Below are 55,973 nucleotides of genomic sequence, written 5' to 3'. Positions count from 1 at the left end.
TTCTCCGAGGTCCGCGCGGGCACCTTCCCGGACGAGGAGCACTCCTTCAAGTCCAAGCCCATCCGCCTCGTGGCCTCCACGCCGGAGCCCACGGACGCGTCCGCCGAGCCGGAGAAGATGGGCCCCGTCTACGGAGCACCGGTCTAGCCCATGGCTCCGCTCGTCCTTCGCACCGTTGCCGAGACCGCCGCGTGGGCGGATTCCCTTCGCCGCTCGGGCCGCCGCCTGGCGTTGGTGCCCACCATGGGCTTCCTGCATGAGGGGCACGTCTCGTTGATGCGCGAGGGACGCCAGCGCGCCGACGTCGTCGCGGCCTCCATCTTCGTCAACCCCACCCAGTTCGGTCCCAAGGAAGACCTGTCGCGCTACCCGCGGGACCTGGAGGGGGACCTGGCCAGGTGCGCCAGCGCCGGAGTGGAGGCCGTCTTCGCCCCCGTTCCGGCGGAGGTGTACCCGCCGGGTTACCAGACGTATGTGGATGTGGAGCAGGTGAGCCAGGGCCTGTGTGGTGCGCGCAGGCCCGGTCACTTCCGGGGCGTGGCCACGGTGGTGACGAAGCTGCTGTGCCTCTTCAAGCCCCAGCTCGCCCTCTTCGGCGAGAAGGACTACCAGCAGCTCCAGGTCATCCGCGCCCTCGAGCGCGACCTGAACCTTGGAGTTGAAATCATCGGCATGCCCACCGTGCGCGAGCCGGACGGGCTGGCGATGAGCTCCCGCAATGCCTACCTGTCCCCCGAGGAGCGTCAGCGGGCGCTCTCCCTGTCGCGGGGGCTGGCGGCGGCCCAGGCGTTGTGCCGGGGCGGGACGCGCGACACCCCGGCCTTGGTCGCCGCGGTGCGTCGCGAATTGGAGGCGGCGGGCCTTCGAGAGGATTATGTCGAGTTGGTGGACGCTACCTCGCTGACCCCGCTGCCGGCCGTGAGTCCGGGCCAGACGGCGCGGCTGTTGGTGGCGGCCTTCGTTGGTTCCACACGGCTGATCGACAACCAGCCCATCGGAGGCTAGAGGACGCGAGCGTATGGCGGCTAAGGGCAAGGGCGGGACGGGCGAGTCCGGCATCAGGATCATCGCCGAGAATCGCAAGGCGCGCGCCGCCTACACCGTGGACGAGAAGGTCGAGGCCGGCCTGTCGCTCTCGGGCAGCGAGGTGAAGGCGCTGAGGGCGGGGACGGCCAACCTCTCGGACGCCTACGCCCTGCCCAAGGGCAGCGAGCTCTTCCTGCTCAACGCTCACATCGGCGTTTACAACCCCTCCAGTTTTTTCAGCCACGAGCCCCTTCGCGGCCGCAAGCTGTTGATGCACCGCGAGGAAATCGACCGGTGGATTACGAAGGTGCGGGAGCGAGGCTATTCCATCATCCCGCTCCTGCTGTATTTCAAGGACGGCCGGGCGAAGGTGGAGCTGGGGCTGTGCCGGGGCAAGACGCACGAGGATCGACGGCAGGACATCAAGGAACGGGAGACCAAGCGGGAGATGGACCGGGCGATGCGCCGTCGCTGAAACGCCCCCCTCGTCCGCTAGCGCACGTCGATGGACAAGAAAGGTCCTGAGAAGAAGGCGCGGCTGTTGGCCGCACTCGAGAAGGGCATGGTGATGATCCACCTGGACGCGCGCCGTCCGGGGGTGCTCGTGCCTACATCGCTGCGCAATGAGTCCCACCTGCGCCTCAACCTGTCCTACCGGTTCGATCCACCGGACCTGACGGTGGGCGAGTGGGGCGTGCGCTGCACGCTGAGCTTCTCGGGGAGCCGCTTCAAGGTGGCGGTGCCGTGGTCGGCGCTGTTCGCGATCACCAGTCACCTGACGAAGGAGTTCTGGATGTACCCGGACGACATGCCGGCCGAGCTCCTCCAGCAGACGATGGTGACGACGAAGGTGCCGGAGAGCGTGACGGAGCAGCCGGCCCCGGCGGCGGAGCTGCGTCCCCGGGCGGTGCTGCGCGAGGTGGGGCGGCCCGAGGACGAGTCGCCCGAGCCCGTGGCGGCGGTTCCGGCTCCGGCGGCCACGCCGGCTCCGGTCCCCGTGTCGGCCCCGGCCCCGGTTCCGAGCCCCATCGAGGCCGAGGGGCCCCGGGACGAGCCGCCGCCCGGACCGCGCCGGGGTCACCTGCGTCTGGTGAAGTGAGCGCGGGCCTTCCCGCGCTTCAGCGCTCGAGCTTGAGGTCGACCGTCACGGGCTCGCCGCCCTTGAAGGTGCCCTTGCGGGGCTTGTAGCCCTTGAGGGTTACCTGGAAGGGGACCTTCTGGCCGGTGGCGTAGGTGTTGTCGACGACGAGGGGCGTGGTGCCGATGACCTCGCCGTTCACGGCGACGGTGGCGCCCTCGGGGAAGCTCTGGAAGACGAGCAGCGGCAGGGTCTGCTTGGGAGCCACCGAGAAGAAGAACCGGGTGAGCAGGGGCCGGAGGTAGGGGTAGCCCACCACGGCGGCGCCGCCCAGCAGCAGGAGCGTGGCCAGGATGGCCAGGGGGCGTCCCCACTGCATGCGGGCCTTGGGCTCCTCGTACGCCGTCTCCTGTTTCGGGGCGCGCTCCTCCAGCTCCAGCTCGTCTTCCCTCATGTCCAGCACCGAGCGCCGTGAGGTGGGCTGGGTGGTGGGGACCGAGGAGATCTCCTCGGCGAGGGAGGAGAGTCCCGGGGCGAGCGCGCGGGCGCAGCGGTCGCACGGGGCATGGGCCGAGGCGAGGGGCGCGTTGCAGCGGGCGCAGCGGAACTCCTGGCCCTGGGGCGCGCCGTTGGACGCGCGAGCGGAGACGGGTGCGGCGGGAGCTTCGGCGGTGGGCAGGACGAGCCGGCCGCTCATGCTGAGCGCGGGCCCGCCGGGGACCTCCGCGTTCTCCTGCTGCAGCTCGAAGGAGGGGGGATTCGCGGCCCGGGTGGACAGCGAGGGCCGGCGGACGGTGGGCTCGACGACGTCCGGCTGGGAGCCGCTGGCTTCCGGGGACTCCGAGGCCTGTGCGCGCTCGACGAGGGTGAGGGGCGGGGTGAGGCTGGCGATGAACGTGGCGAGGGACTGGGAGGTGGCGGGCTCCCCGGCCTGGGCCAGGTAGCGGGCGAGGGCCTCGGCCATGTCCTCGGGCCGGGGGAAGCGGGCCTCGGGCGTCTTGGCCATGGCGCGAGCCAGCACCGCGGCGAACGGCGCGGGCACGTCCGTGAGGGGCGCGGGCTCCTGCTGGGTGATGGCGAGCGCGAAGGCCATGGGATCCCCAGCGCCATCTCCGAAGGGGTGGCGTCCGGCGAGCAGCTCGTAGAGGACGATGCCGAGCCCGAACAGATCGCTCGAGGCGTTGGCCGGCTCGCCGCGCAGCGTCTCGGGGGCGGCGTAGGGGAGCTTGCCCTTGAAGGTGCCGGGCTGGGTGCCCATGGACACGCCCTCGAGGCGGGCGATGCCGAAGTCCGTCACCTTCACCTCGCCCTCGCGCGAGACGAGGATGTTGGAGGGCGAGACGTCGCGGTGGGCGGTGAGCACGGGGCGGCCGTTGTGCTGACGGCGGTAGGCGTGGATGAGCCCCGCGAGTGCCTGGGAGCCGATGAAGGCCACCAGGTGGGGAGGGAAGCGCTGGCCGCGGCGGTGGGCATGGCGCAGCAGCACGCCCAGATCCCACCCGTCCACCAGCTCCATCACCATGAAGAGCCCCTCGGGGCTGGTGCCCACGTCGTAGACGCTGGCGATGTTCTGGTGCTGGAGGTGGGTGGCGAGCCGGGCCTCGGCGAGGAACATCTGCGCGATGGTGGGCTCGCTGGCCAGGTGCGGCAGCACGCGCTTGATGGCCACGGACTTCTCGAAGCCCTGCGCGCCGCGCGCCACGCCGAGGAACAGCTCCGCCATGCCCCCCATGGCCAGTGGACGCAGCAGCCGGTAGCGGGACTCGTTCATGTGTTTCCTCCGCGCGCTCAGCCCTGGGGCTGGGTGATCTCGCGCAGCAGCTTCCAGGGGTAGATGCCGGTGCCGTGGCCGTCGCTGAAGACGAAGGTGAGGGCGTAGTTGCCCACCGGTTGCAGCTGGGTGATGCGCACGTCCGTGGGCACCCGGGCCGGGTCCAGCGTGCGCTTGTTGGTCCACTCGTCCACGCACCCGGCGCACGGGCATTGCTGGCGCAGCACCTGGGCGGTGGCACCCGTCTTCACGCCGTCCTCCCAGACGAGGCTCAACCGGGTGTTGTCCGGAGACAGCGTCACCTCCGTGGCGGACACGGGGCGCTCGGTGGGCTTGATTCGATCCCAGAAACTCAAGGGGTTCCCCTTTCAGGGCGAGAACATCGTCGCGCCCTGCTTACCATCCGGCGCACCGGATGGGGGAGGGGAACCCGGGGGAGGGCCTCACGAGGCGAGCTTCACGGGGAGCCGATGGCCCTCGACGCGCACGCCCTTCTTCTCCACCACCCGGCGCAGCGCGGAGACCACGGCCGGGTCCAGCTGCTTGCCGCTGAGGTTCTCCAGGATCTCCATGGCCTTCTCCAGGGGCATGGCCTTCTGGTAGGGGCGGGTGGAGGTGCAGGCGTCGAAGGTGTCCGCGCACGCGACGATGCGGGCCAGCAGGGGGATGTCCTCGCCGGCGAGCTTGTCCGGGTAGCCGGTGCCATCCCAGCGCTCGTGGTGGCTGCGCACGCAGGCGCGCATGGCCTGCAGGAAGCTGATGGGCTTGATGATGGTGTCGCCGATGGCCGGGTGCTCGCGCATGATGGCCATCTCCTCGTCCGTCAGCCGCGACTGCTTGCAGAGGATGGACTCGACGATGCCGATCTTCCCGATGTCGTGGAGGATGCCGCCGAACTGGAGCTGCTTGAGCTCGCGCTCGGAGAGGGCCATCTCGCGGCCGATCTCCACCGCCACGTCGCCCACGCGCTGGCTGTGGCCGCGGGTGTAGGAGTCCTTGGAGTCGATGGAGTTGGCCAGGGCGACGATGGTCTCCAGGTAGCCCTGCTCGAGGCTCTCGTAGAGGCCGCGGTTCTCGTGGTCGTACGCGAGCAGCTGCTTGCTCATGTAGTTGAACGTCCGGGCCAGCTCGCCGAGCTCGTTCTTCTGGGGGACGTTGACCTCGAGGCCGAACTTGCCCTGGGCGAGCTGGAGGGCGCCCTGGGTGAAGCCCTTGAGGGGGCGGGTGACGCTGCGCGAGAAGAAGGCGGCGAGCGCGAGGGCCACCACGGTGGCGGCGAGCACGGTGAGCAGCAGGCGCCGCTCCATGGTCTCCACCTGCTTGTAGGCGAGCGCCACGGGCTGCTCGGAGACGATGGCCCAGTGGGGGTCCGCCAGGGTGGCGTAGGCGGCGACGACGGCCTCGTCGCCCTCGGCGAAGTTGCCCACGTGGAGGATGTCGGTGTCCGGGGAGCGCGCCACGCCCTTGAGCAGGTGCGACACCACGGGCCGGTGGGAGACGTCCTGGCCGGCCACCAGTCCACCGCCGCCGGCGAGCACATGGCCCTTGGCGTCGGCGAGGTAGACGAAGCCGGTGCTGCCCACGCGCTCCTGGGCGAGCATGGACTGCAGCTCCACCAGCGTCACGTCCGCGGCGACGTAGCCCTTGACGGGCTCGCCCACGGGGAAGGCGAACGTCACCACCGCCTCGCCGGTGGGGCGCCACACCACGTCCGCGTAGTGCAGGCCGGCGAGCCCCTCCAGCAGGGCCACGGCGCGCGACTCGTGCTCGGCGAGCGCGGTGGGAGGCACGTCACTGACGGCGAAGGCCTGGAGCCCGGGGAGGCGCCTGCCATCGGGCCCGAAGAGGGTGATGGCCTGCACCTCCCGGCTCTGGTTGAGCACGGCGCGCAGGTACGTCTGCTGCTGCTCCAGGGGCAGGGCGAAGAAGTTGGGCACGCGCGCCATGCCCATGACGGCGCGCGTGGGCTCGGCGAGGAAGCCCTCCACCTTGAGCTTCAGTTGCTTGACGCGCTCCTGGGTGAGCTCCTGCGCGTCGCGCACCAGCAGCTCACGCGTGTCGGACACGGACAGCAGGCCCACCATCACGGTGGGCACCAGACTGGCCACCAGCATCAACAAGAGGATGGTCTTGAAGAGCCGCATGGGGACGCTCCTCCCGCGCTACTTCCACTTCGAGGGCTGCACCTGGAGATTGATGGGCTTGGCTGGCGCTTCCGCCACCTCGAAGCCCTGCTCGGCCGACGCCTCGGAGCGGGCCTCGTGGGCCACCGCGCGCACGCTCCAGCGGTAGAGGCCCGCGGTCAGCGACACCCGGAGCTGGTTGGCACTGGCCTGCAGCGTGCGCTTCTCGCCACGCGCGGGGACGAGCTCCACCTCGTAGCCTTCCGCGCCCTCCACCGCCTTCCAGGCGAGGGTGACGGGGCTCGGGCCGCCCTTGGCGGGCTGCACGGTCAGCTTCAGCCGGTTGGCGGGGGAGGTGGGCTGGGGCACGCCCAGCGGAGCCCGGGGCGGAGGCGGCGGCTGGCCCTTCTCCACGCTGACGCTCTCGCCGGGATGGACGGGACGGGTGACCCCCTCGGCCTCCACGCGCACCGGCTGGCCGGACCTGGACTTCACGGTGGTGATGCCCTTGTCGGTCACGTTCACGGTGAAGGCGGTGGGCTGCGGCGCGGGGCCCGCCACCAGTTTCCAGGCGCCATCGGCGGCCTGGGCGGCCTCGTCGTAGCGCGCGCCCTGGAAGTAGGCCTCGGCCTCCTTCAGCTTGGCCGAGGCTTCCTCGCGCCGGGCCGCCTTCGTGTCCGCCGCAGCCAACGCGTTGCGCGCCGTCGTCAGCACGCGCTGGGCGAGCTCGCGGTTGGGCCCGGGCAGCTTCAGCTTCGTGCCTGGCACGACGGCGTTGTCCTTCAAACCATTGAGCGCCTTGAGCTCGCTGGCACCACCGCGGTCTCCCATCGTGCGCTGGGCCACCTCGGCGAGCGACTCTCCATCGCGCACCACCGCCTCGGTGGGTGCCAGCATCAACAGGGCGAGCAGGAGGGAACTCTTCATTGGAACACGATCTCCCTTCCGGCCCGGACGGTGGCCGCTGGCGTGGTGACGGACAGGGACTGGCGTGCCGGATCTTCCATCTCGGCGTCCACCCGTCCGCGGAGAACGGTCAGGTCCGTGCGCTCCTGCCCGGGCCTCGGCCGCGTCTCCGCGATGCCGATCAGCGCGTCATCGCCCAGGTTCACGATGCTTCCATTGGCGAAGACGATCTGCGCTCCCGCGCCGGCCACCGTGCGTACCTTGTCGTTCTCGAAGAGGGGCATGCCATCCTGGGCGGAGATCCATTCGTCTCCCGCCGCGCGTTTGACCTTCACATCTCCTTGAAGGCCCTTGAGCTGGGCACGGCGCACCGGAGGCGGCGCGGCCGGTGCCTGCACCGGGGCCACGGGCTTCTCATCGGCGGGACAACCCACCGAGAAGGCCCCGAGGAGGACGAACACCATGGAGGACCAGCGACTTTTCACGAGAGAGGTTCCGGATCCTCAGTGTAACGGGGAATGGACCCGGGACCCAGGGGGCCGGTCACAAGTGCCCGGTCGCTTCAGTCCAGCCGTCGATGTTGCAGGCAGGGCAGATTCTTGCGGATACGTGCGAGCAGCTCCGGATCCACCGCTGCCACGGCGAGTCCCTCGCCCTCGGAGGCCCGGGCCGTCACCAGGCCCCATGGGTCCACCACCATGGCATGGCCCCAGGTGACGCGCTGGGGCGAGTGCCGCCCGCCCTGCGCCGGGGCGAAGAGGTAGCACTGGTTCTCGATGGCGCGCGCGCGCAGCAACACCTCCCAGTGATCCTTGCCCGTCATGAGGGTGAAGGCCGCCGGCACCGCCAGCAGGGTCGCGCCTTCCTTCGCCAGGCGCCGGTACAGCTCGGGGAAGCGCAGGTCGTAGCAGATGGACAGGCCCAGCCGGCCCAGCTCCGTGTCCGCCGTCACCACCTGGCCGCCGGGGGCCACGGCCTCCGACTCGCGGTAGGGCGTACCATCACCCACGTCCACGTCGAAGAGGTGGATCTTCCGGTACACGGCCAGCCGCGCGCCGTCCGGCCCGAAGAGCACGGTGGTGTTATAGAGGCGGCCGCCCGGGGCGCCCGACTCGAGGATGGAGCCTGCCAGCAGTGTCACCTTCCGCTCCCGCGCCAGCTCGGCCATGCGCGAGAGCGTGGGCCCCTCGAGCGTCTCGGCGGCACCCGGGCGCTCGGCTTCTGGCCCCATCCAGCTGAAGTTCTCGGGAAGACCCACCAGCCGGGCCCCCAGGTCGGCCGCACGCCGGACGAGCCGGGCGGCCGAATCGAGGTTGTGGGCCTTATCAGCGGTGGACACCATCTGGGCTGCGGCAATGAGGTGCATGGGGGCGTTATAACCGGTCCGCGTCCACGGAAACCCCGGGAATCCCTACCCCCGGGAGGACTGTTGGATGTCAGGACAAGGGGTGCGTCATCCTTTACACCCCGAGGTGGCGTGTGTTACGGACGCCGCCGACATTTTTCGACGCAGTTCCTCGAAAAGTGGGCCGTCGTGCCCGCTTTTTGTGTTTTTGGAGTCCGGAGTCTTCGAAGCGGCCTATGGCGGAGAACATCAAGCAAACGGTGGAGGCAAGGGCACAGGAGCTGCTCGAGCCCATCGTTGCGGGCGAGGGGCTGGAGCTCCTCGAGGTGGAGTTCCTCCGCGAGCGCGAGGGCTGGGTCCTGCGCCTGTTCATCGACAAGCCGGGTGGACGGGTGGGTCTGGACGAGTGCTCGCAGGTCTCGCGGGCGGTGGACACGGTGCTGGATGTGGAGGACATCGTCCCCCACGAGTACAACCTGGAGGTCTCCAGCCCGGGTGTGAACAGGCCCCTGAAGAAGCCCGTGCATTTCGAGCGGGTGAAGGGCCAGACGGTCAAGGTGAAGACCTTTGGTCCCATCGGGGAGCCGCCGCGCAAGAACTTCACCGGGACGCTCACCGAGGTGGCGGCCGACGCCATCGCCGTGGACGTGGAAGGGGCGGGCAGCTTCCGCATCCCCTTCAAGGACATCGCCAAGGCCAACCTGGAGTTCGAGTTCTAGCAGTCCACATACAGGGTGCGCCCTCGCGCGGGCGCGCCCGTGGAACCTTTGGAGAAGATGATGCCCACGCCAGCCAACCCCAACATCAACCTCAACCTCGTCCTGGACCAGGTGGCCAAGGACAAGGGCATCGACCGCAGCGTGCTCATCGCCACGCTCGAGGACGCGATGACGACCGCGGCCAAGAAGCACTTTGGCCAGGAGCGCAACCTCGAGGCGAAGTACGACCCGGAGAAGGGGGTGGTGGAGCTCTTCCAGGCCATCACCGTGGTGGAGACCATCACCGACCCCATCCAGGCGGTGAACCAGATCTCCCTCGACGAGGCGCACAAGAAGGGCATGGAGGTGGAGCCGGGCGACGAGCTCGTGTTCCAGATCTTCTACCGTGACGAGGACGCGGCGGAGGCCAAGGCGCAGGACGATCAGTACGGGGACATCCTCCGGCTGAAGACGTTCCGCCGGGGTTTCGGACGCATCGCGGCCCAGACGGCCAAGCAGGTCATCCTCCAGCGCACCCGCGACGCCGAGCGCGAGAACGTCTTCAACGAGTACAAGGACCGGCGCAACGAGATCGTCACCGGCATCGCCCGGCGTTTCGAGCGCGGCAACATCATCGTGGACCTGGGCCGCGCCGAGGCGGTGCTCCCGGTGCGCGAGCAGGTGCCGCGCGAGACGTACCGCGCCGGCGACCGCGTCCAGGCCTACGTGCTGGACGTGCTGCGCGAGTCCAAGGGCCCGCAGATCGTCCTCAGCCGCGCCTCCGTGAACCTGCTGACCAAGCTGTTCGAGATGGAGGTCCCGGAGATCGCCGAGGGGATCGTCGTCATCGAGGCCGCGGCGCGCGAGCCGGGTGGACGGGCGAAGATCGCCGTGTCCAGCCGTGACTCGGACGTGGATCCGGTGGGCGCGTGCGTGGGCATGAAGGGCAGCCGCGTGCAGGCGGTGGTGCAGGAGCTGCGCGGCGAGAAGATCGACATCGTCCCCTACGACGAGGACCCGGCGCGCTTCGTGTGCGCCGCCCTGGCCCCGGCCGAGGTGAGCCGCGTCATCATCGACGAGGCCAACCACGCCATGGAGCTCATCGTCCCGGATGACCAGCTGTCCCTGGCCATCGGCCGGCGCGGGCAGAATGTCCGCCTGGCGGCACAGCTGACGGGTTGGAAGCTGGACATCAACAGCGAGAGCCGGGTGCGCGAGATGCGCGAGTTCGCCAACCGTTCGCTGGGCGCCCTTCCGGGTGTCAACGAGATGCTGGTGGAGACGCTCTACGCGCACGGTTTCCGTCAGGCGAAGGACATCGCCGAGGCCAATCCGGAGATGCTGGGCCAGATTCCCGGGATGGACCCGTCGCGGATTCCCGCCATGCAGGAGGAGGCCCGGAAGCAGATGTCGCTGGACGCGGCCGAGCTGTCGCGCATGGAGCGTGAGCGCGAGCAGGCCCGCCAGGCCGAGGCGCGCCGTCATCCGGACGAGCTCAGTCAGACGGAGCGGCTGGCCCGCGTCAGGGGCATGGGCGAGAAGACCATCGAACAGCTGGGCCTTGCCGGTTACAAGACGGTGGAGGATCTGGCCAACGAGAAGGACCTGGCCAAGCTGGGTGACGTGCCGGGCGTCGGAATCAAGAAGGCCCGCCAGCTCAAGAGCGCGGCGGAGAACTATCTGGTGGAGGAGGCCAAGCTCCGGGCGGAGCTCAACGCCGAGCGCGGGGCTTCCTCCTCGGCCACCCAGTCGGCGGGTGACCTGGCTTGAGGTCGGAGTGAGGACGTAAGCTCGCTCGGTTGGCAGGGGGGATGCGCCTGAAGGCTCGTTCCGGTAGTAGAAGAAAAGAAGAACTCCCGGCGAACGCCGGACCGGTGCGAAGCTGCATCGGTTGCGGCGCCCGGCGAATCCAGGCGGAGCTCACCCGGTTGGCGGTGGGCCCCGAGGGCGCGGTGGTGGTGGACCGGGCGAGGCGGCTCCCTGGGAGGGGGGCATGGCTCTGCGGAGCCGGGTGCCTGGCGGCAGCGGTGAAGCGGAAGGCCTTTGGCAGGGCCTTCCGGGGGAAGGCGGGGGCAGTCGACCCGTCGGCCCTGGGACAGGCGTTGGAGTCGGGCCCGGCTCGGGGTGGAGCGGCCGGGGGGAGTGGGTGTTAGCACCACTCGCACACATTTTTGGATTAGGGTGCTGCGCCCGGTAGCCGGCGGAGCAAAAGGCCAAGCAACGTATGTCGAAGAAGCGCGTTCACGAGATTGCAAAAGAGCTCAAGGACCAAGGGGTCGAGCTCGACAACAAAGAGGTCGTGACTGAGCTCGTCGCGCTCGGCTACGACGTCAAGAGCCACTCGTCCTCACTCGAGGACGATCAGGCCACCGCTGCCGTGCAGAAGATTCTGGACAAGCGGAAGCCCAAGCAGGCCGCGGCGCCGGTGACAGCCAAGGGATTCGTGGTGCGCCGCAAGGCCCCGACGAGTGCTCCCTCGTCCTCCGACGCCGGTTATGAGGAGGCGCCGGCCGCCGAGGCGCCGGCCGCCGAGGCGCCGCGTGCTCCCGAGCCGCCGTCGGCCGTCGAGGCGCCGGCCGCCGAGGCGCCGAGGGCCGCAACTGCTCAGCCGCCCGCCGCCGCTGCCCCCGAGGCACCGTCCGCTCCCGTGGCTTCTCCTGCTCCCGCCACCGAGGCGCCGAGGGCCGCTGCTCCGGTTCCCGTTTCCGAGACTCCGGCCGCCCCCGTGGCGCCGGTCACTCCCGCCGAGGCACCCCGTGCCGAGGCTCAGCCTGCCGCCGCGGAGCCGTCGAGCCCCGCCACGCAGCCGTCGTCTCCCGCAGCCGCCATTGAGGCGCCGCGGGCCGCGGAGCCGCCCCGTGCGGTTACCCCGCCCCCGGCTGCCGCCGCGCAGCCGCCATCCCCTGTCAAGGAGTCACCCAGCTTGTCTACCCGCCCGCCTTCGGCGGTTCCACCCACTGTCCGGACCCCCTCGGCCCATCCTTCTTCCGGTCCGCATCGGACCTCTTCCCCAGGTGGTCAGGGGGGCATGGGCGGTCGTCCCGGCGGTCCCGGCGGCCAGGGAGGCCGTCCCGGTGGCCCCGGTGGTCAGGGAGGCCGTCCCGGTGGCCCCGGTGGTCAGGGAGGCCGTCCCGGTGGCCCCGGTGGTCAGGGAGGCCGTCCCGGTGGCCCCGGTGGTCAGGGAGGCCGTCCCGGTGGCCAGTATCAGCGTGGCGCGCCCAGCCAGTACCAGCGCAGTGGCGGGATTCAGTCGACCGGTCCGGTGCGTCCCTCGTCTCCGGGTACCGCGCCGGGTGGTCAGCCCGGTGGCGCTCCCGGCCAGACGGGCCAGCAGGTGATGGTGGGCGGCGTTCCCCACCAGCAGGTCTCGCAGGATCCGCGCTCGCTGCGTCCCACGGCCACCCAGGCCGTCGTCATCTCGCGTCCGCTCATCCAGGTTCGCCGGGTGACGCCCACGGGCGGCGCGGGCAAGCAGTACCCCATGGCGCCGGGCAAGAGCGCCATCGGCACCGAGAAGCGTGAGTTCCGGGTCATCCCCGACCATGCCGGCCGTGGCCGCGAGCTCGTCGACGTCTCCAAGGGCAAGGACAAGGAGAAGGCGGGCGGACGCACCAAGCGTGGCGCAGCGGGGGAGGGCGGTCCTTCCAAGCAGGAGATCTCCGATCTCGTGTGGGGTCGCGTCACCATCCCCATCCGCGGCAAGAAGAAGAAGCCCACCAAGAAGGGCGCCAAGACGCAGATCACCCAGATGGCCGAGGAGAAGAAGGTCATCAAGATCCAGGAGGGCATCTCCGTGTCCGACCTGGGCCAGCGCATGGGTGTGCGCACCAACGAGCTCATCAAGAAGCTGATGGGCCTGGGCAAGATGGCCACGGCCAACCAGATCATCGACGCGGAGACCACGGAGTTGATCGCCACCGATTACGGCTGGCGCGTGGAGAAGGCCGGCTTCGAGGTCGAGGACTTCCTGCCCGAGGTGGAGGAGCGCGCCGAGGACCAGCGCAACCGTCCGCCGGTCGTCACGGTCATGGGTCACGTCGACCACGGCAAGACGAGTCTGCTCGACGCCATCCGCGCCGCCAACGTGGCGGCCGGCGAGGCCGGTGGCATCACCCAGCACATCGGCGCCTACTCGGTGAAGACGTCGCGCGGGGACATCACCTTCCTGGATACCCCGGGCCACGAGGCCTTCACGTCCATGCGCGCCCGTGGCGCCAACGTGACGGACATCGTGGTGCTGGTGGTGGCCGCCGACGACGGCGTGATGCCGCAGACGATCGAGTCCATCAAGCAGGCCAAGGCCGCCGAGGTGCCCATCGTCGTCGCCATCAACAAGATGGACGTGCCGGGCGCCAACCCGGACCGCGTGAAGAAGGACCTGGCCAACTACGAGCTCACTCCCGAGGAGTGGGGCGGCGAAACCATCATGGTTCCCGTGTCGGCCAAGCAGAAGATGGGCATCGACCTGCTGCTGGAGAACATCGCGCTGCAGGCCGAGGTGCTCGAGCTCACGAGCAACCCGAGCCGTCCGGCGGTGGGCGCCATCATCGAGGCCAAGCTGGAGAAGGGCCGCGGTCCCGTGGCCACGGTGCTGGTGCAGGAGGGCACGCTCAAGGTGGGCGATGCCGTCGTCACCGGTACGCACTTCGGCCGCGTGCGCGCCATGAACAACAGCCGGGGCGAGTCCGTGAAGGAAGTGCTCCCGGGCTACTCCGCCGAGCTCATCGGCCTGTCCGGCGTGCCCACCGCGGGTGACACCCTCAACGCGGTGGCCGACGAGAAGGCCGCCAAGGAGATCGCCTCGCACCGCGCCATGAAGGGCCGCGAGGCGGATCTGGGCAAGGCCAACACCCGCGAGACGCTCGAGCAGCTGTTCGCCAAGACCAAGGCGGGCGGTGGTCCCAAGGAGCTGCGCCTCGTCATCAAGGCGGACGTGCAGGGCTCGGCCGAGGCCGTCAAGGAGGCCGTCCAGAAGCTGTCCACCCACAAGGTCCGCGTGGAAGTCATCCACTCGGGCGTGGGCGCGATGACCGAGGGCGACGTGATGCGCGCGGCCGCTTCCAAGGGCCTCGTGGTGGGCTTCAACGTCAAGCCCGAGTCCGGCACCGAGGCCGCCGCCAAGGCTCAGGAGGTGAAGCTGGAGACCTACAGCATCATCTACGAGCTCATCGACGGTGTGCGGAAGTCCATGGAAGACCTCCTGGAGCCCATCCGCACCGAGCGCAAGCTGGGCCGTGCCGAGGTGCGCAACACCTTCAACGTCCCGAAGCTGGGCACCATCGCCGGTGCGGCGGTGCTCGACGGCGTGATGAAGCGTGGTGCCTTCGTCCGCCTGCTGCGCGACAGCAAGCAGCTGTTCTCCGGAAAGATGGCCTCGCTCCGCCGCTTCAAGGACGACGTGAAGGAAGTCGCCCAGGGCTTCGAGTGCGGTATCGGCATCGAGAACTACACGGATCTCAAGCCCGGCGACATCATCGAGGCCTATGAGATCGAGGAGACGCGGCCGAGCCTGAGCTAGTGCCTCTCCGGCCGCTGTCCTTCACCACCGGAATGCACCCGGTGGCCCGCCCTCCAGGCGAGGTCACCGGGTCGAGGTCCTGACTGTCATGTTCGTCTGCGTCGCACGTCTGACCCTGCAGATTCCGGAGAGCAGTTCCCTCAAGGCCAAGCGGCAGGTGCTCCGCCGGATAACGGACCGGGTGAAGGCCCGGTTCAACGTGGCGGTGGCCGAGGTGGATGACCAGGATCTCTGGCAGAAGGCGACGCTCGCGTTGGCGGTGGTGGGCAACGAGCGCCGCCACGTCGACGAGCAGATGGAGAAGATCATCCACTTCGTGGAAGAGATGTACGTCGCGCCCCTCCTCACCCGTCAGACGGAGATCATGGCCTTCGGGGACACGCTGTACACCCCCGGCCGGTCGTCGTCCGCCGGGCGGGTCGAAGCCGGGGATGACGAGGAATCGGACGAGGACGAGGATACGGACGATGAGGCAGGTCCCGAAGCGGACCTGGAAGAGCTCATCGCCGGCATGGGCCGTGGAGATCGCTCCATGGCCGAGGCCGAGGGAATGGCGGACTGGGAGCGCCGGCACCAGGGGCAGGAGAGCGGGCGGCCGGCCAGGGGCACGGAGCGGCAGCAGGGGCCCATGTCCCTGGAGGATGCCCGGGCCCGTGCTCGGAGTCTGCGCAACCCGAGGGATTGGGAGAAGAAATGAGTACCAGCAATCGGCCGGAGCGGGTGGGGCAGGAGATCCAGGCGGCGCTTGGACGGATGCTCACCCGGGGGGAATTGAAGGATCCCCGTATCGGCTTCATCACCATCACCGGCGTGAAGGTGTCGCCGGACCTGAAGACGGCGCGCGTCTACTACTCGATGATGGGGAGCGAGCAGGACCGCAAGGAGACCCAGAAAGGTCTCGAGGCGGCCAAGGGTTACATCCGCCGGGAAATCACCGAGGCGGTGAACCTGCGAGTCTCGCCCGAGGTGTTCTTCACCTTCGACGAGTCGTTGGAGCGGGGCGACCGCATCGAGCGGTTGCTGCGCGAGGTGAAGGACAAGGAAGGCTGGTAGCCGCACACGGAGCGGTTGCCGGTTAGGATTGGAAGCATGGACGGCGTCCTGGTCATCGATAAGCCCAAGGGGCCCACCTCGTTCGACGTGGTGCGGCAGGTCCGGGGTCTGCTCAAGGTGAAGAAGGTGGGCCACACCGGCACGCTGGACCCGATGGCCACGGGGGTGCTGCCCCTGTGCCTGGGGGAGGCGACCAAGGTGGCCGGCTTCATCACCGAGGGCGACAAGGCCTACGACGCCGTGGTGCGTCTGGGCGCGGAGACGGACACCCAGGACGCCGAGGGCAAGGTGGTGGCCGAGGCTCCGGTGCCCGCCCTGACTTCCGCGCTGCTGGAGGACGTGCTGGGCCGCTTCCGGGGCTCCTTCGAGCAGGTACCGCCCATGTACTCGGCGGTGAAGGTGGGCGGGAAGCGGCTGTACGAGCTCGCCCGTGCCGGCGAGGAGGTGGAGCGCGCCAGCCGCCAGGTGACGGTGTACGAGCTGGTGCTGCGCGACTTCAGCGCCAACCAGCTGCGTCTGTCCGTGCGCTGCTCCAAGGGCTTCTTCGTGCGCACGCTCGCCTATGACATCGGCCGGGTGCTGGGCTGCGGGGCCCACCTGGAGGCGCTGCGGCGCACCCACAGTGGTCCCTTCACCCTGGCGCATGCCCTGCCGCTGGCGGACCTGGCCGAGCTGGCCCGGGAGCCCTCGGCCCTGGCGAAGCGGCTGCTGCCCGTCTCCGAGGCCCTCACGGACCTGCCCGCGGTGCGGGTGAGCGCGGAGGACGCGGTCCGGGTGTCCCATGGGGTGCCCGTGGAGGCTCCCGCCCATCCCGGCCGGGTCCGGGTGGTGGACCCCTCGGGGGGAGTGCTCGCCGTGGCCGAGGTGGTGCGCGGCCGGCTGCGCTACCTGCGGGTGCTCGTCTGAATTGTCCACTGGCCGGTTTCCAGGCGGGCCACCGGGCGCTTCGAGTTGACCGCCCGCACGGGCGATGCTTATAAGCCCCCGATTCGTTAGTAGGAGGAAGCCCGGTCTGTACCCCTCCGCGGACCGTGGCGACCGCAGTACCCACCCCCCGGAGCGGGAAGAAGAAGAAGGAAGCACATGTCGGCACTGCATCAGGACCGCAAGGCAGAGGTTGTCGCGAAGTACCGCACCCACGAGAGCGACACGGGCTCTCCCGAGGTGCAGGTGGCCCTGCTCTCCGAGCGCATCACCATGCTCACGGAGCACTTCAAGACGCACAAGAAGGACCACCACTCCCGCCGCGGTCTGCTGAAGCTGGTGGGTCAGCGTCGCCGCCTGCTCGACTACCTGAAGAGCAAGGACGCCAACCGCTACAAGAAGCTCATCGAGGGTCTCGGCATCCGCAAGTAGGCCCGCGGTAGTGAATCGGGGCGCTGGCATTCGTCAGCGCCCCGAGTCGTTAGAAGAGTCGCAGTTCGAGAGTCGCAGTTCGAGGAAGTGAGCGGGGCGAGGCAGGTAGCAACGGAGTGCTGTGGACGGAGGTTTTGGTTTCCGTTCGGACGGGCCGACCAACGCAGTGGACGGTCGGCCCGCGCGATCAGGGATCAAAGCTCCGGCGCATCCCTCTGGCGCTTCCAAGGCGCCCCCACCGCAGTCAAGCCGCGGTTGCCCGTATCCGCCTGTTCCAGGCCCGGCGACCGCATCCACCCCACAGGCCTCGCACCGAGGCGCGTGGGCCCTCACCTTTCTTTTGTCCAAAGGCAGGGCACGCGTCAGCGGGGCCACCAGGAAGTACGAGGCAAGACCGATATGCATCTGAAGAAGAGCGTCAAGATTGGCGACACCGAGCTGTCCATCGAGACCGGCCACATGGCCAAGCAGGCGGACGGCGCCGTGGTGGTTCGCTACGGCGACACCGTGCTGCTCGTCACCGCGGTGAGCGCGCGCGAGAAGAAGGACGTGGACTTCCTCCCCCTCACGGTGGAGTACCAGGAGAAGCTGTACTCGGCGGGCCGCATCCCCGGCAGCTACTTCAAGCGCGAGGGACGCCTGACGGAGAAGGAGACGCTGGCCAGCCGTATCGTGGACCGCTCCTGCCGCCCGCTGTTCCCGGACGGGTACGCCTACGAGACGCAGATCATCACCAGCGTCATCTCCGCGGACCCGGAGCACGAGGGTGACATCCACGGCATCACCGGCGCCTCCGCGGCGCTGTGGGTGTCGGACATCCCCTTCAACGGCCCCATCGCGGGCATCCGCGTGGGCCGGGTGGATGGCAAGCTCATCGCCAACCCCACCTCCAAGCAGCGCGAGCAGTCGGACATCGACCTGGTCATGGCCGTCAGCCGCGAGGCCATCGTGATGGTGGAGGGCGGTGCCGAGGAGGTCAGCGAGGCGGACATGGTGGCCGCGCTCGAGTTCGGCAAGCAGGCCGTGCAGCCCGCCTTGGATCTCCAGGACGAGATGCGCCGCACGCTGAACAAGACGGTGCGCAACTACGACCGCATCGCCGCGGTGCCCGAGGACCTGAAGGCCAAGGTGCGCGCGCTGGCCTGGGACGGCATCGTCCAGGGCTACACCATCAAGGAGAAGGCGGCCCGCTACGACGCGCTCTCCAAGGCCAAGAAGGAGGCCCTGTCCAAGCTCAAGGAGCAGCTGGGCGAGGCCTTCACCTCCCAGGTGGAGAAGCACGCCAAGTCGGTGGTGGAGGACCTGAAGTACGAGCACATGCGCACGCTGACGGTGAACGGGGGCCGCATCGGCGGCCGCGGGCACGACAAGGTGCGTGAGATCACCAACGAGGTGAGCGTGCTCCCGCGCACCCACGGCAGCGCGCTCTTCACCCGCGGCGAGACGCAGGCGCTGGTGGTGGCCACGCTGGGCACCTCCGAGGACGAGCAGCGGCTGGAGCTGCTCGGCGGCATGTCCTTCAAGCGCTTCATGCTGCACTACAACTTCCCGCCGTTCAGCGTGAACGAGACCAAGCCCCTGCGCGGCCCCGGCCGGCGCGAGGTGGGTCACGGCGCCCTCGCCGAGCGCGCGCTGCGCAACATGCTGCCCCCGAGCGACAAGTTCCCGTACACGGTGCGGCTCGTGTCGGACATCCTCGAGTCCAACGGCTCGTCCTCCATGGCCTCGGTGTGCGGCGGCACGCTGGCGCTGATGGACGCGGGCGTGCCCATCAAGGCCCCCGTGGCCGGCATCGCCATGGGCCTGGTGAAGGAGGGCGATCAGGTCGCCATCCTCTCGGACATCCTCGGTGACGAGGACCACCTGGGCGACATGGACTTCAAGGTGTGCGGCACCTCGAAGGGCATCACGTCCATCCAGATGGACATCAAGATCACCGGTCTGACCACGGAGATCATGAGCCGCGCGCTGGAGCAGGCGCGTCAGGGCCGTCTGCACATCCTGGGCGAGATGCTCAAGACGATGGCCGAGCCGCGCAAGGAGATCAGCGCCTACGCGCCGCGGATTACGACCATCCAGATCCGCCCCGAGTTCATCAAGAACGTCATCGGGCCGGGCGGCAAGGTGATCAAGGACATCATCGCCCGCACGGGTGCCGTCATCAACATCGACGACTCGGGCCGCGTGGACATCGCGAGCTCGAACGTGGACTCGGTGAAGGCGGCCATCGCGATGATCCAGGCGCTCACGCGCGAGGCGGAGATCGGGAAGATCTACACGGGCACGGTGCGGAAGATCGCCGAGTTCGGCGCCTTCGTGGAGCTGTTCCCGGGCACGGATGGCCTCATCCACATCTCCGAGCTGTCGGACAAGCGCGTGAAGAGCGTGTCGGACGTGCTCAACGAGGGCGATGAGGTGCTGGTGAAGGTGATCAGCATCGACAAGACGGGGAAGATCCGTCTGTCGCGCAAGGAGGCGATGGCCGAGCGCGCCGCGACGCAGCAGGGCACCGCCGCCCCCGCTCCGGCCGAGACCGCTCCGGCCGGCGCCACCCAGCCGGGCGCCAAGGCCTGAGCTGTTTGCACCTGAGCACCCGCGCGAACAACCCCACCTGACCGCCCTCGCCAACAACCTTCCCTCTCCCCCCGGGAGAGGGTCGGGGTGAGGGTATCGGGTGGACTCGGGTTCCAGCACGGACCCGCGCTCCAGGGGTTGAACACTGTGACGGATACCCTCACCCTTTCCCTCTCCCGGGGGGAGAGGGGTGGGGGCACAGCAGAAGCCCTCTCTCCGCTCTGGCGGGGGAGGGCTTCTTCCTTTCTGGGCTCCAGGCGGGAAAAATCCTCCCCACGGCTCGTGCGTTGATGGACGGGTCCACCTCCGGAGCCTCGCGTGTCCCCAGGGCCTTTCTCCGCGCTCTCGCGTTTCCTCGGCCACTTCCGGTGGGCCTTCATGCCGCTCGGCCTGTTGGCACTCATCGCCGTGGGCGTCCACGCCGCGGCCGATACGCTCGATGATCGGCTCCTGGCCCTGGTGGACCTCGCCGATGCCGCGTTCGACCGCGTCGTGGGCCGCTACAGCCTCACCGCGCCCCTCGTGGACCTGCTCTCCCTCGAGCGGCGCACCACCCTGGCCCGAGCCCTCGCCCTCGTCTGGGAACTGACGGCGGATGCCGTGCTCGCGCTCCCCGCGCTCGGCTACCGCGAGGAGACGTCCGCTCCAGTCCTCTCTTCGCTCCACCTCCCGCGGCGCGACACGTGGCGCGCCATGCTGGTGCGCTGCCTGCGCAAGCCCACCACGATGCGGTGGATCCGCCCGCTCGCCACCGCGCTCGTGGCCGTGGCCGGTGCCTGTACCGTGGCGCGGCTCGTCCAGGGCTCCGTGTACCTCTCGTGGCGCGAGCTGCTCGGTGAGGGGGTCGCGGATGGGGTGGCCCGGGGCCTCGCGCTCGCGGCGCTGGCGGGACTCCTGTGGCGGCTGGGCTGGCGCGCGGTGCTGCGCAACCTCCAGCATGCCGACGCCGCCTCCGAGCAGCACGCGCGCGGATTCGCACGGGCCTTCGCCTACGGCCTGCCCGGCTCCGCCCTGGTGGCGCCCCTCGCGCTCGCCGCCGCGCTCGATGCCTCTCCCCTCTGGTCCTTCGTGCGCTGAGGAGAACGCCCCATGTTCCCACGCCACGTCCGAGGGTTGCTCGACTTCTCCCTGGCCATCCTCTGCCTCTGGTGCGCCTGGCACCACACGCCCGCGGGCGCACTGGTGCGGCGCACGTCGGCCTGGGTCCTCGGGAGCCGGAGCACCGCCCGGCCGTTGCTCGCCTACTACGATGGCGTCAGTGGCTCCGGCGTGTCCGCGCCCGCGCTCGCCCCCGTGGCGCCACCCCTCCGGCCCTTCACCGACTCGGAGGCGCTCGCGTACGGCACCCACCTGGCGCTCAAGGGACTCTCTCCCGCGGCCCGGGCTCCCGCCTTCGCGCTCGCCGCGGAGCTGGGCATCCCCTCCGCGTCCCTGCTCGACGAGATTCGCGGTCCCGCCGCCGCCCGCAAGCTGCACGAGTCCCTGGCCAGCGCCTTCCCCCACGAGGAGTCCCGCCTCACCGCCGTCTTCGCCGGACCCGTACCCGCCCGCTATGCCGTCTCGCGCGTCGCGGCCGAGGGCGGTGCCCCGAATCTGGAGCGTCTCTCCAGGCAGCTCCCTCCCGGCTTCGAGGACGCCACCGTGGCCGCCGCCCAGGCGCTCGCGCTGGCCACGGCCTTCGGTCTCGCGTGGCCCGTGCCGGAGCACACCCCGGTGACGAGCCCCTTCGGCTACCGCCACCACCCCATCCTGGGCACGCGCAGGCTGCACACCGGCGTGGACCTCTCCGTCCGCGTGGGCACCGAGGTCCGTGCGGTGGCCGAGGGCACCGTGCGCCGCGCCAGCGAGGACGGCGTGAATGGCCGGGTGCTCATCCTCGACCATGGGCGCGGCGTGACGACGGCCTACTGTCACAACTCGGAGCTGCGGGTCCGGCCAGGACAGCGTGTGGCTCGCGGCGAGCTCATTGCCCTCTCGGGCAACACCGGCCGCTCCACCGGGCCCCACCTGCACTACCAGCTCGAGCTGTCCGCGCAGCCCGTGGACCCGCTGCGCTTCCGTCCCAGGCCGAGTCCCGTGGCGAACGACGCGGCTCGCTGAACAGGGATCAAGCCGGGAACTCGCATTCCGGCCACACTGTGCTACCTCATCCCACATGTCCTCGTCCGTCAGCGTGAGGGTCCGCCGCGTGCGCGCCCATGCCGAGCCATTGCCGTTGCCGCGCTACGAAACCGCGCTGGCCGCGGGGATGGATTTGCGGGCGGACATCGATGGAGAGCTGACGCTCGGGCCGATGGAGCGGGCGGCGGTGCCCACGGGCCTGGCGCTGGCACTGCCTCCCGGCTACGAGGCGCAGCTCCGGCCCCGTTCGGGACTGGCGCTCAAGCACGGCATCACGTTGTTGAACTCACCGGGTACGGTGGACGCGGACTACCGGGGAGAGGTCCAGGTGCTCCTGGTGAATCTCTCCTCTCGGCCCTTCACGCTCCGGCGTGGCGAGCGCATCGCGCAGCTCGTGGTGGCACCGGTGTGCCAGGTGTCCCTGGTGGAGCTGACGGTGCTGGACGACACCGAGCGGGGAGCGGGGGGCTTCGGCTCGACGGGCCGCTGAGCGGGCGTTCCTTGCCCCCTCTTCGCGCGGCGGGTTAAGACCGTTGGAGGGTGCCTTCTGGAGGCCCCGCGACAGTCCCCCCACCTCCGGGAGTCCGACCGCTGTGCTTTGCCATCGCTGCGGCAGCCAAGTCCCCGACAACAGTGAATCCTGCGCCACCTGTGGACTGAAGCTCTCGGGCGTGGCGGCGGGAGCCGGCCCGCGCCGCCGTGGGGCGACCGTGGAGGCTCCCTACAAGCCCGGGGACCTCTTCGCGAAGCGCTACGCCATCCGCGAGGTGCTCGGACCGGGCCCCGTGGGCCACGTCTTCCGCGCGCTCGACCAGGAGATGGACGTCGAGGTCGCGCTCAAGATCATCAACCCCCGCCTGGTGCAGATGCCCGAGGAGCGCACCCAGTTCTCCTTCGCGCTGCGCCAGGGCAAGAAGCTCACCCACCCCCACCACGTGCGCGTCTACGAGGAGGGCGAGGAGCGCAACCGGCCCTACTTCACCACGCAGCTGCTCGAGGGCATGTCGCTGCGGCGGATGATGGAGCAGCGCGCGGCCCAGGGGCAGCGCTTCTCGGCCAGGGAGGTCGAGCCCCTCCTGGTGCAGCTCGTCGAGGCGCTGAACGCCGCCCACAAGTACGGGCCCCACTCGAACCTCAAGCCCGAGAACATCATCGTCCTGCCGGACATGTTGAAGGTGACGGACTACGGGCTGGCGCTCGGCATTCCCCGGCTGCCCTTCGTCCAGGCGCAGAAGGCCTGGCGCGTCGCGAGCTACATCGCCCCCGAGTACGCGGAAGGCGGCGAGCTGGACACGCGGATGGACCTCTACGCGCTCGGCGTCATCGTGGGCGAGCTGCTCACCGGCCTGACGCCCGAGGAGGGCGAGGTGCCCGAGCTGCAGGCCCATGACCCCGAGCTGCCGCCGGGCGTGGAGGCCCTCTACCGGCGGACCGTCAACGCCAATCCGCTCGCGCGGCCGAAGACGGCGAGCGAGTTCCTCTCGGAGTTCTCCGCGGCCCTCGCGCGTCCGAGGCCGCCGTCCGCAGGCACGGGGAAGCCCGCCGCGGGAGCACAGGCGCAGGGGGCCGCCCGTCCCCGCCCCAAGCCGGTGCCCTTCAGCCTCACCGCCGAGCTGGCGACGGCCGCTCCGCTGGGCGACGACATGCTGCCCCCGCCCGTTCCCACCGCCGAGCTGCCCGCCCTGGCGGCTCCGACGATCCAGGTGCCCGTCGTGGGCGGCGGCCCCACCCAGCAAGAAGTCCCCAAGGCCACCCTCCCGGAAGTCCCCGCGTCGCGCACCGCCACGCTCGAGGCGCCTCGCGTGGATTCCGCGCCCACCGAGCTGCTGACCGCCGACAGCATCGAGCAGCGGCTCGCCTCGAAGGCCCAGGAGAACGCGCGTCCGTTGGATGCCACCCAGCCGCTCGACTCGGCGACGCTCGCGGCGATGATGGGCCGGGCTCCCAAGCCCGCGGCCGCTCCGGCTCCCAAGCCGCGCCCGGCTCCTCCGGCTCCCGCCGCGCGCGCCGAGCCCCAGCCCCGGCCCGAGGTGCACGCGCCTCCCGCCCGCGTGGCTCCCCGGAAGGTGCCCGAGGCTCCGGCTCGCCGCTCCCGCACCTCCACGGTGACGCTGGTGCTGCTGACGCTCGCGGGCCTCGGCCTGGGCGCGGCGGGTGGGTACTGGCTGCTGTGGAAGCTCCGTCATGGCTCCCAGCCGGCTCCCGAGGCTCCTTCCTCCTCGCGGGGGGCGAAGCCATGAGGCGGTGGGGTTGGCTCGCCCTGCTGGTGCTGTGGGCGCCGCTGGTGGCCGCCTCGGAGCCGGCGAGGCCCCGCGTGGTGGTGGTGAAGTCCGCCGGGCTCGCCCCCTACGCGGCGGTGGTGGCCGGCTTCGGCGCGGAGGTGCGCGCCGAGGTGGTGGAGGTGACGCTGGAGGACAGTGCCCAGGCGGCGACCCGGGCCTTCCAACGCATCGCCTCGCAGAAGCCGGCGCTGGTGCTGGCCATCGGCCCGTTGGCGGCCAACACCGCCCGCCGCACGTTGGACAAGCAGATCCCCGTCCTCTTCGCCATGGTGCCCTACTACGAGAAGTACGGCCTGGAGGGCCCCAACATCACCGGCATCGCGCTCACCAGCGACTTCCGTCCCGAGCTCGCCGCGCTCAAGTCCGTGGCCCCCACGGCGAAGCGGGTGGGCATCCTGCATGACCCGCGCTTCTCCGCCGGGCTGGTGGAGGCGGCGCAGTCGGCCGCGGGTCCCCTGGGCCTCTCCATCGTGCCGCTCGCGGCGGACGCGCAGGGCAAGGTGGAGAAGGTGCTCGCCGGCTCGAAGGAGAAGGTGGACGCGTTGCTCATGGTGGCCGACAAGACGGTGGGCAACGCCGCCGTCGTCCAGGAGCTCATCGCCTTCGCCACCGCTCAACGCCTGCCGCTGGTGGGCCTCACCCCCAGCCAGGTGAAGGAGGGCGCCACGCTCGCCCTCGCCCCCAGTCCCACCGCCATCGGGCAGCAGGCGGGAAGGCTGGCCAACCGCATCATCCATGAAAAGGTCGATCCCGGTGCGCTGGCCGTGTCCCAGCCCGAGGGAATGGACCTGGCCGTCAATCTCTCCGCCGCCAGCAAGCTGGGAGGCTCCAGGGACGTGGTGCTGGAGCTGCTCCGGTTCGCGGCGAAGCGGGACTTCCCCGTGAGGGTCTTCGAGTGATTCCGCGTTACAGCCGCAAGGAGATGTCTTCCCTCTGGACCGATGTGGCCCGTCTGCGCCGCTGGCGCGACGTGGAGCTGGCCGCGCTGGAGGGCATGGTGGAGCAGGGCATCGCCCCGCGCGAGGCGTTGCAGGACTGCCTCGAGCGCGCCGGTGACTTCACCGAGGCGGATGCCGCCCGCATCGAGGAGATCGAGCGCACCACCAAGCACGACGTCATCGCCTTCCTCACCTTCATGGAGGAGCGCATCGGGCCGAGCGCCCGTTGGCTGCACCTGGGCATGACGTCCTCGGACGTGCTGGACACGTCGCTGGGTCTGGTGTTGCGCGATGCGGTGGACCTCATCCTCCAGGGGGTGGGGCGCGCCATGGCCGCGGTGGAGAAGCGCGCCTTCGAGCACAAGCGCACGCTGATGATGGGCCGCAGCCACGGCATCCACGCCGAGCCCATCACCTTCGGGCACAAGCTGGCCATCTGGTACGACGAGCTGCGCCGCGCCGAGGCCCGCCTGCTCCGGGCCCGCGAGGTCATCGCCGTGGGGAAGATCTCCGGCGCGGTGGGCACGTTCGCGCACCTGCCGCCCGCGGTGGAGGTGTTCGCGTGCAAGAAGCTGGGCCTCGCGCCCGCGCCGGCCTCCAGCCAGATCGTCCAGCGGGACAGGCACGCCGAGTACTTCTCCGTGCTGGCGCTGCTGGGCTCGAGCATCGAGAAGTTCGCGGTGGAGATCCGCCACCTGCAGCGCACCGAGGTGCGTGAGGCCGAGGAGCACTTCACCCCGGGCCAGAAGGGCTCGAGCGCGATGCCGCACAAGCGCAACCCCATCCTCTCGGAGAACCTGTCCGGGCTGGCGCGGCTGCTGCGTGGCTACGCGGTGAGCGCGCTGGAGGACGTGGCGCTCTGGCACGAGCGGGACATCTCGCACTCGTCGGTGGAGCGGGTGATTGGCCCGGATGCGACGATCGTGGCCGACTTCATGCTGCACCGCTTCGCCGGGCTGATGGAGAACCTGCGCGTCTACCCGGAGAACATGCAGAAGAACCTGGATCTGCTGGGCGGGGTGGTGAACTCGCAGCGGATCCTGCTGGAGCTGGCGCGCAAGGGGATGGATCGCCAGGCGGCGTACGTGATCGTCCAGCGCAACGCGATGCGCATGTACGAGCAGGGCGTGTCCTTCCGGCAGGCGCTCGCGGAGGACCAGGATCTGCTCAAGGTGATGAAGCCCGAGGAGATCGAGGACTGCTTCTCGGCCGGCTACCACATCAAGCACGTGGACGACATCTTCCAGCGGGTGTTCGGCCGGAGCGAGTAGTCACCGTACACAGAGCGCCTCACCGTGCCCCTCTCCCCTCGCCCTCCGGGAGAGGGACGGGGTGAGGGTATCCGTCCCTGTTCTCCAACCCCTGAAACGCGGCATGGCACACCACCTCCTGTTCCTACCTGGTGCCGGTGGCGCCGCGTCCTTCTGGCATCCGCTCGGAGCGTTGCTACCGGCGAGCTGGCGCAAGACCTACCTGAGCTGGCCGGGTCTGGGTCACGAGCCGCATGAGCCCTCGGTGCGAAGCCTCGACGATGCGGTCGCCCATGCCGTTCGCGCGCTGGAAGAACCGAGTGTGGTCGTGGCGCAATCGATGGGCGGGGTCGTCGCCGTGCGGCTGGCGCTCGCCCATCCGGATCGCATCAGCCATCTGGTCCTGACGGCGACCTCTGGTGGCATCGATGTGGCGAGCGCTGGCGCGGCGGATTGGCGCATGTCCTATCGCGCGGAGTACCCCAACGCCGCGGAGTGGATCCTCACGGAGCGGACGGATCTCTCGTCGGAGCTTCATCGTCTCACCATTCCGACGTTGCTCCTCTGGGGTGATGCCGATCCGATCAGCCCCGTGGGGGTTGGCCGGCAGCTCGAGCGGCTGTTGCCCAGGGCCCGGCTGCGGGTGCTCGCGGGCGGCGACCATGGGTTCGCTCGTGACCGCGCCGGGGAGATTGCACCGTGGATCGCGGAGCATCTCCTCACATCGTCATCCGTGGGCTCAGCGGAGCGGAGCCGAGTGATGCCGGACGTTCTCCTGGCGGATGCTGTCGTCAGCAGCTCATGCGCTCAGTGAATTAATCCGTACGCGGATGAAGGGTTGCCATCTAGAATGACGGGACTCGCCCTGGATTGGGCACCACAACGAGGCGGAACCTGCATGGCGACTCGGAAGCGCACCAGCTCCACCAAGAAGACGGCGACGGCGAAGAAGCCCGCGGCGAAGAAGCCCGCGGCGAAGAAGCCCGCGGCGAAGAAGCCCGCGGCGAAGAAGCCCGCGGCGAAGAAGAGCACGGCCAAGGTAGTCGCGAAGACGCTCTCGAAGGTTGGCGCCAAGGTGCGTGCGGCCGGCACTCGTGTTGTCGGTGCCATGCGCCCGCGTGAGGACGTGGGCGGCCGCGTGACCACCACCCTGCGCCCGCGCGAGGACGTGGGCGGCCGTGTCACCATGCGCCCGCGCGAGGATGTGGGCCGCTGAGCAGCCTCGAGGGCCGGAGCGATGCCTGAACGTCGGCGAGCCATACGTCGCTCCTCCCGCCGCCCCTCTCCCGGGCGCGGCTCCAGAGGGAACCGCCCGGCGCGGTCCCCATGGTTGGGTGCACGTTGGGACGAGCCCACCCAGAACGAGCGGCTGCGAACGGCGTACGAGGCCGGGTTGATCGACTACGTCGAGGTCAACTATCCGCTGATGCCCGGTGGCTCGCCGGACGTGTCTCCTACGGCGCCGATCCTGGTCCATTGCCCCATCAACCCCATCGCGAGTGTGCATGGCTTCAATCGCGCGCTCGCGCGCCAGGTGCGCGCGGCCGCCATCGAGCACGGGAGCCCGTGGATTGGCGAGCACCTGTGCTGGGCGGGTCCGGGACCCGAGGGGCGGCTCGGCTACATCGTGAATCCCCTGTTCTGTGACGCTGTCAGGGATGCCGCCATCGAGAACGCGCGCGCACTCACCGCGTTCTACGGGAGGCCGATCGCCCTCGAGCTCGCGCCCGTCTATGACAGCACGGGCACGTTCGACAGTGAGGTGCACTTCCTGGCGTCCGTGGCACGGGCCGCGGACACCCATGTCATCTTCGATCTCGCGCATTGGACGGCGTCCAACCGCAACCTCCGTCGTCCGGCGGATTTCGGGCTGGACGTGCTCGAGCCGGAGCGCATCGTGGAACTGCACCTCGCCGGCATCCGCTCTGGCCGCTCGGGCCGCTTCTGGCATGACAGCCATGGCGACGTACCCGAGGAGGAACTCCTCGAGCTGACGGCCCACCTGGCCAGGCGGCTTCCCCGGTTGGCCGCCGTGACGTTCGAGCACGCGGAGGACGCTCCCGAGGCCGATTTCATGCGAACGCTCGAGCGGCTGCGCCGGGTTCTCGGATGAGGAGGGCCAGTGCGTCTCCGGCGCGCCTCGAGCTGGCACGGGCCCAGGGCCTCTACATGCGGTTGTTGTATTGCCGCCAGACGGTGGCCGCGTTCAGCCAGGAGCCGGAGCGTGTGCTCGTGGCCCATGGCCTCGGCCCCGGCTGGCGCGCCCTGCTGCCGGACACGCGAGGTGAAGGCCACCGGGCGGAGATGCACGGCCGGCGGCTCCGGGCGGGTGACGAGCTCCAGGGCATCTACGCGGAGACCTTCTACTCCCTCCTCTCCGGAGCGCCGGAGGCGGAGGCGCGGTGGCTGAGCGCCGACTGGTTCTCGGAGTTCCTCTCGTCCGAGGAGTTCTTCGACTCCCGTTGGTCCCTGCCGCATCCCTCGGGGGTGGGGCGCGGGTACGAGGGCTGTACGCGCTTCTTCTTCTGGGCGCGGCGCCACTTCCGCCTGCGGGAGCGTCAGGCGGATGCGGCGCTCCGGGAGGCGCTGTACCTGGACTTCGCCGCCTACCTCGACGAGCTGCGCCGTGGTGCTCGCCCCCGTGACTACCGGCGTTTCGCGCGAGGGCTCTACTGGAGGCGGGAGCCCGGGCGCGTGCGCCACATCTCCGTCTATACGCCTGATCGCCAGGTGCTCCACACCGGAGGCAGGGCGGCGCTCGAGGCCCTCCGCGAGCTAGGACTGGCCGACCTCGACGAGCTGGAGCCATGACGCGGACGCGGCGCCGTGACAGGGCTGACGAGGGAGGAGAGGGGTTCCTCGGCGCCGCGGTGGGAACCGGGGGGGACGTGGTCGTCATCGGGGTGCCCTTCGAGCAAGGCTCCGTTCAGTCGGCGGGCTGCGCGCAGGCCCCCTCGACGCTGCGTGCGCTCACGCGGGGCGAGTCGATCTCCGCCGGCATCTGGGACTATGCCTCCCGTCGCCGCATCATCCAGGGACTCTCCCTCTCGGACGCCGGTGACTTCGAGTACCGCGCCTCGATTCCACGCGGCACCTACTTCCGCACGCTGGAGGACTTCACCTCCACGCTCGCGTCGGAGGGGCGCATCCCGCTCGGATTCGGGGGAGATCATTCAGTGACCCTGCCGTTGGCGCGCGGTGTGGCGAAGGCGCACGGACGAATCCAGGTCGTCCAGCTCGACGCGCATCACGACTACGCTCCCGTCGCGCGTGGACGGCTTCCGACCCACTCCAACTTCGTGTCGTTCCTCGCCCGCTCGCCGGGCATCCACCGTGTCGTGCAGCTCGGGGTCCGGGGCTACAGCAGTTGGCTCCCTCGCCGCCCGCGTGGCGTCATCGACGTCCCGCTCGCCGATGCGGCGGACGCCATCGAGCCCGGGCTCGAGACGTACCTCACCATTGATACGGACGCATTCGATCCCACGCTCGCCCCCGCGGTCGTCCACCCGATGCCCGGAGGACTCACCTGGGCGGACCTCGACCAGGTCCTCACCCTTCTCGCGCGGCGCCGGTGCGCGATCGTCGGGCTGGACTGGACGGAGTACAACCCGACGCTCGAGGGCCGCAACTTCCCCACCGGCATCGCCATCGTGCATGCGTTGATTCGTGTGCTTGGCGCCCTGGACCGCGCACGCCGCGAAGGAAGACGATGAGACCGGACCTCTTTCCCTTCGATTTGTTCGACCTCGGGCCGCTGCGGCGGCATGGGGGCGCCACCGGGCGTGCGCTCGCGGAGCTCGGGCCCCTGTGTCTGAGCCCACCCTACCCCTGGGGACACTGGCTCTATGCGCGCCTCATTCGCGAGCACTGCCGCCGGCTCGAGGGCGATTTCATCGAGTGCGGTGTGGCCAAGGGCGGAACGTCCCTTTTCCTCGCCCGCTTCGCGCGCGGCCTCGGCCGGCGTGTCTGGGCGCTCGACAGCTTCGTGGGGCTCCCGGCGCCCGATCCGGCTCGGGACAACCCCTACTTCATGCGGGGGGACTACGCGCCCAGGCAAGAGCGTGGCGACCTGCTCCAGCGCTTCCGCGGCGCCATCCGCCAGGCGGGCGCGGACGGCATCGTGCGTCCGATCCAGGGATTCTTCGAGACCTCCCTCCAGCGGCTTCCCAGGCGGGCTCGCTTCTGCTTCATCCACGTGGACGTCGATCTCTACGACTCGGCGTGGCAGGTGCTGGAGGGGCTCCATGACCGCCTCGTGGAGGGCGGACTGCTCGTGCTCGACGACTTCTTCCACCATGCGCAGGGGCCCGCGCGTGCCGCCGGTGAATTCTTCGCTTCCCGCTCCGTGACGCCGGTCTACCACGTGTCGTTTCCGTACAGCGTCGTGGTCATCAAGGGAGAGCGGCCAGCGCCCGGGCGGCACCGCTCTCTCGATGGCAACCACTACAGCTTCGACTGGCTGCGGGAGGACACACTCCTGCGGCGAGCCCTCCAGGCCTCGCGGGCGCGCGCGCGGCGCGCGAGGGCCACGCGCCAACTCGACAACGCCAGCCGCCTCCTGGAGGTGCTGCGCGCTGGCCGGGCCGATCAGAGCTCCGATGTGTACGAGTACTGGCGAGCGCTCGAGGATTATTGGGACGACATGGACGTCAACCCCTCCGGGGCGCGGAGCGAGTACCGGATATGACGTCTCGTGAGGACGCGGCCGCGGCGAGATTCGCGCGCGCCTGCCGGGAGGATCCGGTGCTCCGCGGATGGCTCCGCCCGGAGTATCTGGATCCCCGTCCGCTTCGGGAGGTGGCCCTGGCGCGTCCCTACGTCCGCTGGGCCGTGGCCGATCACTTCTTCCGTGAGGGGCCCCTCCAGCACCTGATGCGCCGCCACGCGCGGCTGAAGTTCACGGATGACGACGTGGGGCTCAATTACCACTCGAACGCAGTGCGGGTGGATGGGAAGCCTGGTGAGGTGGGCCTGGACCTTCTGGCGCACCCGCTCTGGCATCGCTATGCCGCCTTCGTCCTCGGGGCCGAGCTGCGCATGCCTGGCACCACGGTGGTGAAGTACCGGCGCCACCCCGCGCGGTCGCGTGGCTTCTGGCTCCACACGGATCGAGACCGGGAACGGCCCAAGGCCCTGGCGGTGCTGGCCTACTACAACAAGGGGTGGCGCGCGTCGGATGGCGGGCTGTTACAGCTCTGGGACGTGCGGCCCTTGCGCTCGGCCGCGCGGCACCAGGTGTACCGGTGGAAGGCCTATCGTGGCAGGAGCCTCTCCTTTCTCGAGCGCCAGACTGTGCTCCGGATCGAGGCCGCGGACGTCGAGGGGCTCGTGCTCGTCGAGGCACGGCTGGTGGATCAAATCGTCCCGGCGTACAACCGGGTCGTCTTCCTGGATTTCCAGCACACCCCCTCGTTTCACACCGTCACGCCGTCGCATGGCCGCGTGAGGGAAGGCTTCCTCCAATGGCTCTACTGAAGGGCAGGCTCGAGGTGAGGCCCCTGAGAGAGGACGACACCGACGCGGTCGTCGCCTTCTACGAGGGCGCGCGGCGCGCGGATCCGACGGTGGGAGGCCTCTCCGCGGAAGGATGGCGGCGGTTCCTCGCGCAGCCCGTCAACCGCGGCGGGCGTGACTTCCGCGTGGCCGAGCTGGAGGGCGAGGTGGTGGCCGTCGTGACCTCCTCCCTGCGCGATCGCGAGCATCCGGTCATCCGCCACTTCCGGCTCATCGTCGCGCCGGCACACCGGCGGCGGGGAATCGGTTCGGAGGTGCTCCGCTCCCTCGTCGAACTCGATCCTCCCGGAACCGGCATCGTGCTTCAGGCCTTGTGCCCCGAGGAGTGGACGGCGGGGGCGGCCTTCCTCACCGCCCGCGGCTTTCGCTGTGTCGAGAGCGAGCTCGAGATGACTTACGAGGCGCCCGCCCTGGAGCCAACGGCCTGTGGGAAGGAGGTGACCGTCGAGCGGGCTTCCGAGCCGGCGGCGTTCGGCTCCGAGGTCGCGAGCATCCACAACCATGCCTATGCCGGGACGCTCTCGTTCGTCCCCTATTCCGGGGAGGAGATGTCGCAACTCCTGTCCGGTGGAGCGGAGCTCTGGATTGCCTCGTCGGGAGGCCGGCTCGTCGGCTTCTGCCACCTGGAAGGTGAGCCGGAGGGGGTCTGGCTGGAGAGTGTGGCCGTGGAGCCTTCGTGGCGGGGAAGGGGGATCGGCATGTGCCTCACCTCGCAGGCACTGGCCGCGGCCGGGGTGGGGGAGGGGCATCCCGCACGGCTGACAGTCACCAGCGACAATCTCCCGGCGAGGGCCTTGTACAGGCGCCTCGGCTTCGTCGACACGCATGAGACACGGCGCTTCCGGGCTGGCCGTGATGAGGTCTCCGCCCACCTCGCCTCCACTCGTGGATGAGCCACGGCATCCGCGGGCCCTCGTCCGCTACCTGGCAGCGGCTCGAGCCCGGCGTGTGGCGCTCACCGGGAGATGAGCTGGTTGGACGCGCCTCGGGTGACCACGGCCTGCGCGACGATGGCGAGCTGTTGCTGGGCGGTGGCGGTGTTCATCAGGGCGAGGCTGACCGCATGCGCGGAGGCCTGGAGCACCTGGGCGATGGCGAACCCGGGTGCGATCTCGATCAAGGCCTGAGCGCTCTTCTCGGCCTGAGCGAGCAGGGCCTCGGGCGAGAGCGCCGCGGGAGCAGGGGCGTCGGGTGGGGCGGCCGGGATGGTGCTCGCCGCGGGAGCAGTGGACGCGGCCTGGGCCGTGACGGGACGGGGGCGCCCGCGGTGTTGGGGGTGGGTACACCCCCCTGGGCGGCCAGCGCGAGGATGCTCTGCTGCTGCTGCTCGAGCACGCGGTTCAAGGTCGTGAGGGCGTGGGCACTGGCGTCCACGATCAGGGTCAACTCCCGGGCGAAGTCCTGAGCACTCTTCGTCATGGTGTGCCTCCTTACTTCGAGCCCGCGGGCTGGGAGAGGATGTGAGCAGTGGCGACCCCGGACGATGCCGTATCGATGCTGTAGAGGGTCGTGACGCCCTGGGTGGTGGCGGCCTGCATGGTCACGTAGGCGGACTGCTGGGCCGTGGTGGCGTTGTGGGCCGCGTTGGAGAGCGCTTGCGAGGTCGCCACGAAGAGGTTGCCCATGGCGATGGCGGGGGCATCTCCGAGCACCTTCATGTTCGCTTGCGTCACTGAATCGGTGATCTGGTCATTGACCGCGGTGGGGAACGCCATGTTCTGCCTTTCCGGGTGAAGGGGTTGAAGCAGCCCGGAGTCTGCCACGGGTGGCGGCCGGTGCGAGTCACGCACTCCGCCACTCAGCCCCGCGGCAGGCGGACGGTGAAGGTCGAGCCCTTCCCGGGGCTGCTTTCCACCAGGATGGTGCCGCCATGCAGCTCGACGATCTGCCGCACGATGTAGAGCCCCAGGCCGAGTCCCCCATAATGCCGTGAGGACACCGCCCGCTCGAACCTTCCGAAGATGAAGGGCAGGCGTTCGGGGGAGATGCCAATGCCCCGATCGTGCACGGTGAGCACGGCCGCCCCATCCTCGCGGGCCACCGTCACCTCGATGGGCGCCTGCGCGCCATACTTGATGGCATTGTCGAGCAGGTTCGTCACGATCTGCTCGAGCCGGACCCGATCCCATTGACCCACCACGGGGGTGCCGGCCCGCAGCGAGAGGGGCGTGTGCGTACGCGCCAGCACGCTTCCGAGCTGGGCCACCACCTCCCGGACCACCCCCGAGAGGTCCACCTCCTCCAGATCGAGCTGGATGTGATGGGATTGCAGCCGCGAGACGTCCAGGAGGCTGTCGATCAACAGGGTCAGACGCTTGCCCTGCCGCTCGACTCCATCCAGGGAGGCCGCCACGGTCTTCCATGGAGGCTCCGCGCCACCGCGGGCAAGCCGGAACAGGCGCTGGATGCCAAGGCGCAGCGCGGTGATGGGCGTGCGCAACTCGTGCGAGGCAATGGAAAGGAACTCGTCGCGGGCCTGAATGGCCTCCTGGGACTCCCGGTAGAGACGGGCATTGTCCAGTGCGAGCGCGGCACGCCAGGCGAGATCCCCGGTCAGCATCACGTCCTCGGAGCGGTAGCGGTCCGGGCGCACCGAGGCGAAGGTGAGCGCCCCCATGGTCCGGCCACGGGCCACCAGGGGCACGGAGAGCCACGAGCGCAGCCCCAACTCCCGCACGGTCTCCAGGTGTGAGCGCTCGTGGTCACACAAGGCCCGCATTCCTTCCTCCCCGGGCTGCACGGAGAGCACGAACGGGCGCCGGTTGCGGATGACCTCGGCGATTCCCCCCGGCTTCTCCATGTCCGGAACACACTCCTCCAGCGGTCTCGCGCTTGGTTCCCTCGAGGACTCGGCGTGGGCCGTGGCGACCCGCGCGACGTGCAGGTCCTCTCCCACCAGATCCACCGCACACCACTCACCGAGGACGGGCAGTCCCAACCGGGCCACCGTCGCCAGCGTGGCATCGTAGTCCAGCGAATCGGCCAGCACGCGGCTCGCCGAGGAGAGGAACTCGGAGCGGCGCCGCGCCTCCTCCGCCGCGGCGCGGGCCTCCTTCTCCTGATGCAGCAGCCGATCCCGCTCCTGCTCGGCCATGCGGCGGCGGGTGATGTCACGCCCGAGGACGACGAGTCCCTTGCGCTCTCCGTTGGGGTGGAACAGGGGCACCTTGGTGACATCCATGATGCGGGGGCTTTCGCCTGGTTGGGAGATGATCTCCTCCACGCGTGTGGGCCGTCCCGCGTCCCAGGTCCGTTGATCACTGGCGTAGCAGGCGATGAACGCCTCCCGGAAGAACTCGCTGCGGCGGGCGAGCTCGAGGTCCGTCAGTCCCTGGTATCCCGCTCGCGACAGCTGGAAGAGCTGGAGCCCCGTGTCGTTCGCCTCGAGCCAGCGGCCCTCGCCATCCTTCAGGTAGATGGAGTCCGACGTCGTTTCCAGGAGCGTGCGCAGGCGCTCCGCGTTCGTCCGCAGCTCTTCCTCCTCCCGCCGCTGTTCCGTCACATCGAGCGCGATGCCGAGCGTCCCCGTGCAGGTCCCTTCCTCGTCGAAGGCCGGCTCGACGCGCACCTCGAAGGTGCGGTGGGACCACTCGGTGTCGTAGCGCGCGGGCTCTCCTCCGAGGGCATGGTGGTGGGCGTCGAGCATCGAAGAGGACTCCTCGCCCGCTCCGAGGATGTCGAGCAGCGGCCTTCCCTCCAGCTCCAGGCCCGCTCCGGCCAGCTCCGAGCCGGCGGTGGCGATGAAACGCAACTCCCGGTCGGTGAGGTACAGGAAGGCGGGCACCTGAGCGAGCAACTGCCGCAGTCCGGACTCGTGCTGCTGGAACTCCTCCCCCGCGAACAGGGGGCCCCTCATGGGCTGTGTCACTCCCGCCAGCTCCTGTACTCGCCCCGACTCATCGCGAATCCCCTGGATGGAGGTCAGGCACCACCGCGAGCCCCCATTCGTCGCGGCGGAGCGGTGGAGGCAGCGCCGTGCCCGCCCGTCCGCCGCCACCTCGCGCAACACCGCCAGCGTGTGCTCCCGGTCTCTGGGATGCACGAGCTCCGTCAGGAAGGCGGGGCGGGGGCTGGCTCGCTCCGAGGGCTGCCTTGGGGACGGATGGGTGACAAGCTCCACCTCCGCCTTCCAGAAGACCGGGGATGGCAGGGGGGGCCCGAGATGCGGAAGCCACTCTTCCATCTCCGGGGATGAATGCGCCACCTCCTGACAATGGGAACCTTCCGGCGCGTCTCCACGCGACTGGCTGGCGAGCCCCAGGATGTCCCCTTCATCACCTGCTTCTCGTCCGGCCCCTGGGGCTGCCTCGGTGAACGGGTGATCCTCGCCATGGATGTATTCCATGGATGGACTGGGAGTTCAGGTTCGTTCAGCTGGCGTCCAACCAGCCTCCCCGAGTTACATGAAGACCCACCACCTCGGCGTTGCCATCGCCGCTCCGCTCCTTGCACTGGACGGAGTCCATCTCGGAGGAGAGCGGTGGCTCGTCGGCGGACCGGTACCCGCGTCAAGCCACCCACTCGAGGGTGGCGAGCCAGGCCGCGGCCCCCTCGGGGTCCGTCTCCTCGTAGTGCGTTTCGCGCAGGGAGAGCACCCGCCAGCCGGAGCCGAAGGCGGCCCGCAGCGCCTCCGGGGAGATGGCGCGGGGTCCCTCGCGGAAGTAGAGGGCGTGGTAGCGCCCCCCGGGATTCAGCGCGCTGGCGAGACTGGCGGCGAAGGTGGGCCGATCCGCCGGCTCGAAGACGTGGAGCAGCGCCGAATCGATGATGGTGTCGAAGCGCCGGCCGAGCTCGGTCAGCCGCAGCGCGTTGCCCACACGCAGGTCCACCTCGAGCCCCCGTTCGCGCGCCTGCTCGCGAGCCCGGTTGATGGCGGGCTCCATCATGTCCATGCCGCTCACCCGCAGGCCCTGGGCGGCCAGGAAGAGGGCGTTCTCCGCGAAGCCGCAGCCCACGTCGAGGACGTCGCCACGGATTTCTCCCGCCTCCCACAGCTCGACGATGGCGCGCTGCGGGCGCCGGATGTCCCAGGGGGCCCCCTGCGCGTAGGCGGCCTGGAAGAACGCGCGCCGCACCTCGTCCACCTCGGGCCCACCGTGCTCCGTGCCGCTCATGCGCTCACCTCTCGAGGAAGGGGCCCCGTGCCGCTCCGGATCGCGCGCGGGTGCGGGAGGATGCGGACGCCCACCGGCTGCAGGGCGAGCGCCGGGCGGGACTTCACCTGGCAATCCGGCGCCAGCTCCAATCGGAAGCGCCTCGCCACGCACGCGGTGATGAGCACCAGTTCCAGCATCGCCAGCGGCGCGCCGATACACAGCCGCGGGCCGCCGCCGAAGGGGAACCACGCATACTTGGGGAGCTGTTTGATGGACTCGGCCAACCAGCGCTCGGGCCTGAAGGCCTCGGGCTCCTCGTAGTAGCGCGGGTCGCGGTGCGTCACCCACTGGCTGACGCCCAGGGTGGTGCCCGCTGGCACGTGGAAGCCGCCGAGCTCGCAGTCGCGAATGGCCTCGCGGCTGGTGATCCACGCGGGCGAGTAGAGCCGCAAGGACTCCTTCACCACCGCCTCCGTATAGCGCAGGCGTGACAGGTCTTCGGCCTGGGGGACCCGGCCGTCCAGCACCTCGTCCAGCTCGGCCACCAGCCGCGCCTGGACCTCGGGGTGCTGGGCCAGCAGGTAGGTCGTCCATACGAGCCCATCCGCGGTCGTCCCATGGCCGGACATGATCATCGTCGCCAGCTCGTCGCGCAGCTGCTCCTCGGACAGGGTCTGCTCGGCGGACAGGAGGATGCCGAGCAGATCCTGGGGCTCTCCGGGACGCTCGCGGTAGCGGCGGACGATGCCGGCGAGCACCGTGTCGAGCTTCCGCAGGGAACGGCGCAGGCGCACGTTGGTGGGCGTGGGCATCCACATGGGGAAGCGGAACGGGCTGCCGGTGAGACGCATGATGGCATCCACCGCGGCGGCCACGTGCCGCGCCTCGTCGTGAATGGGGGTGTGGAAGAGGAAACGGCTGACGATGTCGAGCGACAGCTCGGACATCTCGCCGTAGATGTCCCGGGGCTCACCGGGCCGCCAGGAATCCAGCAGGTGCTCGGTGAGGGAAATGACCTTCTCGCCGCACGCGGTCACGTACTTGCGATGGAACGCGGGCTGGACGAACCGGCGCTTGCGCAGCCAGTCCTCGCCCTCGCTGTTCATCATCGCCTCGGGAAAACCGACGTGCGAGCGCTTGCGCGCCTCGTGCCCGACGATCTTCACGAAGTGGCCCTCGCCGTTGACGAGCACCTTCTCGATGAGCTCCGGGTGGGCGAGCAGGTAGTTGCTCTTGCCCAGCCGCACCACGTCGCCGTACTCGCGGGCGCAGCGGGTGAGGAAGCCCAGGGGGTCCTCGGAGAACGGCACCAGGTTACCGGTGATGAAATGGCCCTTGGGCCCTGGGGGAAGGAGCGCGGTCGGCATGCACGGACTCCCATGCTTCCATGGCCGCTCAGCCGGGCCCGCTCCGCCCGGCTGGGCGAGGGAGGAGTCCTCCCCCGCCAGCCGGTGACGATCAGTAATAGATGTAGGGAGCCGACAGCTTGTCGGCCCGAGCAACGCGCAGCATGACGGCCAGGGAGTAGACAATCTTCTTCATGGGGCTTCTCCTTGAGTCAGGGGGAATTGCCGCGAACTGCATTCGCTGACCGTCGCCGGCCAGTGGCTCTTAGGTCGCACGATTGTCATTGCAACTCAAGCCTCGTTCTCGGAATTCGAGAAGACGTTGGAAATTTGCACCGAAACAAAAGTCCTGATGCGTCAGGAGGGGACCCAGAACACCACACCCGATGGGCAACCCCCCTCCACGCACGCGGACTGTTGAATCCATGAAAGTCGCAGCGGCCATTGTCAGACACGGCCGCGGGTTGTGCCAGCGCGGGTTCCGGAGAAACTGAGGCCCCTGAAGAGTGGAGGCGGCGGGAATCGAAGCCGCCGCTCTCCAATAACCTCGCGATGCACGAGGAGAGGGGCCATGGGCGGGCCAGGAGGCGTTTCGGACGAGGAGTCGAGGCCGGCCCTGCTTCTTGGTGGCAGGGACCGATAACGCACGCACCTTCGACGAGCAGGCTACTCGTTGGACGAGTCGGAGAGCGCGAGGTGTCGGAACGAGATCATTACCACCACCGTCGGCAATCTCATGCGAATGGATCGTAAAAATCTACGGGTTTGCCGTCGTCGACGTCGTGATACGTCCACGTATTTTTACTCGTCTTTGTTGCACGTGCGCTGCGCGATTCCGCCCAAAGCGACCGGAACACGAAGGCGAGATCGCCAAAGCTACCAAACGACAAGGTGATGCGCAGTGAATCCTCTTTCTTTTCAATGTCGACCCTTTGAACGACTGTCGTGGCTGGGGTTTCACGAGTGGAGTACGACTCCTTGAAGCGCTGTAGGTCAGCGAAAGTCCCGGGAACTCGATGGAAGTCCGATACACTCATGAAGCGGAGACGCAGAAAAGCTCTATCTGCTCCTGCGGCCTTATCAGGATAGTCGAGAACGATGACCAACGTCTTCTTCGACGCTTCGTATTGATAGCTGATCAGGAGACTCTCGAGAGCCCCCTCCAGCGCACCCATGCTGTCTTTGATCGGCCGTATCACTAGAGCCCCTCGTACGGGATGTGCGTCAATTCTTGGAACCGTGGATCCGTTATATCAATGACATTGCCATCGATATCCAAGTGCTGTCCTGCGGCGTTCTGCCAGCGGAAATACCCGTTTGCCTGACGAGCCCACTTGTTCGCAGTGGCGTTCAGTCCGTTCTTCCACATGAAGCGCAGGCGCTCGACTCCATTTTCATCGATCCACTTCCAACCGCCTTTCTTGTCAGTTGGAACTTGGCGCCACCCACGCGGCTTGTTGCGCTTCAGCCACTTCTCGGCGACACCGCGAAGCGATTTTCGCGGAAACTCTGTCGATGCCGGTGATTTTGACGAGCCGCCGCCCTTCTCGCCCTTCATCTTCACGGCGCTCGCCGTGCCGAGCGGGCCGCTCACTCCGGACGGACCGATGGTCACCCCAGTGATAGGCCGCGCAATCCCGACCACGACCCTGGTGCCATTGGGAGCGATTGCCACGGCCATCGCGGAGGGCGGCGGTAGCGAGTTCCCGAGCTTGAGCGCCTTGTTCCAATTCCCCTTGACGCCCATGTACGACAGCGCTGCCAGCGCGATCGCCTGCAGCATCCTGAGCAACTCTTTGCTCGCGAGAGCGATGTGCTCGGGGCGGCCGTTTGCATGAATCGCAAGGCGGAGCCACTCCGCTCCATGCGTGGCCGCCGTGACGAGCCCCTCGGCCAAGGCCGCAGCTCCGAGCGCAGCCAACACGAGTTGGATGCCGATGGCGACGAGCTGGCCGATGAGCGTCGGAGTCGAGGCAAGGAGCGCCGACACGCCCTCCGCCAGGAGGAACAACGCAATGACACCGAGGATTTGCTCGAGGTTCTCGCGGATGACTTCCGCGTCCTCGCGAAGAATCTCGTCAATGTACTTTGGAGCGTCGGTGATGCTCTTGAGGACGTCCACCACGGCCTGGGCGATCCGCTTGACACCCCGCTCGATCGCTGCGGCGAGTTCCTTGAGATCGGCGACCCTCCCGCTGGTCAATGAGCCCGAAGGCACGACGCCCTCAAGTGTCTTGGCGAAAGCGGGGCTCACCAGCCAGATCCGTTTTTCCTTGATGAGCTTGATATTGCTTTTGGAGTCGCCGAAGAGGACGTCGAAAAAGCCTGGGTCCTGGTAGGTGCCGGTGATTCCCGGCCGTTTCTTCAGCTGGTTCACGTACAGCAGGACGTTCTCGTAGAAGCGCAGATCGTGGCCCTTGCGAACCGAGCTGGAGAACATCTTGACCGCGAGCCCCTCGGCGGTGTCCCCCTCCTCGAGCTGGTGCAACTTGGCGGTCGGCTCGGGCAGATCGACGGTGACGCGGAAGCGCTGGACGTAGCCCCGGAAGATGCCGTCCTTTGCATACGCGGTCACGTACCACCATTCCGGTGCGTCGGGATGAGGCCCGCTCACGAACACTGGGGTCGCAGGGGGCAAAGGCTTCGCCCGCACCAACTGGCCGCCCAGCTCCGCCGGCGCAGTGCGAATATTGCTGCCGTCGTCTCTATCGATGAAGCCGGGTTTGTTGAGGGGAGCCGTGCGCTTGCCCTTGTACGCAGCGCTGACGACGACCTCTTTCAGGACGACAACGGGGTACTTGACCTCGGATGCGAGGAGGTCTCCATATAGGAAGGCTTTGCCGAGAGCGGTCTTCAGGGTGGAGACCGGGACAGGGGTCTTCTTGAAAACCTTCGCGGCGTTGCCCGGAAGAGCGGCGTAGATCTTCTCAAGGATCTCGCGTTCCCTCGTGTTCCCGGCCCAGATGCCCAGCCTGTTCTTGGCGGCCGACGGGGAGGCGAGCGAGTATCGGGCCAGCAGCGCCCTGTCTCGCGCGAGCACGACGATGTAGTCGGAGAGGTCTCCAGTCAGCGTCCAGAATTGAGACATGCTCGGCCTCCAGGTCAATCCGTCGTCATCGACGTTCGAGCCCAACGCCCACCTGCTTGCCCGTGCGAACTCACCGAGGTGTCGGCTTAACCGTCGGACCTCCCAGTGCGGAAGACTAGCACTTCCACCCTGGACGGGCCTATGCCCTGTCCGCTGGCCGTGCAACTCTCCACTCCCGTGGGGCAACCATGCAGATCGAGCAGCCACAGCCAACAGGCTCCCCCCTGTCGCCACCTCCAGGGAGAGCGGACCAGGCAGGCGTGTGCCCCAAGGGGGCTCCACCCAGAGTGCACCGGCATGGCGCATAGCTCGTGGGCTCCCGTCAGCGGCCTTCCTCTACCTCTCTGCTCCCCCCGCTGCCCTCGACATTGCCCCCATTCCTCTTATGCACTCGCCTCCAGATTTGGTCCGAATTTGGTCCGACAAGAATCGATTTGGTCCCCCAAGGCGAACTGCGCATCCTCGTTGGGATTAGACTCGGCTCAGAGCGGCGGGTAACTTCCAGTGGAGGCGGCGGGAATCGAAACCGCCACCTGGCACTCGCGGAGTGGGCCGGACGGAATTTCGTGGGAGCTTGGCGGGAGCATGTGCCCTGCCTGGTGGGGCGGGCAGGTGGGGGCGCGCGGGTGGGAGGGTGGGAGTCCCGGCGGAGGCGGCCGGAGGGGACGTCCCCCGTTCAGCGGGTGGCGGGAACGGCCGCCGGTTTCGTCCGGAGCGCGTCTCGCAGGGGGACGACCTTCGTCTGGGAGAGGTCCACGGACGTGAGGAAGTCGGTGTCCGAGGAGCGCTCGCGCAGCGCCGCCAGATGGGCCCGGAGCCGGATCTGGCGCTTGTCTTTGCGCGGGTGCTCGGTGGACAGCCCCTTGTCTGGCAGCTTCGACAGGAAGGCCACGTATTCCTCGGGCGCGTAGCCCGCGGCCGCCATCAGCTCCACGGCCTCGGTGTCGGCGGTGTACTCGTCCTCCTCGCCGAAGCCCTTCTCACTCAGACGCGCGACCACCCCGTGGGTGATGGCCTGGATCGCCTTCTGGCTCAGCGTGTTGAAGTCGAAGTTCGCCTGGGTGGCGAGCTGGTTGAACAGGCCGCGCAGCTCGGCGGAGGGAATCATCTGCCCGAGTCCGCCCACCGCGCGGCCGAGCTCCTGCACCTTGTCCTCTCCGAACTGCTTCAAGGGCTTCGACCGCTCGTTGGACACTCCGTCCTCGCACTGCTCCACGAGGTACCGCTGGTACTCCCGCATCGCGTGCTTGCCGGTGATGTGGGCGATCTCATGTGCCAGCACGCCCGCGAGCTGGGCCTCGTTGTCCAGCTGCGCGAGCAGGCCCTCGGACACGAAGACGTAGCCGCCGGGCCCGCTCACCGCGTTGACGCCGTCGGACTGGAGCACGCCGAACGTCCAGGGCAGTCCTGGCCGGCTGGACTGGGCCGCGAGGTTCTTGCCAATCTTGTTGAGCTGCACGTGCAGCGCCTTGGCACCCGTCCGGCGCGTGAGCCCTCCTCCCCGGCTCACCCAGTCGACGCTCACCGCGCCGCCGAAGGCGTTCTCCTCTTCGTAGGAGATGGCGCGGGCCTTCAGCGCGTCGCAATCCTTCTGCATGGCGTCGGCGCGGAGATCCGCTTCCTCCGACTGCCTCGCGAGCTGCCCCAGATCGCCATGGGACTGGCCCACCACCCGGCGCAGGGCGGCGCAGCCAGCAAGGCCGCCCAGCAGCAGGCACGCCACGAGGGTGGTCACCTGGCGCCGTGCCATCACTTCCCTCCCTTCTTCTTGGCGGGGGAACGGCGCGCCACCTGGGGACGGCCCACCACCTCGGGCAGCCCTCCCGCGCGGGCGTACTCGGCCACCTGGGCCGTGTCGATGGAGGCGGCGAGCGACTCGAGCGCGATGAGCTGCTGGACGCTGTCGGGCCGGCTCAGCGTCTTGCCATACGCGATGGCTCCGGGCCCCAGCGCCTTGACGGCCGCTCCCGAGGAGGCGAAAGCCTCGGGGGACAGCGGCTTGTCCGGGCTCTTGCTGGTGACCTCCAGCGAGGGCGGCGAGACGGAGAGGTTGGCCTGGTAGACGAAGCCCTGGACGGGGCCCTTCTTGTCCACCGGCACCGTCACCTTGTACCAGGGCGTCTTGCCCTCCCGGCTGTCGTACGTCACCTCCTTGCCGGGTTGCAGCACCACGAGCGTGTCCGCGGTGGGGCTGCTCGAGGCCTTCAAGTGGGTGTTCTTCGCCTTGATGTACAGCGTGCCCCCGGGCTTCACGGCCAGGGCGGTACCGGGGACGGCCAGGCACACCAGCGCGAGCAGGGGAGGAAGTTTCTCGAGGCTCACGGTCACTTCTCCAGGCTCACCACCCCATCGAAGGGGAGGGAAGGGGGATTCAACGCGTAACGTTCGCACCGCGCAAGCAGGGCCCGGCTGGGACCATCCTCCGGGTCCGCCGCGAGCGCCTCCTTCAGCAGGTGGATCGCCTCCTCGAAGCGGGCCTCCCGGTAGAGCGCGAGGGCCTGGTGGTAGCGCTCCACGGTGGCGCGCTTCGCCGCGGGCAGTGCTCCGGCGCGCGCCAGCAGCTCGTACACGGTCACCGCCTCCTGCTTGCCGGCCACCCGCACCCGGTCCAGCTCCCGCGCCTCGATGTGCTCGCGCGCCATCGCGTAGGTGAGCGGGCCGATCATGATGGTGGTGTCATAGGCCTTGTTGGCGCCCTCCAGCCGGGCGGCGAGGTTCATCCCGTCCCCGATGGCGGTGTAGTCCAGCAGGTGCTCGCTGCCGAAGTTGCCCACGAACATCTCCGCCGAGTTGAGGCCGATGCGGGTGTAGACGTCGGGCAGGCCCTCCTTCTGGAACTCGGCGCGCAGGGCGTCCACCTCGTCGCGCACGGCGAGCGCCGCATGGCAGGCCCGCACCGCGTGGTCCGGGATGTTCAGCGGTGCGCCGAAGAGGCACACCACCGCGTCGCCGATGTACTTGTCCAGGCAGGCCCCGTGCGCCATCAACACCTCGCTCACCCGGGTGAGGTAGCGGTTGAGCAGGGCCCCCAGTGCCTTCGGGTCATCCTTGAAGCGCTCGCTGAAGGAGGAGAAGCCGCGGATGTCGGAGAAGAAGGCGGTGATCTCCCGCGTCTCGCCCTCCAGCGAGGGCAGCTTCTGCTGCTCCACGAGCTGATCCACCAGCGTCTTGTCCAGGAAGCGGTTGAAGGACAGGCGGAGCCGCTCGCGCTCGCGGTTGGCGAACATGTGGTTGAAGGCCACCGCGGACAGGGCGGCGAGCTCCCCCGCGTAGATGGGCATGGCGCTCAGCAGGTGAAGCCGGCCGTGCTCGAGGAACAGGCCGGTGACGAGGAAGAAGCCGAAGAAGAGCAGCAGCGGCCAGGCGAGCTCCAGCATGGGCAGGCGCACCAGGGTGACGAGGGCCACGGAGAAGAGCGCCACGAGGAAGGTGAGCAGCAGGGAGGCCGGGTAGGGGGCCTGGGTGATGAAGCCTCCGGACAGGAGGGACTCCAGCATCACCGCGTGCTTGACGAGGCCGGGCGCACTGCTCTGGAAGGGCGTGGCCTTCACGTCGCTGGTGCCCACCGAGAGCCCGCCCACCAGCACCACCTTGCCGCGGAAGGTGCCCTCGGGGATGACGGGCACGTAGGGCGTGCCCTCGCGCTGGTGCTGCTGACGGCGGGCCCAGTCCTCCAGCACCGCGTAGACGCTCAGCGCCTCGAAGCGCTCCGTCCACGTGCCGCCGAAGTCCAGCTCGGCGCTGCCGTCCGCGTTGATGGGCAGCTCGCGGGAGCCGATCCGCAGCCTGCCCGGCGTCAGTTCGATCCGCTCCGCGCCCAGGATGTCCGCCACCGCGGCCAGCGACAGCGTGGCGTAGGTGTTGGCTCCGTCCGAGTAGGCGAAGCGGGTGCGGCGCAGGCGCCCGTCCCCGTCCTCTTCCTGCAGGACGAGCCCGAAGCCCGGCGTGGCACGCACCAGTCCGGGCAGGGGCGTGACGGGGTAGCGCATGAGCCGGGAGCCCGTGTCGCCCGGCTTCTGCTCCAGCGAGGGCAGCGCCAGTCCGGGGTGGTGCACGGGGAAGGCGAGTGCCCGGGCCACCTCCTCCGGCTTCAAGGGCGGAGGGCCCTCCGTGCCGGTGAACTCGTCGAAGTCCTCTTCCCCGGCCTCCACGGCGGCCGGGCGGACCTCCGGCGCGGGCGGCGTGGGCCGGTGGGGCAGCCGGTTGACGGGCTCCACCCGGGGCAGGGTGGGCTGGCCGGCGTTGATGCTGAAGCCGAGCGTGAGGGGAATGCCGCGTTCCTCCAGCACCTGGGCGAGTGCCAGGTCGTTGCTCTCGTCGGTGCCCCGCTCGTCCATCACACCGTCGAAGACGATGGCCCGGGCGCCCTCGTCCACGAGGTGCTCGAAGACGCGCGCCCACAGGTTGCGCGAGTACGGGTAGACGCCGTAGTTGCGGACGTACGTCTCGTTGTCCCGGATGCCCTGCAGCGTCTTGTCGTCGATGCCGACGATGACCACGTCCCTCGAGCGCGGATGGCCTCGGGTGAAGAAGGTGAGGCCCTGGTCGTAGACGCCGAGCTCGGCCTCGCTCATCCGCAGCAGATCGTACCGCTGGCAGAGCGCGGCGAAGGCGGTGGAGAGCACGGCCGCCAGAAGGATGAACTTCCAGCTATGGCGCAGCCGCAGGGCGTGGACGTGGAGGAAGGGCTTCACGGGCGGGCTCGGAGGAGGCGGAGCGTCATCTGCCCGGCATGTTACGGTGTTACGGAAGTAACGTCCGTTTCCGTGTGTGACGTCTCGGCGCACTACGAGACTTCGTCCCGCGCGCGCTCTGATTCGTCGGCCTTGTTACCTCCTTCCCGTGGGCTTGCGGCTGCCCGGTGAGCAGGCGCTCTAAACTTAGCCCTTGCGCTAAGTTTCATCCGTCACCATACTTAGCCCCATGGCTCAGCATTCGGAGCAGCTGAATGGCATCTTCCAGGCGTTGGCCGACCCCACTCGCCGAGCGGTGTTGGGACGGCTGGGCAAGGGCCCCGCGAGCATCAGCGAGCTGGCGAAGCCTTTCGACATGGCCTTGCCGTCCTTCATGAAACACATCCAGCTCCTCGAGGAGAGCGGATGGATCCGGACGCACAAGGAAGGCCGCGTGCGGACCTGCGCTCTTCAAAAGAAGCCATTCGCCGCTGTCGAGACATGGCTGGCCGAACAGCGTTCCCTCTGGGAAGGCCGTACCGACCGGCTCGAGTCGTTTGTCACCACCCTCCAGAAAAAGGAAGAACCAGAATGAGTCCCTCCGTGAATCCAGAACTCGACCTGACGATCTCGCGAATCATCAAGGCGCCCCGGTCGGCCATCTGGCGTGCCTGGACGGACCGCGCGAGCTTCGAGCAGTGGTGGGTTCCCGCTCCGGCCCGCTGCAAGGTCCAGGAGATGGAGCTCCGTCCCGGTGGTTCTCTCGTCACCCTGCTCAGCGAGAACGGTGGCGACTTCGTGCCACATCTGCGGGGTTGCTTTCTCGCCATCGACGAGCTCGAGCGGCTCGTCTTCACGAATTCCCTGGTGGGTGGATGGCGGCCCGCGGAGGAGCCCTTCATGACCGCGATCATCACCCTGCGGGAGCATCCGCAGGGCACCGACTATGTCGCCCACGTGATGCACAAGAGCAACGCCGATCGGACGATGCATGAAAAGATGGGCTTCCACGACGGGTGGGGCACCGTCATGGAGCAGCTCGCCCGGCTCGTGGAGCGGCGGTCGTAGCCAGCCGGGAGCGCATCAGGTTCGTGCCATCACCGGAAAGCGGTGGGGCCCGGGTGGTGGCACCAGGTTGCGGACGAAGAGCCAGGCCTCCGGGTCCTCGCCAAGGACGCTCGCCTGGGGCCACCAGCGCTCGGGCGTGAAGCCGAAGTGGAGCGCGGTGATGGGCTGATCGACCAACCTCGGGATGTGGGGGCGCAGGTCGAAGGGCTCGCGGGCGAAGATGTCGTCGATATACAGCGTGCCGTTCTCGACCCCGGCGAACACCCAGGCCCCGGCGCTCAACTGGCGCAGCGGCCGGGAGAAGGCATTCGCCGCATACCAGCTCGCGATCCTCGCATGGCCTCGAGCGCCGAAGCGCCCGGTCACCGCGAGCCCCTCGTCCGACAGGGAGACCAGTCCCGCGCGGATGGAGGGCTCGGCCAGCTCGAGTACCGGCGCGGGCTCGCCTCCCGGCGTCGCATGGAACGCGGCGCCGAACAGCTCCTGCTTCCAGGGGATGAAGCCGAAGCGGGGATAGAAGCCCGTCACGTTCTCGTTGGCGAACAGCAGCACGGGAGCCGCGCCGCAGGCGTCGAGCGCCGCCTGCATCACCACCCGGGACAACCCCCGGCCACGGTGGGAGGGCACGCAGCCGACCGCGCCGAGCTGGTAGCCGGTGAGCTCGCGGTCACCGACACACAGCCGCATCCTCATCACCGACGCGTTGGCCACCACACGTCCTTCGTCGAGCACGGCGAAGGCGCGGTAGTCATCGTTCCACTCACCCCATTCGCGCCAGCGCCGGAAGTCCACGGTGCGGAAGACTTGCGGCACGTAGTCACAGAAGGCGGCTTGCAGTGCGTGGTCCCGGTGGCCGATTTCCACGATGGCGGGAGTCGTCATGACCGGACTCTCCGCAATATGCCAGGCTTCGGCAAGGGACTCTGCTTGCGCGGACGCTTCGCGCGCGTTCTACGCTCTCGATCCCTTGCTCTTCGGCACCGGGTGCGAGGTGTTGTAATCCACCGCCGCGCGCAGCAACGCCTTGAGTGCCGTCGTGTCGAGCTTGTCGCCCTCGCGAAGGTCGATCGCCCGCCACTTTCCCCCCTCGCGACCCCCGTTGAAGAGCTTCTTGGGGTCGGGGAGCTGGGCTCCGTGGAAGAACGTGATCTTCACCTTGTCCTTGTGAGGGTTGGCGAGAACGTACATCCCGTTGTGCGACCACACGGGAGTGCCCATCCACTTCCAGTCTTCGACCACTTCGGGGTCGACCTCGTGGATGAGCTTGCGGATTTCGGCCAACCTCACCCCTCGCCAATCGCCCAGGCTCGCGATTCTCTGGTCGATCCGCTCGGACGCGCTCATCGGGTCTGATGACCTGGCGGCGGCCTTGCTCGGCTTCGCCGCCTTCGTCGCGACACGCCTGGCGGCGGGCTTCTTCGCGACCGTCGCGGTCTTCTTGCTCGAGGTCGTCTTCTTGGCCGCGGTTTTCTTCGTCGTCTTGCCGGGCATCGCCTTCGCTCCGGGTGCGATCATGGGTGCTGCTCGCTCCCGACCGCCGGTGCGTTGGCCCTGCGCCACCTGGCCACATACGGCAGCGCGAACAAATACAGACCGGAGAAGAGGAGCAGAATGAGAGGGAACAGCGCCAGCAATCCCACCAGCATGGCGGACTGACTCTGTCCCGCTTCCGCGCCGGGCTTCTGGGTAATCATGGCGACGATGTTGGCAATGACAGCCAACGTGAAGGCAATGGACAGCCAGCGGTGGGTTTCGCGAATCAATCTGGTCCAGTTCATGAGATCCTCCCGAGCAGGTCGACGAGCTTCCCGCCCATCATCTTCCATCCGTAGCGTGCACCACCGAAGTTCTGCTTCTGGTCAGGCCTGAAGCCAGACTGCTCCAAGAACAACCGGGTGCCCGACGCCGTGGGCGTCAGGGTGAAGGTCACGACGGTGTCGATGAAGTCGCCGACGACCCACGCGTAGCTGAGCTTCTTGTGCTTTTCGATCTCGAGGAACCGGCAGTTCACGGTCCCGTCCCAGCCGGGTTGCGGCTGCGCCTTGAAGGTGAATGCGGACCCCGGTTCGAGCTTGAGCTCGACGATGGGGAGAAGCCACTCGTTGAGGAGCTCGGGGATGGTCAGCGCTCGCCACACCTTCTCCGGTGGGTGATGCAAATCGAATTCGAATGAGATGGCCGCGGTTTGTGATGGGGCGGTCTTGTCGATGGTGCTCATTGGTCCATTTTCTCGAGCAGTTGTTCGAGGCGATCCACGCGCTCCGTCCAGAAGTCGCGGTAGTGGGAGATCCAGTCGATGAGTGGCTTCATTCCTTGCGGCTCCACCCGGTAGTAGACGCAGCGCCCATCGCGCCGGCCTGTCACCAGACCGGCGTCTTTCAGCGTGGCGAGGTGCTGCGAGATCGCCGGCTGAGAGATGTCGAAACGCGCCGTGAGGTCCTTCACCGCGGCTTCGCCACGCGTGAGCGACTCGAAGATCGCCCGACGGCTGGGGTCCGCCAACGCCTGGAAGATCTTGTTTTCGAGTTCGGCCGCGCTCTGCATGTTCGATAGATAAGCCAGCGCTTATTGGTCGTCAAGCCCTCAATTCGGACCCGCCAGTGGAAGCGGCGGGAATCTCTCGACCACGGCGTTGTCCCAGCATTTGCCCTGGGGAGGTGACACTCGGCCCATCCCCGGGGCTGACAGGTGTGGGCCCCCCTCCAACGTACAGGCGTTCGAGCGTCTCCACCTCGTTCACGGTCTTCATCCGGGGGCACCTGCTGGGTCCTTTCAGGCATTTGAAATGGCCATGTCACACGCGGCACCGGCTGCGGCGGTTTCGATTCCCGCCGCCTCCACCGGAGGAAGCATTCCCGACACCTCGCCGCCCATGAATCGCTTCCTACGAGTCGTCTGACACCCTGTCAGGGTAAAATCCGCCCTCTTCTGGAAGCGAGGGTCAGGTGGGAGAATCCCTCACTCGTCTGCACTCGCTCCCCATGTCGGGAGACATCCATTGAAAGCAACAAGACCGATTCGGGCCCTGCTTGCCTGGACGTTTGCCGTCCTTGGCGGCTGCAGTGACACCCAGTGGGAGGAGGCCGTTCGAGAGCTGGCTCCTCGCACCACGCGCGCGGAGCTGAACCTGGGCACTCCCGGAGTCCGGGACATCAACACCCGGCCGGCGCGGTTTCCGCAGCTCAAGTCCGGGTTCGCGCCCCTGTCGAGCAGCGTGACGCTCTTCACCGCGAGCGACGAACTGCACGGCAGCGAGCTGTGGCGGAGCGATGGGACCGAGGCGGGCACATCTCTCGTGAAGGATGTTGCCCCGGGCCTGGCCAGTTCGACGCCCAGGTTCCTGACGCACTCCCAGGGCGCGGTCTTCTTCGCGGCCCGGAGCGAGGGCTGGAGCGATCTCACCACGGATGCGCTCTGGAAGAGCGACGGCACCGCGGCCGGGACGGTCCTGGTGAAGCGCCTGCCCAAGGTCGTCGAGTCGGACAAGATCACCACCATGACCCAGGCGGGCGGGACGGTGTTCTTCATCTACGAACAGGAGGGCGAGCTGCGGCTCTGGAAGAGCGATGGCACCGAGGCGGGGACCGTGCTCGTCCAGTCGCTAGGGATTGCCGACGACCTCAAGCTGCTCGCCGTGGGCAACACCTTGTTCTTCACCGCGAGGGACGCCACGAACAAGCCCGAGTTGTGGAAGCTGGACGCGGGCGGGGCCGTGCGCCTCACGACGTTCACCCTGAGCCGCAGCTACTACGCTCCGGAGCGCCTCACCCAGGTGGGGGGCACGCTCTTTCTCGTCGCGGAGAAGACACTGTGGAAGAGCGACGGAACGCCCGCGGGCACCGTCCCCGTGTCCACGCAGTCCTCGCAGATCTCCGAGATGGTAGCGGTCAACGGCACCCTCTTCTTCTCGTCCGGCGGGGCACTGTGGGAGAGCAATGGCACGACGACGACCCAGGTCCGCGGCTTCAGCGGTGGTCCGAGCGGGCTCACCGCGCACGGCACGTCGCTCTACTTCGCCGCGACCGAGGCGGCCTCCGGCAGCGAGCTGTGGACGAGCGATGGCACGGCCGCGGGCACGCTCCTGGTGAAGGAGCTGGTCACGGGCTCGGCCGGCTCGAAGCCCGGAGAGTTCTTCTCCTGGAACGGCGGGCTCTACTTCACCGCCTCGGTCTCCACGGGCACTCGCTCCCTGTGGCGCAGCGATGGCGCGGCCGCGGGCACCGTGTCCCTGAAGAGCTGGTCCGAGACGGAGTCTCCCTGGTTCGAGAAGCCCCACTTCCTGACCCCCGTGGGCAGTGCGCTGTTCTTCGCCCTGCCGGAGTTCCCTGATGATTCCGTCCCGCAACTCACCTGGAGGACAACAGGAACCGCCAAGACGACTCGGGAGATGATGGGCCTGTGGACGGGCACGCGCGGCTCCCAGGCCCGCTCCCAAGCGCTCGCCGTCGTGGGAGACAGCGTCTTTTTCGTCGCCACAGATGAGACCCCGGGTGAGTCGCTCTGGAAGAGCGATGGCACTTCGGCAGGTACGTTCCTGCTCAGGACCTTCGCTCAGCTGGGCTCCGAGACTCCGTACCGTTCACGGACCGGCGCGGTCCGTGTGGGACAGACCCTCTTCTTCTCCGCGGACGATGGGGTCCATGGGCTCGAGCTCTGGAAGAGCAATGGCACCGCCTACGGGACGGCACTCGTCAGCGACATCAACCCGGGTCCGGACGGTTCCTACATCGATGAGCTCGTCGAGCTGAACGGGACCCTGTTCTTCACGGCCTATGACAGCGTCAATGGCATGTCGCTGTGGCGCAGCGACGGGACCGAGGCGGGCACCGTCCTCATCAAGAGCGGAGGCTCCTCCGGCAACGTCGCCGAACTCGCCGTCATGGGCGGAGCGCTCTACTTCGAGGCCCGCGATGACGTGCATGCCCCCGGGCTGTGGAAGAGTGACGGGACCGTGGGCGGCACGAGCCTGGTGAAGATTCCACTGGGGGGCACGTACTCCTACCTCGAACACCTCACCGCCGTGAATGGAACCCTGTTCTTCGGCACCGGGGATGGGTACGGCGTGGTGCAACTCTGGAAGAGCGACGGGACGGCGAGCGGAACAGTCCTCGTCAAGGACGGGCTCGAGAGCGTCGCGGTAGCCTACCCGGCTCCCCAGCAGGGCCTGTTCTACTTCCTCGCGGGTGACTGGCCGCACGGTTACGAGCTGTGGCGGAGCGATGGCACGGCGGCCGGGACGTTCCTGCTCAAGGACATCCAGCCTGGGCCAGGACACTCCAGCCCGCATTCACTCACGCCCGTGGGCTCGAAGATGGTCTTCGCCGCCTATGACGAGACCCACGGCTGGGAGCTGTGGCGCACCGACGGCACGGAGGTGGGAACGAGCCTGCTGGTGGACCTGACGCCAGGTCCGGGCAACGGAGTGAGCGCCACGGGTGGGGACCTGGTCAGCATCCTCGGAGTGGCGGACCGTGGCCTGGCGCTCTTCCCGGGTGTGGACCCGGCTGGCGGCGCGGAGCTGTGGCAGACCGATGGGACCGCGGCGGGCACCTTCCGGCGGCTCGACGTCGTCCCCGGTCCCGATTCGTCCGATCCCAACTCGCTGGCCAGGGTGGGAGATCGGCTCTTCTTCATGGCCGGCGACAAGGCGAACGGCCGCGAGCCCCGATTCGTGCCCTTCCCCGCGGACCTGGGCTCGGTCACGGGCGCCCTCGTCACCCAGGGCTCCACCTGCAATGCGCTGAGACAGGTCACTCCGAGCTGCACCAACAACGCCCTGGCACCGGATGTCTCGTTCTCCTGGACCGCGCCCTCCGCGGGGACCTTCGTGTTCACTACGAATGGGTCCAACTACGACACGAGCCTCGAGGTGTCGGCCCCGGCCTCCGGTGTCTTGTTCGGGTGCAACGATGACACGGGCGAGACACTCCAGTCCTCCGTGACCGTGAGCGTGGCCGCCGGGCAGACGCTGCTCATCAGCGTGGACGGTTACGACACGGAGTGCGGCACGTTCCAGCTCGGCATCCTGCCCTCGCCGTAAGCGCCCTCCTCTCTGAACATCCCAATGCCCGCTGTCCCCCTTCCGAGGTGTCCTGTGCGAGCGTCCTTCCTCCCCTTCCTCCTCTCGGTGACGCTGCTCATCGCCTGCCCGTCCGTACCGGGGACGGACGCCGACGGTGGCACGCGGTCCGACGCTGGGACGTCAGGGGACGGGGGGACGTGGCCCGATGGAGGGCTCGAGCCCCAGCCTGCGAGCTGCGAGGCGCCTGCGCTGGTGGACGTCTCCACCCCGACCACCGTGGTGGGCGACGGTACCGCGGAGAGCTGCACGGCGGCGGCACTCCAGGCGGCAGCCACTCGCGGGGGCGTGATTGTCTTCAACTGCGGCGAGTTCCCGGTAACGCTGACCGTCTCCTCTCCCATCACCTTCACCAAGGCGGCGGTGCTCGACGGCGGCGGTCGCATCACGCTCAGTGGCGGCGGCACGTCGCGCATCCTCCTGCTCGACTCCGCGTACGACGTGACCGGGCCACTGCTGGTCGTGCAGCGGCTCACCTTTCGCGACGGACGCAGTGCCGGCGGGGGTGAAGACACCGCGGTCGGCGGCGGCGCCATCTACCGGGACGGGGGCAGCCTGAAGGTCATCGGGTGCACCTTCGTCGGGAACCGGGCTCCGTCCCCCGGTCAGGACATCGCCGGCGGAGCCATCTACGGCTTCGGGGGCGGCGAGACGGTCATCGTAGGCAGCACCTTCATCGACAATGCCGCGAGCAACGGGGGCGCGGTGGGCAGCCTCAACGGCGACCTCACCCTCATCAACTCCACCTTCACCGGCAACGCCGCAACGGGGTACGGCGGAAACCCGGGCAATGGGGGCTGCGGAGGCGCCATCTACATGGATGGTGCCGACGAGGTCACGACCCTCTGCGGCGTGCGGATGACAGGCAACGAGGCCGGCGCGATCGGCGGTGGGTTCTTCCGCGTGTCGAACCACAACAACGGTACGTTCACCATGGACCGGGCCACGGTCGATGCGAACCGGGTGACGGCGACGGACTCAGGCAACGCGGGCGGGATGTACCTGCAGGGGCTGACGCTGCGCATGACGAACAGCACGGTCTCGCGCAACAAGGCGTTCTACAACGGCGGGCTCTGGCTCCACACGAGTGATGTCCAGCTCACCAACGTGACAGTTGCCGAGAACACTGCATTCGGGAGCAATGGCGGAGGCCTCTGGCTGAGCGACCTGCGCGGCGGCACCTTGCTCAACTGCACCATCGCCAACAACCGCTCCACGGCGCGGGACCAGATCGCCGGCGCGATCTTCGGGGGCGGCCTGACGCTCCAGAACACGCTCATCGCGGGGAACACCGCCATGTGGGTCCCGGGCTGCAACGAGACGCATGCCGGCCAAGGCAACCTGGAGTGGCCGGGCGGCGCGGAGTGCACGGCCTCGCCGCTGGTGGCGGATCCACTGCTCGGCGGGCTTGGCTACCACGGGGGCGACACGGAGACCCTGGTCCCCGGCGCGACCAATCCCGCGCGTGGCCTCGGCACCGGATGCCCATCTACCGACCAGCGTGGCCAGCCGCGCGCCGAGCGCTGTACTGCGGGGGCGGTCGAGCTTCCCTGACCTCTCGCCGAAGCAGGTCGTGCGGATCGCCGCGTCCGCTCACGGACGCGGCGATCTTCCTACAGCAATAACTGCCCGCATTCCCCCACCTGCCCCTCTCAGCCACACCTCGCCAGGGGACACGCTACCGACAGGCTTCCACAAGACTCCGCCAGGCTCGCTCTGGGGAGCCCGGCGGCGGGTTCGATTCCCGCCGCCTCCACTTTTTTACGCCGTGCTTACGGGTGGTTGGCAGCGTCCTCCATCCGTGTTGCACGTATGTCGCACGCGGGCGCAGAGGGCCGGTCGAGAACCCCGACCGCCTCTCTGCGCGTGTCCGGGCTCAGGTGGGCGTAGCGCTCCGTCATGTCGATGGTCGCGTGCCCCATCAGCTCCTTGATGACCGTCAGCGGTATCCCCCTCATGGCGAGGTGGCTGCCGTAGGTGTGCCGTAGGTCGTGCCAGCCGATGCGGCCAACTGCTTGAGTCAGCTTCTCGCGACAACTACGTTGACACTCACCAGCCCCTGCACCCTCAAGCTGTGGGAAGCAACCGGGCCGCGCACCTTCACCCTCGGGAACGTCGAGTTCCCGGTGAGCCAGCAGTCGGGGCCCTGAGCACGGCCAGCGCGAGCCGTGCCTCAAGGGGCTGCACGCCCGCCAATCTCCGGGAAGCGCTCGTGGGCCCGTTCGAGCGCATCCAGATGCGCGGGGTTGTCCAAGTCGAGCGGCGTGCCCGTGAGCCCGAGGCTCACGACCTCCGTTCTACAACGGCATGCGGTCCTTCGCTCCTCCGAGCAACTCGAACGCGGCGTCCCACGTCTGGGGATCGGATTCAGCGCGCGGCGGCAGACGGTAGTGGGCGGGTCGACCGTCCTCGTCCGGGGCCTTCGGATCGGCGCCCGCGTCGAGAAGCAGCTTGATCATCGGAAGGTCCAGCCGGCGTGCCGCGTGCCCGAGCGCGGTGTATCCGGTCAGCCCTCCCCAGTCGTTGATTGTCCGAGTCGCCCCCGCGCCCAGGAGGAGCGAGGCCATGTCCAGATTGCCAACCTCCGCAGACGTCCGCAGCGGCGTGATGCCGTCGCGGCTGCACACGTTGGGATCGGCCCCCGCCTTCACGAGCGCTTCGACTGCCGCCAATTCGTCTTCGCAGGCCGCTACCAACAAGGGGGTCCTGTCCCGCTCGACATCCCACGCGTTGACGTCCGCGCCGTGCTCAAGAAGCGCCAGGAGCACGTCGAGTTCGCCCCCATCGGAGAGTTCGTAAATGGCCACTTGCAGCGGACGCAACCCCGGCGGCTCCGGCTGCGGCTCGTTCGGATTGGCCCCCGCAGCCAGCAGCGCCTTGACCCGGGACGTATCGTGCTGCTCGATCGCTGTGAAGAGTTCTTTCGACATGACTCACAATTCCGACATTGGATGACCCGGGGCGCAATTCTTCGCTTCAAGAGCCTTGATATCCGCAAGGCCATCTTCGAGTTGGGTCATCGCAGTGTTGTGGCCCGGATCGGGCTTGCCTCCAAAGCATTTTTTCTGGG

General features: G+C 68.7%; 56 protein-coding genes and 1 pseudogene (1 of these 57 running past the window's edge). 31 read left to right on the top strand and 26 right to left on the bottom strand.

All coding sequences use genetic code 11. The annotated features are described in order from the left end of the window. The 4 genes in view from panB to Q664_RS05235 are tightly spaced (at most 30 nt apart) and all read left to right on the top strand, a layout consistent with a single transcriptional unit that may run on beyond the window. Positions 1-147, top strand: partial view of a 3-methyl-2-oxobutanoate hydroxymethyltransferase gene (panB, locus tag Q664_RS05250; RefSeq protein ID WP_043390477.1) — the 3' end only. The gene continues 750 nt to the left of window position 1, outside the view; only the last 147 of its 897 coding nucleotides appear in the window; its start codon lies beyond the left edge, outside the window; its stop codon occupies positions 145-147. Between the two features lie 3 nt (positions 148-150). Next, positions 151-1,005 (top strand): pantoate--beta-alanine ligase, encoded by an 855-nt coding sequence (panC, locus tag Q664_RS05245; RefSeq protein WP_043390475.1) that lies wholly within the window; start codon positions 151-153, stop codon positions 1,003-1,005. Between the two features lie 13 nt (positions 1,006-1,018). Next, positions 1,019-1,501, top strand: a complete 483-nt coding sequence (gene smpB, locus Q664_RS05240) for an SsrA-binding protein SmpB (protein ID WP_043390473.1) — start codon at positions 1,019-1,021, stop codon at positions 1,499-1,501. Between the two features lie 30 nt (positions 1,502-1,531). Beyond that, a complete protein-coding gene (locus Q664_RS05235; RefSeq protein WP_043390471.1) occupies positions 1,532-2,125 on the top strand; it encodes a ClpXP protease specificity-enhancing factor SspB in 594 nt (197 codons plus the stop codon). 19 nt (positions 2,126-2,144) lie between these two features. Here the strand turns inward: Q664_RS05235 and Q664_RS05230 are convergent, their stop codons facing one another. The 6 genes from Q664_RS05230 to Q664_RS05205 form a co-directional block, all read right to left on the bottom strand. Beyond that, positions 2,145-3,875 (bottom strand): serine/threonine-protein kinase, encoded by a 1,731-nt coding sequence (locus Q664_RS05230; protein ID WP_043390469.1) that lies wholly within the window; start codon positions 3,873-3,875, stop codon positions 2,145-2,147. A 17-nt stretch (positions 3,876-3,892) separates the two neighbouring features. Then, entirely contained in the window at positions 3,893-4,231 is a 339-nt protein-coding gene (locus tag Q664_RS05225; protein WP_043390466.1) for a DUF971 domain-containing protein, read from the bottom strand. A gap of 87 nt (positions 4,232-4,318) precedes the next feature. Continuing rightward, on the bottom strand, positions 4,319-6,019 hold the full coding sequence (locus tag Q664_RS05220) for an HD domain-containing phosphohydrolase (RefSeq protein ID WP_043390465.1): 1,701 nt from the start codon (positions 6,017-6,019) through the stop codon (positions 4,319-4,321). A gap of 18 nt (positions 6,020-6,037) precedes the next feature. Further along, positions 6,038-6,925: a LysM peptidoglycan-binding domain-containing protein gene (locus Q664_RS05215; protein ID WP_043390463.1), complete on the bottom strand. Its 888-nt coding sequence runs from the start codon at positions 6,923-6,925 to the stop codon at positions 6,038-6,040. Beyond that, the gene (locus Q664_RS05210; RefSeq protein ID WP_425117395.1) at positions 6,922-7,389 is read right to left on the bottom strand and encodes a FecR domain-containing protein; all 468 of its coding nucleotides are present in this window, start codon (positions 7,387-7,389) and stop codon (positions 6,922-6,924) included. Before Q664_RS05210 ends, Q664_RS05215 begins: the two co-directional genes overlap by 4 nt. Before the next feature lie 77 nt (positions 7,390-7,466). Then, positions 7,467-8,270 (bottom strand): carbon-nitrogen hydrolase family protein, encoded by an 804-nt coding sequence (locus Q664_RS05205; RefSeq protein WP_043390459.1) that lies wholly within the window; start codon positions 8,268-8,270, stop codon positions 7,467-7,469. Positions 8,271-8,485: 215 nt separating this feature from the next. Here Q664_RS05205 and Q664_RS05200 point away from each other — a divergent pair, with 215 nt between their 5' ends. From Q664_RS05200 to Q664_RS05095, 23 genes are all read left to right on the top strand, one after another. Then, positions 8,486-8,968 (top strand): ribosome maturation factor RimP, encoded by a 483-nt coding sequence (locus Q664_RS05200; protein WP_043390456.1) that lies wholly within the window; start codon positions 8,486-8,488, stop codon positions 8,966-8,968. Positions 8,969-9,028: 60 nt separating this feature from the next. Further along, positions 9,029-10,717, top strand: a complete 1,689-nt coding sequence (gene nusA / locus Q664_RS05195; protein ID WP_043390454.1) for a transcription termination factor NusA — start codon at positions 9,029-9,031, stop codon at positions 10,715-10,717. A gap of 41 nt (positions 10,718-10,758) precedes the next feature. Further along, positions 10,759-11,100 carry a YlxR family protein gene (locus Q664_RS54535; RefSeq protein WP_075207344.1) on the top strand — a complete coding sequence of 114 codons (342 nt, stop codon included), beginning with the start codon at positions 10,759-10,761 and terminating at the stop codon, positions 11,098-11,100. Between the two features lie 71 nt (positions 11,101-11,171). Further along, positions 11,172-14,465: a translation initiation factor IF-2 gene (gene infB, locus Q664_RS05190; RefSeq protein WP_043390452.1), complete on the top strand. Its 3,294-nt coding sequence runs from the start codon at positions 11,172-11,174 to the stop codon at positions 14,463-14,465. A gap of 88 nt (positions 14,466-14,553) precedes the next feature. Further along, positions 14,554-15,162, top strand: coding sequence for a DUF503 domain-containing protein (locus Q664_RS05185; protein ID WP_043390450.1), 609 nt, complete (start codon positions 14,554-14,556; stop codon positions 15,160-15,162). Next, positions 15,159-15,518, top strand: coding sequence for a 30S ribosome-binding factor RbfA (gene rbfA, locus Q664_RS05180; protein WP_043390448.1), 360 nt, complete (start codon positions 15,159-15,161; stop codon positions 15,516-15,518). The genes Q664_RS05185 and rbfA overlap by 4 nt, the downstream gene beginning before the upstream one ends. Before the next feature lie 36 nt (positions 15,519-15,554). Further along, entirely contained in the window at positions 15,555-16,424 is an 870-nt protein-coding gene (gene truB / locus Q664_RS05175) for a tRNA pseudouridine(55) synthase TruB (protein ID WP_043390446.1), read from the top strand. A gap of 177 nt (positions 16,425-16,601) precedes the next feature. Then, on the top strand, positions 16,602-16,874 hold the full coding sequence (gene rpsO, locus Q664_RS05170) for a 30S ribosomal protein S15 (RefSeq protein ID WP_043390443.1): 273 nt from the start codon (positions 16,602-16,604) through the stop codon (positions 16,872-16,874). Positions 16,875-17,273: 399 nt separating this feature from the next. Then, positions 17,274-19,448, top strand: a complete 2,175-nt coding sequence (pnp, locus tag Q664_RS05165; protein ID WP_043390441.1) for a polyribonucleotide nucleotidyltransferase — start codon at positions 17,274-17,276, stop codon at positions 19,446-19,448. Positions 19,449-19,826: 378 nt separating this feature from the next. Next, positions 19,827-20,525, top strand: a complete 699-nt coding sequence (locus tag Q664_RS05160) for a hypothetical protein (protein ID WP_235216566.1) — start codon at positions 19,827-19,829, stop codon at positions 20,523-20,525. A 12-nt stretch (positions 20,526-20,537) separates the two neighbouring features. Continuing rightward, positions 20,538-21,548 carry a M23 family metallopeptidase gene (locus tag Q664_RS05155; protein ID WP_043390437.1) on the top strand — a complete coding sequence of 337 codons (1,011 nt, stop codon included), beginning with the start codon at positions 20,538-20,540 and terminating at the stop codon, positions 21,546-21,548. A gap of 55 nt (positions 21,549-21,603) precedes the next feature. Further along, positions 21,604-22,059 carry a dUTP diphosphatase gene (gene dut / locus Q664_RS05150; protein WP_043390435.1) on the top strand — a complete coding sequence of 152 codons (456 nt, stop codon included), beginning with the start codon at positions 21,604-21,606 and terminating at the stop codon, positions 22,057-22,059. A gap of 220 nt (positions 22,060-22,279) precedes the next feature. Beyond that, positions 22,280-23,809 (top strand): serine/threonine protein kinase, encoded by a 1,530-nt coding sequence (locus tag Q664_RS05145; protein WP_160174340.1) that lies wholly within the window; start codon positions 22,280-22,282, stop codon positions 23,807-23,809. Beyond that, positions 23,806-24,750, top strand: a complete 945-nt coding sequence (locus Q664_RS05140) for an ABC transporter substrate-binding protein (RefSeq protein ID WP_043390433.1) — start codon at positions 23,806-23,808, stop codon at positions 24,748-24,750. The genes Q664_RS05145 and Q664_RS05140 overlap by 4 nt, the downstream gene beginning before the upstream one ends. After that, positions 24,747-26,060 (top strand): adenylosuccinate lyase, encoded by a 1,314-nt coding sequence (purB, locus tag Q664_RS05135; protein ID WP_043390431.1) that lies wholly within the window; start codon positions 24,747-24,749, stop codon positions 26,058-26,060. The genes Q664_RS05140 and purB overlap by 4 nt, the downstream gene beginning before the upstream one ends. Before the next feature lie 103 nt (positions 26,061-26,163). After that, positions 26,164-26,853, top strand: a complete 690-nt coding sequence (locus tag Q664_RS05130) for an alpha/beta fold hydrolase (protein ID WP_084609533.1) — start codon at positions 26,164-26,166, stop codon at positions 26,851-26,853. Positions 26,854-26,937: 84 nt separating this feature from the next. After that, a complete protein-coding gene (locus tag Q664_RS59915) occupies positions 26,938-27,255 on the top strand; it encodes a hypothetical protein (protein ID WP_043390429.1) in 318 nt (105 codons plus the stop codon). A gap of 114 nt (positions 27,256-27,369) precedes the next feature. Next, the gene (locus Q664_RS05120; RefSeq protein ID WP_043390427.1) at positions 27,370-28,152 is read left to right on the top strand and encodes a multinuclear nonheme iron-dependent oxidase; all 783 of its coding nucleotides are present in this window, start codon (positions 27,370-27,372) and stop codon (positions 28,150-28,152) included. Further along, complete coding sequence (locus Q664_RS05115) at positions 28,149-28,850, top strand: hypothetical protein (protein ID WP_043390426.1); 702 nt, start codon at positions 28,149-28,151, stop codon at positions 28,848-28,850. The genes Q664_RS05120 and Q664_RS05115 overlap by 4 nt, the downstream gene beginning before the upstream one ends. Next, the gene (locus tag Q664_RS05110; protein ID WP_043390423.1) at positions 28,847-29,752 is read left to right on the top strand and encodes an arginase family protein; all 906 of its coding nucleotides are present in this window, start codon (positions 28,847-28,849) and stop codon (positions 29,750-29,752) included. The genes Q664_RS05115 and Q664_RS05110 overlap by 4 nt, the downstream gene beginning before the upstream one ends. Next, complete coding sequence (locus tag Q664_RS05105; protein WP_043390421.1) at positions 29,749-30,726, top strand: TylF/MycF/NovP-related O-methyltransferase; 978 nt, start codon at positions 29,749-29,751, stop codon at positions 30,724-30,726. The genes Q664_RS05110 and Q664_RS05105 overlap by 4 nt, the downstream gene beginning before the upstream one ends. Next, positions 30,723-31,514 (top strand): catalase family protein, encoded by a 792-nt coding sequence (locus Q664_RS05100; RefSeq protein WP_043390419.1) that lies wholly within the window; start codon positions 30,723-30,725, stop codon positions 31,512-31,514. The genes Q664_RS05105 and Q664_RS05100 overlap by 4 nt, the downstream gene beginning before the upstream one ends. Beyond that, the gene (locus tag Q664_RS05095) at positions 31,502-32,446 is read left to right on the top strand and encodes a GNAT family N-acetyltransferase (RefSeq protein WP_043390416.1); all 945 of its coding nucleotides are present in this window, start codon (positions 31,502-31,504) and stop codon (positions 32,444-32,446) included. Before Q664_RS05100 ends, Q664_RS05095 begins: the two co-directional genes overlap by 13 nt. Positions 32,447-32,508: 62 nt before the next feature. Here Q664_RS05095 and Q664_RS57330 read toward each other — a convergent pair whose 3' ends face one another. The 12 genes from Q664_RS57330 to Q664_RS05050 form a co-directional block, all read right to left on the bottom strand. Next, positions 32,509-32,673, bottom strand: coding sequence for a RebB family R body protein (locus Q664_RS57330; protein ID WP_160174339.1), 165 nt, complete (start codon positions 32,671-32,673; stop codon positions 32,509-32,511). Next, complete coding sequence (locus tag Q664_RS58845; RefSeq protein ID WP_160174338.1) at positions 32,670-32,972, bottom strand: hypothetical protein; 303 nt, start codon at positions 32,970-32,972, stop codon at positions 32,670-32,672. Before Q664_RS58845 ends, Q664_RS57330 begins: the two co-directional genes overlap by 4 nt. Before the next feature lie 11 nt (positions 32,973-32,983). Beyond that, a complete protein-coding gene (locus tag Q664_RS05090) occupies positions 32,984-33,268 on the bottom strand; it encodes a RebB family R body protein (protein ID WP_043390414.1) in 285 nt (94 codons plus the stop codon). Positions 33,269-33,351: 83 nt separating this feature from the next. Next, positions 33,352-35,736 (bottom strand): sensor histidine kinase, encoded by a 2,385-nt coding sequence (locus Q664_RS05085; RefSeq protein ID WP_052517688.1) that lies wholly within the window; start codon positions 35,734-35,736, stop codon positions 33,352-33,354. Positions 35,737-36,061: 325 nt separating this feature from the next. Beyond that, complete coding sequence (locus Q664_RS05080) at positions 36,062-36,667, bottom strand: class I SAM-dependent methyltransferase (protein ID WP_052517687.1); 606 nt, start codon at positions 36,665-36,667, stop codon at positions 36,062-36,064. Beyond that, positions 36,664-38,016: a cytochrome P450 gene (locus Q664_RS05075; protein WP_052517686.1), complete on the bottom strand. Its 1,353-nt coding sequence runs from the start codon at positions 38,014-38,016 to the stop codon at positions 36,664-36,666. Before Q664_RS05075 ends, Q664_RS05080 begins: the two co-directional genes overlap by 4 nt. 91 nt (positions 38,017-38,107) lie before the next feature. Then, on the bottom strand, positions 38,108-38,191 hold the full coding sequence (locus Q664_RS62875) for a cittilin family RiPP precursor (RefSeq protein ID WP_369406324.1): 84 nt from the start codon (positions 38,189-38,191) through the stop codon (positions 38,108-38,110). Between the two features lie 538 nt (positions 38,192-38,729). Further along, entirely contained in the window at positions 38,730-39,170 is a 441-nt protein-coding gene (locus Q664_RS05070; RefSeq protein WP_152621922.1) for a hypothetical protein, read from the bottom strand. Between the two features lie 23 nt (positions 39,171-39,193). Further along, positions 39,194-41,083, bottom strand: coding sequence for a hypothetical protein (locus tag Q664_RS05065; RefSeq protein WP_235216565.1), 1,890 nt, complete (start codon positions 41,081-41,083; stop codon positions 39,194-39,196). A gap of 676 nt (positions 41,084-41,759) precedes the next feature. After that, a complete protein-coding gene (locus Q664_RS05060; protein WP_052517685.1) occupies positions 41,760-42,833 on the bottom strand; it encodes a M48 family metalloprotease in 1,074 nt (357 codons plus the stop codon). Then, positions 42,833-43,405 carry a hypothetical protein gene (locus Q664_RS05055; protein WP_043390409.1) on the bottom strand — a complete coding sequence of 191 codons (573 nt, stop codon included), beginning with the start codon at positions 43,403-43,405 and terminating at the stop codon, positions 42,833-42,835. Before Q664_RS05055 ends, Q664_RS05060 begins: the two co-directional genes overlap by 1 nt. Positions 43,406-43,407: 2 nt before the next feature. Beyond that, positions 43,408-45,777, bottom strand: coding sequence for a CHASE2 domain-containing protein (locus Q664_RS05050; RefSeq protein ID WP_043390407.1), 2,370 nt, complete (start codon positions 45,775-45,777; stop codon positions 43,408-43,410). A 229-nt stretch (positions 45,778-46,006) separates the two neighbouring features. Here Q664_RS05050 and Q664_RS05045 point away from each other — a divergent pair, with 229 nt between their 5' ends. Both Q664_RS05045 and Q664_RS05040 read left to right on the top strand, forming a co-directional pair. After that, a complete protein-coding gene (locus Q664_RS05045) occupies positions 46,007-46,351 on the top strand; it encodes an ArsR/SmtB family transcription factor (protein WP_043390404.1) in 345 nt (114 codons plus the stop codon). A gap of 8 nt (positions 46,352-46,359) precedes the next feature. Further along, positions 46,360-46,824, top strand: coding sequence for an SRPBCC family protein (locus tag Q664_RS05040; protein WP_235216564.1), 465 nt, complete (start codon positions 46,360-46,362; stop codon positions 46,822-46,824). A gap of 15 nt (positions 46,825-46,839) precedes the next feature. Here Q664_RS05040 and Q664_RS05035 read toward each other — a convergent pair whose 3' ends face one another. From Q664_RS05035 to Q664_RS05015, 5 genes are all read right to left on the bottom strand, one after another. Continuing rightward, positions 46,840-47,706: a GNAT family N-acetyltransferase gene (locus Q664_RS05035; RefSeq protein ID WP_043390399.1), complete on the bottom strand. Its 867-nt coding sequence runs from the start codon at positions 47,704-47,706 to the stop codon at positions 46,840-46,842. Positions 47,707-47,775: 69 nt separating this feature from the next. Next, on the bottom strand, positions 47,776-48,339 hold the full coding sequence (locus Q664_RS05030) for a DUF1801 domain-containing protein (RefSeq protein ID WP_235216563.1): 564 nt from the start codon (positions 48,337-48,339) through the stop codon (positions 47,776-47,778). Next, complete coding sequence (locus tag Q664_RS05025) at positions 48,336-48,602, bottom strand: hypothetical protein (RefSeq protein WP_043390396.1); 267 nt, start codon at positions 48,600-48,602, stop codon at positions 48,336-48,338. Before Q664_RS05025 ends, Q664_RS05030 begins: the two co-directional genes overlap by 4 nt. Next, positions 48,599-49,042: an SRPBCC family protein gene (locus Q664_RS05020; RefSeq protein WP_043390395.1), complete on the bottom strand. Its 444-nt coding sequence runs from the start codon at positions 49,040-49,042 to the stop codon at positions 48,599-48,601. The genes Q664_RS05025 and Q664_RS05020 overlap by 4 nt, the downstream gene beginning before the upstream one ends. Then, positions 49,039-49,368 carry an ArsR/SmtB family transcription factor gene (locus tag Q664_RS05015; RefSeq protein ID WP_043390393.1) on the bottom strand — a complete coding sequence of 110 codons (330 nt, stop codon included), beginning with the start codon at positions 49,366-49,368 and terminating at the stop codon, positions 49,039-49,041. Before Q664_RS05015 ends, Q664_RS05020 begins: the two co-directional genes overlap by 4 nt. A gap of 454 nt (positions 49,369-49,822) precedes the next feature. Here Q664_RS05015 and Q664_RS60580 point away from each other — a divergent pair, with 454 nt between their 5' ends. Then, positions 49,823-52,864: an ELWxxDGT repeat protein gene (locus Q664_RS60580; protein ID WP_084609529.1), complete on the top strand. Its 3,042-nt coding sequence runs from the start codon at positions 49,823-49,825 to the stop codon at positions 52,862-52,864. A gap of 54 nt (positions 52,865-52,918) precedes the next feature. Continuing rightward, on the top strand, positions 52,919-54,457 hold the full coding sequence (locus Q664_RS51570) for a right-handed parallel beta-helix repeat-containing protein (RefSeq protein WP_052517684.1): 1,539 nt from the start codon (positions 52,919-52,921) through the stop codon (positions 54,455-54,457). Positions 54,458-54,675: 218 nt separating this feature from the next. Here Q664_RS51570 and Q664_RS05000 read toward each other — a convergent pair. From Q664_RS05000 to Q664_RS51565, 3 genes and pseudogenes are all read right to left on the bottom strand, one after another. Next, a pseudogene (locus Q664_RS05000) lies at positions 54,676-54,918 on the bottom strand (tyrosine-type recombinase/integrase); the annotation flags it as partial. 158 nt (positions 54,919-55,076) lie between these two features. Continuing rightward, the gene (locus tag Q664_RS60575; RefSeq protein ID WP_235216562.1) at positions 55,077-55,190 is read right to left on the bottom strand and encodes a DUF5953 family protein; all 114 of its coding nucleotides are present in this window, start codon (positions 55,188-55,190) and stop codon (positions 55,077-55,079) included. Between the two features lie 10 nt (positions 55,191-55,200). Then, positions 55,201-55,833, bottom strand: a complete 633-nt coding sequence (locus Q664_RS51565) for an ankyrin repeat domain-containing protein (RefSeq protein WP_052517683.1) — start codon at positions 55,831-55,833, stop codon at positions 55,201-55,203. Positions 55,834-55,973: the final 140 nt, after the last annotated feature.

The sequence above is a fragment of the Archangium violaceum Cb vi76 genome (genome assembly GCF_000733295.1).
Taxonomy (GTDB): domain Bacteria; phylum Myxococcota; class Myxococcia; order Myxococcales; family Myxococcaceae; genus Archangium; species Archangium violaceum.
Note: the sequence above shows the minus strand (reverse complement) of the source record. Positions and strands in the feature narration are given on the sequence as shown.

Bases quoted from the DNA above. Each gene is read 5' to 3' on its own strand.
- panC (WP_043390475.1), top strand. From the start codon at position 151: ATGGCTCCGCTCGTCCTTCGCACCGTTGCCGAGACCGCCGCGTGGGCG.
- smpB (WP_043390473.1), top strand. From the start codon at position 1,019: ATGGCGGCTAAGGGCAAGGGCGGGACGGGCGAGTCCGGCATCAGGATC.
- Q664_RS05235 (WP_043390471.1), top strand. From the start codon at position 1,532: ATGGACAAGAAAGGTCCTGAGAAGAAGGCGCGGCTGTTGGCCGCACTC.
- Q664_RS05230 (WP_043390469.1), bottom strand. From the start codon at position 3,875: ATGAACGAGTCCCGCTACCGGCTGCTGCGTCCACTGGCCATGGGGGGC.
- Q664_RS05220 (WP_043390465.1), bottom strand. From the start codon at position 6,019: ATGCGGCTCTTCAAGACCATCCTCTTGTTGATGCTGGTGGCCAGTCTG.
- Q664_RS05215 (WP_043390463.1), bottom strand. From the start codon at position 6,925: ATGAAGAGTTCCCTCCTGCTCGCCCTGTTGATGCTGGCACCCACCGAG.
- Q664_RS05205 (WP_043390459.1), bottom strand. From the start codon at position 8,270: ATGCACCTCATTGCCGCAGCCCAGATGGTGTCCACCGCTGATAAGGCC.
- Q664_RS05200 (WP_043390456.1), top strand. From the start codon at position 8,486: ATGGCGGAGAACATCAAGCAAACGGTGGAGGCAAGGGCACAGGAGCTG.
- nusA (WP_043390454.1), top strand. From the start codon at position 9,029: ATGCCCACGCCAGCCAACCCCAACATCAACCTCAACCTCGTCCTGGAC.
- Q664_RS54535 (WP_075207344.1), top strand. From the start codon at position 10,759: ATGCGCCTGAAGGCTCGTTCCGGTAGTAGAAGAAAAGAAGAACTCCCG.
- infB (WP_043390452.1), top strand. From the start codon at position 11,172: ATGTCGAAGAAGCGCGTTCACGAGATTGCAAAAGAGCTCAAGGACCAA.
- Q664_RS05185 (WP_043390450.1), top strand. From the start codon at position 14,554: ATGTTCGTCTGCGTCGCACGTCTGACCCTGCAGATTCCGGAGAGCAGT.
- rbfA (WP_043390448.1), top strand. From the start codon at position 15,159: ATGAGTACCAGCAATCGGCCGGAGCGGGTGGGGCAGGAGATCCAGGCG.
- truB (WP_043390446.1), top strand. From the start codon at position 15,555: ATGGACGGCGTCCTGGTCATCGATAAGCCCAAGGGGCCCACCTCGTTC.
- rpsO (WP_043390443.1), top strand. From the start codon at position 16,602: ATGTCGGCACTGCATCAGGACCGCAAGGCAGAGGTTGTCGCGAAGTAC.
- pnp (WP_043390441.1), top strand. From the start codon at position 17,274: ATGCATCTGAAGAAGAGCGTCAAGATTGGCGACACCGAGCTGTCCATC.
- Q664_RS05160 (WP_235216566.1), top strand. From the start codon at position 19,827: ATGCCGCTCGGCCTGTTGGCACTCATCGCCGTGGGCGTCCACGCCGCG.
- Q664_RS05155 (WP_043390437.1), top strand. From the start codon at position 20,538: ATGTTCCCACGCCACGTCCGAGGGTTGCTCGACTTCTCCCTGGCCATC.
- dut (WP_043390435.1), top strand. From the start codon at position 21,604: ATGTCCTCGTCCGTCAGCGTGAGGGTCCGCCGCGTGCGCGCCCATGCC.
- Q664_RS05140 (WP_043390433.1), top strand. From the start codon at position 23,806: ATGAGGCGGTGGGGTTGGCTCGCCCTGCTGGTGCTGTGGGCGCCGCTG.
- Q664_RS05130 (WP_084609533.1), top strand. From the start codon at position 26,164: ATGGCACACCACCTCCTGTTCCTACCTGGTGCCGGTGGCGCCGCGTCC.
- Q664_RS59915 (WP_043390429.1), top strand. From the start codon at position 26,938: ATGGCGACTCGGAAGCGCACCAGCTCCACCAAGAAGACGGCGACGGCG.
- Q664_RS05115 (WP_043390426.1), top strand. From the start codon at position 28,149: ATGAGGAGGGCCAGTGCGTCTCCGGCGCGCCTCGAGCTGGCACGGGCC.
- Q664_RS05110 (WP_043390423.1), top strand. From the start codon at position 28,847: ATGACGCGGACGCGGCGCCGTGACAGGGCTGACGAGGGAGGAGAGGGG.
- Q664_RS05105 (WP_043390421.1), top strand. From the start codon at position 29,749: ATGAGACCGGACCTCTTTCCCTTCGATTTGTTCGACCTCGGGCCGCTG.
- Q664_RS05100 (WP_043390419.1), top strand. From the start codon at position 30,723: ATGACGTCTCGTGAGGACGCGGCCGCGGCGAGATTCGCGCGCGCCTGC.
- Q664_RS05095 (WP_043390416.1), top strand. From the start codon at position 31,502: ATGGCTCTACTGAAGGGCAGGCTCGAGGTGAGGCCCCTGAGAGAGGAC.
- Q664_RS58845 (WP_160174338.1), bottom strand. From the start codon at position 32,972: ATGACGAAGAGTGCTCAGGACTTCGCCCGGGAGTTGACCCTGATCGTG.
- Q664_RS05090 (WP_043390414.1), bottom strand. From the start codon at position 33,268: ATGGCGTTCCCCACCGCGGTCAATGACCAGATCACCGATTCAGTGACG.
- Q664_RS05085 (WP_052517688.1), bottom strand. From the start codon at position 35,736: ATGGAAGAGTGGCTTCCGCATCTCGGGCCCCCCCTGCCATCCCCGGTC.
- Q664_RS05080 (WP_052517687.1), bottom strand. From the start codon at position 36,667: ATGAGCGGCACGGAGCACGGTGGGCCCGAGGTGGACGAGGTGCGGCGC.
- Q664_RS05075 (WP_052517686.1), bottom strand. From the start codon at position 38,016: ATGCCGACCGCGCTCCTTCCCCCAGGGCCCAAGGGCCATTTCATCACC.
- Q664_RS62875 (WP_369406324.1), bottom strand. From the start codon at position 38,191: ATGAAGAAGATTGTCTACTCCCTGGCCGTCATGCTGCGCGTTGCTCGG.
- Q664_RS05070 (WP_152621922.1), bottom strand. From the start codon at position 39,170: ATGGGTGCGCTGGAGGGGGCTCTCGAGAGTCTCCTGATCAGCTATCAA.
- Q664_RS05065 (WP_235216565.1), bottom strand. From the start codon at position 41,083: ATGTCTCAATTCTGGACGCTGACTGGAGACCTCTCCGACTACATCGTC.
- Q664_RS05060 (WP_052517685.1), bottom strand. From the start codon at position 42,833: ATGGCACGGCGCCAGGTGACCACCCTCGTGGCGTGCCTGCTGCTGGGC.
- Q664_RS05045 (WP_043390404.1), top strand. From the start codon at position 46,007: ATGGCTCAGCATTCGGAGCAGCTGAATGGCATCTTCCAGGCGTTGGCC.
- Q664_RS05035 (WP_043390399.1), bottom strand. From the start codon at position 47,706: ATGACGACTCCCGCCATCGTGGAAATCGGCCACCGGGACCACGCACTG.
- Q664_RS05030 (WP_235216563.1), bottom strand. From the start codon at position 48,339: ATGATCGCACCCGGAGCGAAGGCGATGCCCGGCAAGACGACGAAGAAA.
- Q664_RS05025 (WP_043390396.1), bottom strand. From the start codon at position 48,602: ATGAACTGGACCAGATTGATTCGCGAAACCCACCGCTGGCTGTCCATT.
- Q664_RS05020 (WP_043390395.1), bottom strand. From the start codon at position 49,042: ATGAGCACCATCGACAAGACCGCCCCATCACAAACCGCGGCCATCTCA.
- Q664_RS05015 (WP_043390393.1), bottom strand. From the start codon at position 49,368: ATGCAGAGCGCGGCCGAACTCGAAAACAAGATCTTCCAGGCGTTGGCG.
- Q664_RS51565 (WP_052517683.1), bottom strand. From the start codon at position 55,833: ATGTCGAAAGAACTCTTCACAGCGATCGAGCAGCACGATACGTCCCGG.